Origin of the sequence: Rhizobium sp. SG_E_25_P2 (assembly GCF_029892285.1) — a bacterium.
GTDB lineage: Bacteria > Pseudomonadota > Alphaproteobacteria > Rhizobiales > Rhizobiaceae > Rhizobium_E.
On sequence record NZ_JARXVM010000013.1, the window covers coordinates 57027 to 114498 of the forward strand.

50 protein-coding genes and 3 pseudogenes (2 of these 53 only partly in view) are annotated in these 57472 nt (G+C 59.9%); 22 read left to right on the forward strand and 31 right to left on the reverse strand.

Annotated elements, in window-relative coordinates; all coding sequences use genetic code 11:
* Together M2360_RS17800 and M2360_RS17805 are read right to left on the reverse strand one after the other, a co-directional pair.
* Positions 1-18 carry the 5' end (the start) of a cupin domain-containing protein gene (locus M2360_RS17800; protein ID WP_280776604.1) on the reverse strand. It extends 966 nt beyond the left edge of the window, so 18 of the gene's 984 nt are visible here — the first part of the coding sequence; the start codon lies at positions 16-18; its stop codon lies beyond the left edge, outside the window.
* Positions 11-1438: an amidase gene (locus tag M2360_RS17805; protein ID WP_280776605.1), complete on the reverse strand. Its 1428-nt coding sequence runs from the start codon at positions 1436-1438 to the stop codon at positions 11-13. The genes M2360_RS17800 and M2360_RS17805 overlap by 8 nt, the downstream gene beginning before the upstream one ends.
* Before the next feature lie 230 nt (positions 1439-1668).
* Between M2360_RS17805 and M2360_RS17810 the strand changes: the two genes are divergently transcribed.
* The 6 genes from M2360_RS17810 (at position 1669) to M2360_RS17835 (ending at position 6626) form a co-directional block, all read left to right on the forward strand.
* A complete protein-coding gene (locus M2360_RS17810) occupies positions 1669-2679 on the forward strand; it encodes an ABC transporter substrate-binding protein (RefSeq protein WP_280776606.1) in 1011 nt (336 codons plus the stop codon).
* A 25-nt stretch (positions 2680-2704) separates the two neighbouring features.
* Positions 2705-3547, forward strand: coding sequence for an ABC transporter ATP-binding protein (locus tag M2360_RS17815; RefSeq protein ID WP_280776607.1), 843 nt, complete (start codon positions 2705-2707; stop codon positions 3545-3547).
* Positions 3544-4293, forward strand: a complete 750-nt coding sequence (locus tag M2360_RS17820; protein ID WP_280776608.1) for an ABC transporter permease — start codon at positions 3544-3546, stop codon at positions 4291-4293. The genes M2360_RS17815 and M2360_RS17820 overlap by 4 nt, the downstream gene beginning before the upstream one ends.
* The gene (locus M2360_RS17825) at positions 4278-5030 is read left to right on the forward strand and encodes an ABC transporter permease subunit (RefSeq protein WP_280776609.1); all 753 of its coding nucleotides are present in this window, start codon (positions 4278-4280) and stop codon (positions 5028-5030) included. The genes M2360_RS17820 and M2360_RS17825 overlap by 16 nt, the downstream gene beginning before the upstream one ends.
* 3 nt (positions 5031-5033) lie before the next feature.
* Positions 5034-5816 (forward strand): class II aldolase/adducin family protein, encoded by a 783-nt coding sequence (locus M2360_RS17830; RefSeq protein ID WP_280776610.1) that lies wholly within the window; start codon positions 5034-5036, stop codon positions 5814-5816.
* Between the two features lie 111 nt (positions 5817-5927).
* Entirely contained in the window at positions 5928-6626 is a 699-nt protein-coding gene (locus M2360_RS17835; RefSeq protein ID WP_280776611.1) for a GntR family transcriptional regulator, read from the forward strand.
* Here M2360_RS17835 and M2360_RS17840 read toward each other — a convergent pair.
* Positions 6614-7342: an alpha/beta hydrolase gene (locus M2360_RS17840; RefSeq protein WP_280776694.1), complete on the reverse strand. Its 729-nt coding sequence runs from the start codon at positions 7340-7342 to the stop codon at positions 6614-6616. The two genes, M2360_RS17835 and M2360_RS17840, sit on opposite strands and share 13 nt — an antisense overlap.
* A 149-nt stretch (positions 7343-7491) precedes the next feature.
* Here M2360_RS17840 and M2360_RS17845 point away from each other — a divergent pair.
* Both M2360_RS17845 and M2360_RS17850 read left to right on the forward strand, forming a co-directional pair.
* Positions 7492-7701 (forward strand): annotated as a pseudogene (locus M2360_RS17845) (IS30 family transposase); the annotation flags it as partial.
* Positions 7685-7883, forward strand: a pseudogene (locus tag M2360_RS17850) (hypothetical protein). The pseudogenes M2360_RS17845 and M2360_RS17850, both read left to right, overlap by 17 nt.
* A 130-nt stretch (positions 7884-8013) precedes the next feature.
* On the opposite strand, the gene M2360_RS17855 reads toward M2360_RS17850, so the two are convergent.
* The 5 genes from M2360_RS17855 to M2360_RS17875 are packed head-to-tail and all read right to left on the reverse strand — an operon-like array spanning position 8014 to position 12297.
* The gene (locus M2360_RS17855) at positions 8014-8772 is read right to left on the reverse strand and encodes an ABC transporter ATP-binding protein (RefSeq protein WP_280776612.1); all 759 of its coding nucleotides are present in this window, start codon (positions 8770-8772) and stop codon (positions 8014-8016) included.
* 2 nt (positions 8773-8774) lie between these two features.
* Positions 8775-9839: an iron ABC transporter permease gene (locus M2360_RS17860; protein ID WP_280776613.1), complete on the reverse strand. Its 1065-nt coding sequence runs from the start codon at positions 9837-9839 to the stop codon at positions 8775-8777.
* Complete coding sequence (locus M2360_RS17865) at positions 9836-10567, reverse strand: hypothetical protein (RefSeq protein WP_280776614.1); 732 nt, start codon at positions 10565-10567, stop codon at positions 9836-9838. Before M2360_RS17865 ends, M2360_RS17860 begins: the two co-directional genes overlap by 4 nt.
* Positions 10560-11183, reverse strand: a complete 624-nt coding sequence (locus M2360_RS17870) for a hypothetical protein (RefSeq protein ID WP_280776615.1) — start codon at positions 11181-11183, stop codon at positions 10560-10562. The genes M2360_RS17865 and M2360_RS17870 overlap by 8 nt, the downstream gene beginning before the upstream one ends.
* 19 nt (positions 11184-11202) lie before the next feature.
* Positions 11203-12297, reverse strand: coding sequence for an ABC transporter substrate-binding protein (locus tag M2360_RS17875; RefSeq protein ID WP_280776616.1), 1095 nt, complete (start codon positions 12295-12297; stop codon positions 11203-11205).
* Positions 12298-12662: 365 nt separating this feature from the next.
* On the opposite strand from M2360_RS17875, the gene M2360_RS17880 reads away from it, so the two are divergent.
* The 3 genes from M2360_RS17880 to M2360_RS17890 all read left to right on the forward strand — a co-directional run bounded on the left by M2360_RS17880 (position 12663) and on the right by M2360_RS17890 (position 16187).
* Entirely contained in the window at positions 12663-13109 is a 447-nt protein-coding gene (locus tag M2360_RS17880; protein ID WP_016555300.1) for an excisionase, read from the forward strand.
* On the forward strand, positions 13099-13677 hold the full coding sequence (locus tag M2360_RS17885; protein ID WP_280776617.1) for a PIN domain-containing protein: 579 nt from the start codon (positions 13099-13101) through the stop codon (positions 13675-13677). The genes M2360_RS17880 and M2360_RS17885 overlap by 11 nt, the downstream gene beginning before the upstream one ends.
* A gap of 149 nt (positions 13678-13826) precedes the next feature.
* The gene (locus M2360_RS17890) at positions 13827-16187 is read left to right on the forward strand and encodes a hypothetical protein (protein ID WP_280776618.1); all 2361 of its coding nucleotides are present in this window, start codon (positions 13827-13829) and stop codon (positions 16185-16187) included.
* Between the two features lie 131 nt (positions 16188-16318).
* Here M2360_RS17890 and M2360_RS17895 read toward each other — a convergent pair.
* From M2360_RS17895 to nirK, 5 genes and pseudogenes are all read right to left on the reverse strand, one after another.
* A pseudogene (locus tag M2360_RS17895) lies at positions 16319-16719 on the reverse strand (transposase); the annotation flags it as partial.
* 245 nt (positions 16720-16964) lie between these two features.
* Positions 16965-17411 carry a pseudoazurin gene (locus M2360_RS17900; protein ID WP_280776619.1) on the reverse strand — a complete coding sequence of 149 codons (447 nt, stop codon included), beginning with the start codon at positions 17409-17411 and terminating at the stop codon, positions 16965-16967.
* A 106-nt stretch (positions 17412-17517) separates the two neighbouring features.
* The gene (locus M2360_RS17905) at positions 17518-18213 is read right to left on the reverse strand and encodes a Crp/Fnr family transcriptional regulator (RefSeq protein WP_137155589.1); all 696 of its coding nucleotides are present in this window, start codon (positions 18211-18213) and stop codon (positions 17518-17520) included.
* 70 nt (positions 18214-18283) lie between these two features.
* Positions 18284-19192, reverse strand: coding sequence for a formylglycine-generating enzyme family protein (locus tag M2360_RS17910; RefSeq protein WP_280776620.1), 909 nt, complete (start codon positions 19190-19192; stop codon positions 18284-18286).
* 27 nt (positions 19193-19219) lie between these two features.
* Positions 19220-20353 (reverse strand): copper-containing nitrite reductase, encoded by a 1134-nt coding sequence (gene nirK, locus M2360_RS17915; RefSeq protein ID WP_280776621.1) that lies wholly within the window; start codon positions 20351-20353, stop codon positions 19220-19222.
* Positions 20354-20541: 188 nt separating this feature from the next.
* Here nirK and M2360_RS17920 point away from each other — a divergent pair, with 188 nt between their 5' ends.
* Positions 20542-21759, forward strand: coding sequence for an NnrS family protein (locus tag M2360_RS17920; RefSeq protein WP_280776622.1), 1218 nt, complete (start codon positions 20542-20544; stop codon positions 21757-21759).
* A 63-nt stretch (positions 21760-21822) separates the two neighbouring features.
* Here M2360_RS17920 and M2360_RS17925 read toward each other — a convergent pair whose 3' ends face one another.
* The 4 genes from M2360_RS17925 to M2360_RS17940 are packed head-to-tail and all read right to left on the reverse strand — an operon-like array spanning position 21823 to position 24250.
* Positions 21823-22104 (reverse strand): metal-sulfur cluster assembly factor, encoded by a 282-nt coding sequence (locus M2360_RS17925; protein ID WP_280776623.1) that lies wholly within the window; start codon positions 22102-22104, stop codon positions 21823-21825.
* A complete protein-coding gene (locus M2360_RS17930; RefSeq protein ID WP_280776624.1) occupies positions 22101-22613 on the reverse strand; it encodes a DUF2249 domain-containing protein in 513 nt (170 codons plus the stop codon). Before M2360_RS17930 ends, M2360_RS17925 begins: the two co-directional genes overlap by 4 nt.
* Before the next feature lie 11 nt (positions 22614-22624).
* Positions 22625-23971 carry a hypothetical protein gene (locus M2360_RS17935; RefSeq protein WP_280776625.1) on the reverse strand — a complete coding sequence of 449 codons (1347 nt, stop codon included), beginning with the start codon at positions 23969-23971 and terminating at the stop codon, positions 22625-22627.
* 9 nt (positions 23972-23980) lie between these two features.
* The gene (locus M2360_RS17940; RefSeq protein ID WP_263826148.1) at positions 23981-24250 is read right to left on the reverse strand and encodes a DUF2249 domain-containing protein; all 270 of its coding nucleotides are present in this window, start codon (positions 24248-24250) and stop codon (positions 23981-23983) included.
* A 189-nt stretch (positions 24251-24439) separates the two neighbouring features.
* Between M2360_RS17940 and hemN the strand changes: the two genes are divergently transcribed.
* A complete protein-coding gene (gene hemN / locus M2360_RS17945) occupies positions 24440-25789 on the forward strand; it encodes an oxygen-independent coproporphyrinogen III oxidase (protein ID WP_280776626.1) in 1350 nt (449 codons plus the stop codon).
* 78 nt (positions 25790-25867) lie between these two features.
* On the opposite strand, the gene M2360_RS17950 is transcribed toward hemN, so the two are convergent.
* From M2360_RS17950 to M2360_RS17975, 6 genes are all read right to left on the reverse strand, one after another.
* A complete protein-coding gene (locus M2360_RS17950; RefSeq protein ID WP_280776627.1) occupies positions 25868-27763 on the reverse strand; it encodes a VWA domain-containing protein in 1896 nt (631 codons plus the stop codon).
* Positions 27764-27770: 7 nt separating this feature from the next.
* Positions 27771-28583: a CbbQ/NirQ/NorQ/GpvN family protein gene (locus tag M2360_RS17955; RefSeq protein WP_280776628.1), complete on the reverse strand. Its 813-nt coding sequence runs from the start codon at positions 28581-28583 to the stop codon at positions 27771-27773.
* Positions 28584-28642: 59 nt separating this feature from the next.
* Positions 28643-29986, reverse strand: coding sequence for a cbb3-type cytochrome c oxidase subunit I (locus M2360_RS17960; protein WP_280776629.1), 1344 nt, complete (start codon positions 29984-29986; stop codon positions 28643-28645).
* A 21-nt stretch (positions 29987-30007) separates the two neighbouring features.
* On the reverse strand, positions 30008-30460 hold the full coding sequence (locus M2360_RS17965; RefSeq protein WP_137155601.1) for a cytochrome c: 453 nt from the start codon (positions 30458-30460) through the stop codon (positions 30008-30010).
* A 163-nt stretch (positions 30461-30623) separates the two neighbouring features.
* Positions 30624-30908, reverse strand: coding sequence for a cytochrome C oxidase subunit IV family protein (locus M2360_RS17970; protein ID WP_182830168.1), 285 nt, complete (start codon positions 30906-30908; stop codon positions 30624-30626).
* 4 nt (positions 30909-30912) lie between these two features.
* A complete protein-coding gene (locus M2360_RS17975) occupies positions 30913-31458 on the reverse strand; it encodes a cytochrome c oxidase subunit 3 (protein ID WP_280776630.1) in 546 nt (181 codons plus the stop codon).
* A 116-nt stretch (positions 31459-31574) separates the two neighbouring features.
* On the opposite strand from M2360_RS17975, the gene M2360_RS17980 reads away from it, so the two are divergent.
* Together M2360_RS17980 and M2360_RS17985 are read left to right on the forward strand one after the other, a co-directional pair.
* Complete coding sequence (locus M2360_RS17980; protein WP_170976445.1) at positions 31575-31730, forward strand: hypothetical protein; 156 nt, start codon at positions 31575-31577, stop codon at positions 31728-31730.
* A 13-nt stretch (positions 31731-31743) separates the two neighbouring features.
* Positions 31744-32415: an NnrU family protein gene (locus M2360_RS17985; protein WP_280776631.1), complete on the forward strand. Its 672-nt coding sequence runs from the start codon at positions 31744-31746 to the stop codon at positions 32413-32415.
* 506 nt (positions 32416-32921) lie between these two features.
* On the opposite strand, the gene M2360_RS17990 is transcribed toward M2360_RS17985, so the two are convergent.
* The 5 genes from M2360_RS17990 to M2360_RS18010 all read right to left on the reverse strand — a co-directional run bounded on the left by M2360_RS17990 (position 32922) and on the right by M2360_RS18010 (position 39693).
* On the reverse strand, positions 32922-33935 hold the full coding sequence (locus M2360_RS17990; protein WP_280776632.1) for an IS110 family transposase: 1014 nt from the start codon (positions 33933-33935) through the stop codon (positions 32922-32924).
* 111 nt (positions 33936-34046) lie between these two features.
* Entirely contained in the window at positions 34047-35072 is a 1026-nt protein-coding gene (locus M2360_RS17995) for a transporter (RefSeq protein ID WP_280776633.1), read from the reverse strand.
* Positions 35073-35093: 21 nt separating this feature from the next.
* Complete coding sequence (locus M2360_RS18000) at positions 35094-36317, reverse strand: MFS transporter (RefSeq protein WP_280776634.1); 1224 nt, start codon at positions 36315-36317, stop codon at positions 35094-35096.
* A gap of 161 nt (positions 36318-36478) precedes the next feature.
* Positions 36479-37954, reverse strand: a complete 1476-nt coding sequence (locus M2360_RS18005) for an aldehyde dehydrogenase family protein (RefSeq protein WP_280776635.1) — start codon at positions 37952-37954, stop codon at positions 36479-36481.
* Positions 37955-38226: 272 nt separating this feature from the next.
* Positions 38227-39693: a carotenoid oxygenase family protein gene (locus tag M2360_RS18010; protein ID WP_280776636.1), complete on the reverse strand. Its 1467-nt coding sequence runs from the start codon at positions 39691-39693 to the stop codon at positions 38227-38229.
* A gap of 93 nt (positions 39694-39786) precedes the next feature.
* Between M2360_RS18010 and M2360_RS18015 the strand changes: the two genes are divergently transcribed.
* Positions 39787-40389 carry a TetR/AcrR family transcriptional regulator gene (locus M2360_RS18015; protein WP_280776637.1) on the forward strand — a complete coding sequence of 201 codons (603 nt, stop codon included), beginning with the start codon at positions 39787-39789 and terminating at the stop codon, positions 40387-40389.
* Positions 40390-40420: 31 nt separating this feature from the next.
* Here M2360_RS18015 and M2360_RS18020 read toward each other — a convergent pair whose 3' ends face one another.
* Positions 40421-41158, reverse strand: a complete 738-nt coding sequence (locus M2360_RS18020) for an IclR family transcriptional regulator C-terminal domain-containing protein (RefSeq protein ID WP_280776638.1) — start codon at positions 41156-41158, stop codon at positions 40421-40423.
* Positions 41159-41409: 251 nt separating this feature from the next.
* Here M2360_RS18020 and M2360_RS18025 point away from each other — a divergent pair, with 251 nt between their 5' ends.
* The 4 genes from M2360_RS18025 to M2360_RS18040 all read left to right on the forward strand — a co-directional run bounded on the left by M2360_RS18025 (position 41410) and on the right by M2360_RS18040 (position 46080).
* Complete coding sequence (locus M2360_RS18025; RefSeq protein WP_280776639.1) at positions 41410-42261, forward strand: VOC family protein; 852 nt, start codon at positions 41410-41412, stop codon at positions 42259-42261.
* Positions 42262-42282: 21 nt separating this feature from the next.
* Positions 42283-43143, forward strand: coding sequence for a fumarylacetoacetate hydrolase family protein (locus M2360_RS18030; protein ID WP_280776640.1), 861 nt, complete (start codon positions 42283-42285; stop codon positions 43141-43143).
* On the forward strand, positions 43143-44795 hold the full coding sequence (locus M2360_RS18035; RefSeq protein WP_280776641.1) for a bifunctional 3-(3-hydroxy-phenyl)propionate/3-hydroxycinnamic acid hydroxylase: 1653 nt from the start codon (positions 43143-43145) through the stop codon (positions 44793-44795). Before M2360_RS18030 ends, M2360_RS18035 begins: the two co-directional genes overlap by 1 nt.
* 661 nt (positions 44796-45456) lie before the next feature.
* Entirely contained in the window at positions 45457-46080 is a 624-nt protein-coding gene (locus M2360_RS18040) for a hypothetical protein (RefSeq protein ID WP_280776642.1), read from the forward strand.
* 61 nt (positions 46081-46141) lie between these two features.
* On the opposite strand, the gene M2360_RS18045 is transcribed toward M2360_RS18040, so the two are convergent.
* Positions 46142-48397: a P-loop NTPase fold protein gene (locus M2360_RS18045; protein WP_280776643.1), complete on the reverse strand. Its 2256-nt coding sequence runs from the start codon at positions 48395-48397 to the stop codon at positions 46142-46144.
* A gap of 209 nt (positions 48398-48606) precedes the next feature.
* On the opposite strand from M2360_RS18045, the gene M2360_RS18050 reads away from it, so the two are divergent.
* Complete coding sequence (locus M2360_RS18050; RefSeq protein WP_280776644.1) at positions 48607-49911, forward strand: DUF6602 domain-containing protein; 1305 nt, start codon at positions 48607-48609, stop codon at positions 49909-49911.
* 218 nt (positions 49912-50129) lie between these two features.
* Here the strand turns inward: M2360_RS18050 and M2360_RS18055 are convergent, their stop codons facing one another.
* Positions 50130-54890, reverse strand: coding sequence for an NACHT domain-containing protein (locus M2360_RS18055; protein ID WP_280776645.1), 4761 nt, complete (start codon positions 54888-54890; stop codon positions 50130-50132).
* 817 nt (positions 54891-55707) lie between these two features.
* Here M2360_RS18055 and M2360_RS18060 point away from each other — a divergent pair.
* A protein-coding gene (locus M2360_RS18060) for an ABC-three component system protein (RefSeq protein ID WP_280776646.1) crosses the window boundary here: on the forward strand, positions 55708-57472 show its 5' portion. The gene runs 740 nt beyond the window's last position; only the first 1765 of its 2505 coding nucleotides appear in the window; it begins with the start codon at positions 55708-55710; the stop codon falls past the right edge of the window.

Here is a 57472-nt window from a genome sequence, read left to right on the forward strand (position 1 = left end):
AGCTTCTGCCTCACGCATGTCTTTGCTCCTGATGCGGCGAAAGCGCCGGCCGGCGCAGGTGCCAGTCGGTCACGCCTTGATAGGCATGTGCGGCACGGCACAACAGCGCTTCGTCAAAGGGTTTGGCGACGAACTGGAAACCGATGGGAATGCCCATCGTGCTCGTCCCGCAGGGAACCGTGATCGTCGGATAGCCGCAAATGTCGAACGGAGCGGTAAACGGGCCGATCGCCAGAATGGCCTCGGGGTCTTCGCCGAGCGAGGCCATGTGATCGAGCGTCGGGCCCGCGACCGGCAGACCCGGCACGACGAGAAGATCGACGTCGCTGAAAAGATGCGCCATGCGGCCGGTGAATTCGCGCCTCCCGGAAAGGACTTCGGCCAGCTCAATGCCGCTGAAGCCGTTGCCGCGCTCCAGAAGTGCTGCAAGCCGCGGGCCGAATTCCGCCTTACGCGACGGGTAGGTCTCGCGGTGCGCGATGGCCGCTTCGACGGCGCAGACGACAGCCCAGCCGCGCAGAATGTCGTCCGTCCCAGGAAACTCGACATCGACGATCCGTGCCCCCAGTCGGGTGATCGTGGACAACACATGCTCGATGGTGGCGCAGACCTCATCCGTTGCCCTGGATCTGATGAAGCGCCAGTCGATGCCGACGGCAAGATCGGCAATGCCATCGCCGATGCTAGCCAGATAATCCGGAACAGGGACGGGCGCCGCCGTTGGATCGGCCGGATCCACGCCGGCTATTGCGCCGAGAAGGGCTGCCGCATCCGCTGCCGAGCGGGCCATCGGTCCGATATGGTCGAGGGATTCGGCAAGCGGAAACACGCCGTGCCGGCTGACGCGTCCCCAGGTCGGCTTGATGCCGACGAGTCCGCAACAGGCGGATGGCAGGCGGATCGATCCACCCGTATCCGTCCCGAGCGTGCCATAGGCAAGGCCAGCCGTCACGGCGACGCCGGAGCCGCTCGACGATGTCCCCGTCCAGTGGTTTGCCCCGAAAGGGTTGAGCGGCGGCGCGATAGACGGATGATGATCTGCATAGACGCCCTCGGTCGCCGTCAGCTTGCCGAGCATGACGACACCGGCAGCGGCCAGCCGCGCCGTGGCGGTGGAGTCGTACGGCGGCTGCCAGTCGTCATAGATCGAACTGCCGAGGCCCGTGCGGATTGCGGTGGTATAGAAGACGTCCTTGACAGCAATGGGAACACCGTGAAGCGGGCCACGCCAGCCGCCGCTGCGGATCTCGATCTCCGCCTGCCGCGCGCTAGACAGCGCCATATCGGCAGAGACGCAGACATAGGCATGAAGCGCGCCGTCATGGGCCGCGATGCGGTCGAGCATGAGTTCGGTCAGCTGAACCGGCGAAAGCACGCCGGTGCGTATCCGTTCGCTCAATGCGGTGAAACTTTCGGCCCAAAGCATGTCTTCCGCCATCAAAACCCCTGTTCCGAATTCCGCCATCTCATTATGCATAAAGAAGTATTTTGAATAATCAACGCAAAAGATTTAGGCGAAGAGCCCTATTTTCTGGCATGGAAGTGATGTCTTTTGATCGTTTTGTGCAAATAATGGCGATTTCCGGGCATCGGAGCAGAAAAGCACGTTGATTTCTGATTGGCATGTATATTGCAGGTGCCTTTTTGCACACAACAGGGGAAGCGAAAATGAAATTATTCATGCGAAACGGCTTGCTTGCAGCGACCATGGTCGCCATCATCGGATTGACCGCAACCCAGTCTGCCGCTGCTGCCGAGCCAGTATCCATCCGACTTAAATGGGTCGCCCAGGCACAGTTTGCCGGCGTCTATGTAGCAAAGGCCAAGGGCTTCTATGAAGAGGCCGGCATGGATGCGACCATCAACCCCGGCGGCCCCAATATCAGCGTCGAAACTCTGGTCGCCTCCGGCGCCGACACTTTCGGCATCGCCAGCGGCACGGAGGGCATGTTCTATGCCCGCGAAAACGGCCTGCCGCTGATCTGCATCGGCATGTCGCAGCAGATGACGCCCTTCGCCTATGTCGCCTACAAGGAGTCGGGCATAAAGTCGGTCAAGGACTTCAAGGGCAAGAAGGTAGCGACATGGTTCGTCGGCCCGCAATACACGCTGTTTTCGGTGCTTGCGGCCGAAGGCATCGCCCAGTCGGACGTCGATATCGTGTCGCAGCCTTTCTCGATGCAGCCCTTCATCGACAAGCAGTACGACGTCGCCACCGTGACGCTTTACAACGAGTTGAACACGTTGAAGGAACAGGGGATCACCGACATCGATCTGTTCCTGCCCGACGATTCCGGCGTAACCACCCAGCAGGACGCCATCGTCACCTCCGAAACCATGATCAAGGACAAGCCTGAACTGGTTCAGGGCTTCCTTGCCGCCACGCTGAAAGGCTGGAAATACGCTTTCGAGCACAAGGCCGAAGCCGTCGATATCGTCATGGCCGCAGGCTCCGGGCTCGACCGCAAGCATCAAGAACTGATGCTAGACGAGATCGAGCGTGTCATGGTCGCCAAGCTCGGCACCAGCGAAGGTCTCGGGGCGATCGATCTCAAATCCATTGCCGCTGTGCAGGACAGTCTGATCGAATTCAAGGCGCTGAAGAGCAAGATCGATCTGTCGACCGCCTTCGACCCTTCCTTCTGGGAGAAGGTGCCGGCTGAAGACAAGAAACTCTGAAGCATCGAGAATGAAAGGCAGGCCGATGGACCGCCCCCTGACGACTGAAATACCCGGAGCGGCCCATCGCTTCCCCCAGATCGAACTGGTCAATGTCTGGAAACGCTTTGGTGAGAAGGAGCAGGAAACGGTTGCGGTGCACAAGGTCGACCTTGCCATCGCGCCCGGCGAATTCGTCACGCTTGTCGGGCCGTCCGGCTGTGGAAAGTCGACGCTTTTCAACATGATCGCCGGTCTTCTACCGCCCGATCCGGATGGTTCGATCCTGCTGTCCGGCAAGCCGCAGCAGGATGGGGCGCTGCTCGGCAAGGTCTCCTTCATGCCGCAGCGCGACCTGCTCTTTCCGTGGCGCTCGGTGCTCGACAACGCCACGATCGCGCTGGAGGTCGAGGGCATGTCTCGGCGCGATGCGCGAGCGAAGGCCGAGGCGCTGTTTCCCGAATTCGGCCTCAAGGGCTTCGAGAAACACTATCCGCATCAATTGTCGGGCGGCATGCGCCAGCGTGTCGCGCTGATGCGCACCTTCCTGTTCGAGCGCGACCTGATCCTGCTCGACGAGCCCTTTGGCGCGCTCGATGCGCTGACCCGCGCCATGATGCAGCGCTGGCTGCTCGACATCTGGGCTCGGCACTGGCGCACGGTTCTCTTCATCACCCACGACATCGACGAGGCGATCTTTCTCGGAGATCGGGTCGTGGTGATGACGGCAAGGCCTGGATCGATCAAATGCATCGAAACGATTTCGCTGCCGCGGCCGCGCGACGCCTCGATCGTCACGTCGCCCGAGTTCATGGACATCAAGCGAAAGCTGCTGGCGGTGATCGAAGAGGAGAGCATGAAGAGCTTCGCCATGGAGATTTCCGCATGACGCGGCGCGATCTGCTGACGACGCCGGCGGCCACCATCGCCATCACCTTCGCGGCCTGGTTCCTGCTGGCGCCGTTTCTGAAGATCGAGCCGCGCTATCTGCCGCCGCTGTCGGCGGTGTTTGCCGACGGCCTGTCGGTCTGGCGCGATCTGGCCTTCAGCTTCTGGCGCACCTTCATCGAGACCGTTATCGGCTTCGCTGCGGGGGCCGCACTCGGTTTCGTCTTCGGCGTCGGCTTTGCCTATATCCGGTTTGCCGAACGCGCCATCCTGCCGGTCTTCGTCGCCCTGCAGACGGTTCCCATCATCGCCTTCGGCGCGATCGTGGTGATCTGGTTCGGCAACACGTTGATGTCGAAGGTGGTTATCGCTCTCTACCTGACGCTGTTTCCGGTCGCCGTCAGCACCTTGCGCGGACTGCAGACGGTCGATCCGCAGCGCGCGGCGCTGCTGCGCAGTTTCGGCGCGTCGCGCATCCGCACCTTCCTGATGCTCGCTCTGCCAACCGCGCTGCCGCAGATCATGGTCGGGCTGAAACTCGGCATATCGCTGGGGCTTGCCGGCGCCATCGTCGGCGAATGGTTCGGCGATACCGTCGGCCTCGGGGTCATGCTGCTGCAGGCGCTGTATTTCGAGCAGGTCACCCGCGTCTGGGTGCTGATCGTTGTCTGCGGCCTGCTCGGCAGTCTGCTCTACGGAATTCTCGGGCTCATCGAAAGGAGATATGTCTGGTGGCGCATAGACTGATGATCTCCACCGTCGCACCGGTCACCCTGGCGGTCCTTGCGCTGTTTTTCCTGTGGCAGGGCGCGACATGGTTGTTCGACGTGCCGGCCTATATCCTGCCAAAGCCGCTCGATATCTTCGCTGGCGCCCTGGCAAGGAAGGCGCTGCTCGGCAAGGCTTTGTACATCACCTTCGCCGAAGCGCTGCTCGGCTTTCTCCTCGGCGCTCTGGTCGGGCTCGCGGCGGCCGTCGCGATGATCCTATTGCCGCTTCTCGAACGCATGCTGCTGCCGTTGTTCGTCGCGCTCAATTCGGTGCCGACGGTCGCCTTCGTGCCGCTGGCGCTGATCTGGTTCGGTCTTGGCATGGGCTCGAAGATTGCTATCGCGGCGTTCGCAGTCAGCTTCGCCATGCTACTCAACGCGCTTGACGGGCTGAAGCGGCCGGAGCCGGCATCGCTCGACCTGCTGCGCAGTTTTGGCGCGGGGCCGTTCGGAATCCTGTGGCGGCTGCGGTTGCCGGTGGCCATGCCCGCCATCGTTACGGGGTTGCGCATCGGGCTTGCCCGCAGCACCATCACCGTCATCGTGACGGAAATGCTCGGAGCCTATTCAGGCATAGGCCAGGTGATCTACCAATCGACATCCCAGATCAATTATATCGATGTCTGGGCCGCCGTCCTTGTCTCGTCCTTCGGAAGCCTGGTTCTCTATGGTCTCCTTGTCGCGATCGATCGAAAACTCGTCTGGTGGAGATAAACCATGAGCACTGCTGCGCCGAAAACCGACATTCCCGCACCCCATGCCGACGAAGTGGCGCTGCGTGTCCAGTTGGCCGCCTGCTACCGTCTCGTGGCCCATTTCGGCATGGATGACCTGATCTACAACCATATTTCCGTGCGCATGCCCGGACCCGATCACCACTTCCTCATCAATCCCTATGGCATTCTGTTTTCAGAGGTAACGGCTTCCTGTTTCGTCAAGATCGACCTGGAAGGAAACAAGGTCGAACCGAGCAACCACGACGTCAACCGCGCCGGTTTCGTTATTCACAGCGCCATCCATGCAGGTCGCGAGGACGCGATCTGTGTGCTGCACACCCATTCGGAAGCGGCGACCGCGATCTCCGCGCTTCAGGACGGACTGCTGCCGATCAGCCAGTTTGCCATGCGTTATCAGGGCCATATGGGCCTGCACGACTATGAGGGCGTTGCGATCGATACGGACGAGCGTCAACGCCTGATCGACGATATCGGCCCGCACAATGTGCTCGTTCTGCGCAATCACGGCATTCTGACAGTCGGGCGCACCATCCCCGAGGCCTTCATTCTGATGTACTACTTCGAAAAGGCGGCACGCGTGCAATTAATGGTGCAGAGTGCGGCCAGCGGCGGCGCACGCATTGCCCTGCCGCATCCAGACGTAACGGAAACCGCCTCGCGCCAGTTCAATCACCAGCATGGTGACATTCTGTCGCCAGGCACGCGTGAATGGCCGGCCTTCATCCGGCTTCTGGACCGGATCGACCCGTCCTATAGAGAATGAAGATGCAGGATGGCGCCGCGATCTTCTGGTAGAAGCTGCCATGCGGACACATGAACACTGATTTGGAATGCGGGGGACACCATGACAGGACGGAGCGCCGGGGCAGAGAGAATGGCGGAGACGGGGCAGGATGCGGTCCGGAATGGATCCGGCACCCTGTCCGACGAATTGCGCAACCAGCTAGAGGAACTCATCGTCAGCGGGGCGCTCAAGCCTGGGGACCGGCTGGACGAGGTCGAGCTTGCTACGCGGTTCGGCATGTCGCGGACGCCGGTGCGCGAAGCGCTGAGGGCGCTGACGGCAACTGGCCTTGTGGATATGCGTGGTCGTCAGGGTGTAACGGTCGCCAGGATCTCGATCCCTGTGCTCCTGGAAATGTTCCAGATGATGGGCGCTCTGGAAGGCCTGTGCGCCAAGCTTGCGGCTAGGCGTGCCACTCTCTCCGAGAAGGCCGCACTGCGGGACGTTCACGCGCGTTTGATCGAAGCCCTGAGCACGGGCGATCCGGAGGTCTTTTATGCTGTCAATTCGGAGTTTCACGATCTGCTCTACGATGCGGCCCACACGCATTTCCTGGCCGGGCAGACGCGGTCCCTGCGTCGCCGGGTTGCCGCCTACCGGCGCTACGTCACGCACCAGCCGGGCCGGATGGTTGCCACGATCGGCGAGCATCAACGCATTCTCGACGCGATCGAACGGGCTGACGCCGAGGCGGCATTTTCAGCGGCCAGCGAACATGTCAGTCTCTTGGGCGACGATATGGCGGATTTCATTGCCGCTCTCCCATCGATGACCTTTCAAGACATATGATCGGTACGGACATCCCCCAGATTGTGTTCCAGAATGTCGTAAGCCAATGCGTTGAAGCTTTCTGGATCTTCCAGCATCGGAAAATGGCCCACGGCCTCCATCAGGTGAACCGATAGGCCCGGAAGCATCAGCAGTTCGGCTCCGCTTGACAAAACAGCAGAATTGATCGCCTCGACCGGACACCTCAGATGAGACCAGTGCTCCTCTATGTCCCAGTCGAACAGGGCTTCCAGCATTGCCAAAGCGGTACGAGGTTCTTTCGCGGACATAGATGCCCCAATCCGGCTGGAAAGGCCTTCGACGCGATCGGACGTGATGCGGCGCACCATGGAGATCATCGTACTCTTGAAATCCGCTCGAAATCCCGCCAGTCGATGTTCCCGTTCATCCAGGGCAAGACGGCGATAGAAAGTCGCGTCGGTAAACGTATCGATGCCCAGAACAAGCAGGCAGCGGCCTTCCAGTTCGAGCGCAGCCTCGATGGCAATGGGGCCGCCCATCGAATGCCCGACCAGAACGACCGCCTGCGCCTTGAGCGCATCCGCGACCGCAACCACGGTCTGCGCCAAGTGCCCAATGGAGCAGCCCGAACAGTCTTCGTCACCTGACGCATCGTCGTCTGCAAAGAAATCGAACACGACCACGCGGTACCGCTCCGCAAAGCCGTGAATTTGCTGCGCCCAGACCTCGGCGTTACCACACCAACCATGAATCATGAACACAAATGGCCCCCGAGTTCCGTACAGCGCGTAGCGACTACGACCGATCCGGACCGGCTCACCCTGCTGGTTTGGGCCGAATGTGGGTATGCAATGATCAAAGAATCTTGTCATATCGCTCACGTTATCCAAACATCGCGTCGCATCCAAGGCAGCGCCCCACCAACGAAAACACCAATGGCCTGATCCGCCAGTATCTACCAAAGGGAATCGATCTCGGCATCTACTCCCAGAAAGACCTCGACAAAATCGCCGACAGCCTAAACAATCGGCCAAGACAAACACTCGGCTTCAGAACCCCGCTCGAAACCTATCAAACTGAAATCTCAAACATGCCTGTTGCATCTCAGATTTGAGACTGCCGGCTTTAAAACACCGAAGTTTGAATACGTGAATGGTTATAAGAGAGTCGAAGTCGACGCGCCCACATTCGAAGTTTACGATCGCGTCTGCCGGCTTGGGGGACAATTTCCCCTACTCCGGCGAGGCTGCTGCTTACGCAAACTCTTTGCCAAAGCGCGATCATCAACGCAAATAGGCTGGAAAGCGCCTATGCGGTCGGTTTCGACAATCTCAGCATTTCAGCAAGGTGTTCCGCCAGGAAAATGGCGTTCTTCCGGACCGAGATAACCGAGCGCGAGCGAGTCCATACAAGGCAACCATGCTGCCTAGCTATCCACGGCCGAATAGCGGGCCACAATATGCGTCCTCTTCGCGTCGCCAGCTCCGCGCTCCAGCCGATCCATGGTAATGCCATAGAGATCCGTTAACCGATCCTGCGTGCAGAACTGGTCGATCGGCCCTTGTTCGCAGCGCCCGTTGCCATAGAGCAATGCCACCTGATCGGCGATCTCCAGCGCGTGGGTCGGCTCGTGGGTGGTCATGACGATCGTGAGCCTGCGTTCGCGCGACAGCCGCCGCAGCATAGATAGCATGATAGCCTGGTTGTGGAAATCCAGTGCCGACGCCGGCTCATCGAGCAGCAGGATGCTCGCTTCTGAGGCCAGGGCCCGCGCGATCAGCACCAATTGCCGCTCGCCGCCGGATAGGGTGGCGACGGCTCGCCCAGCAAAGTCTGCCATGCCGACGAGGTCCAGTGCGTCGAGCGCCAACTTTTTGTCACGGGGCGATGGCTGGGAAAAGAGCCCGACATGGCGAGCCCGCCCCATCAGCACGACATCGAAGACCGAATAGTTGAAGGCCGGAACGAATTGCTGCGGCACATAGCCGACAGCGCCCTCGCACCGCACGACGCCGATGGTCGGTACAGCAAGTCCGGCGACAATTCGCAAAAGCGTGGTCTTGCCGCGGCCATTGCGTCCCAGAAGAACCAGGGTTCGCCCCTGCTCAAGCCTGAAGGACAGGTCCTGGAAAAGATAGGGACCCTCAGAGGCATAGCGGAACCCGAGGTTTTGGGCATCGATCATATCTACCAGCCCTCGCTTTGAGCCCTGTGGAGCAGGATCATGAAGACCGGTGCGCCAACGATGGCGGTCAGGACGCCGAGCGGAATTTCGGCGGCGATCAGCGTGCGCGCCATGGTGTCGACGATCAGCATGAAGCTGGCACCGAGCAGGGCGGTGGCCGGCAGCAGCCTGTGATGGTCTGGTCCAACCAAAGTGCGGGCGAAATGCGGCACCACCAGGCCAACCCAGCCGATAATGCCGGAATTGGCAACGCTCGCGGCGGTGATGCCCGTGACGCAACAGAGCACCAGCCAACGGGTGGGCTCAACGCGCAGACCGAGCGACTTTGCTTCATCGTCGCCAAGCGACAGAACGTTGATGCGAAATCGCGTCAGCAGCAAAGGTATGGCGAAGGCCGCAAGGATCGGCACCATCAGCATGGCGCGCTGCGGCGTGGCGCTTGCAAACGAACCCATCAGCCAGAAGACAATGGCCGGTAGCGTATCGTTTGGATCGGCGAAGTAGGTGGCGAGCGACACCAGGGCGGAAAACAGCGCTGAAATGACGACGCCCGTAAGTACGAGCATTAGGATCGAGGACCGGCCGCCCTTGCGGCTGAGTACCACGACCAGAAGCAGCGACGACAGCCCTGAAGCAAAGGCCATGGACCAGAGCGCCACGGCGCCGAGACCGAGCAGGATGGCGAAGACACCGCCGAAGGCAGCGCCCGACGAAACGCCGATCACATGCGGATCGACCAGCGGATTGCGGAACACGCCCTGCAGCACGGCGCCACTGAGCGCGAGCCCCGCGCCGACACTGCCGCCCACCAGCATGCGCGGCAGTCGCACCAGTTCGACCACGCGCCAGACCGGTTCCGCCACACCGGCGCGACCAGGGCCGATGCCGATCCAGCCGCCGGCCAGTGTCACGATGTCCTTCATGGCAATGCCATAACGTCCTATCGTCAGCGAACCTACCATGGCGGCCACGAGCAGAACGACCAGCATCGACATGACCAGGCGATCAGCGGTCCGGTTCACCGCTGTCGGTACAGCAACCGCCGCACTGTCGGCCGACCTGCTCATGTTTCATTGCCGAAGAGTTCGGATAAGATACTGCCATCACCCGCATCGACCTTCGCTTCCGGCGGTTCGTCAGAGAAAACCAGCGCGTCCAGAATGTCATGCAGCAGGTTGGGCTGATGGCGCGGGTCGGAGCTGAACTGCTCGATATGATCGCCATTGTGCATGAACACCTTGCCGCCTCCAGGCATGCGCCAGACCCAATCTACCGGACCCTCAAGGATCGTTCCGTCCGCCGCCGGGCCGCCGATCATGCATAGACATTGCCCACCGCGCGGCAGGGCTGTGTAGCCGCGCGCGTATTGGCCCAGGATGCCCTCGTGGCGATGGAAATTCTCAAAGTCCATGCGACCGAAATAGCCACCCGGCCGGTCCGGCCGGATCATCCAGTTGGTGAAAGGGCGCGGGCTCACCGCTTTGAACTGCGAGAGACAGGGCAACCAAGGCAGGATGATATGGCCGTTGATGATGAAATGGCCGCCCGAGGCGAGGTAGGCAACCAGCCTCGGCTCGATCGACTTCATAAAGATCTGGTCATGCATGCCCGAGACGAACAGCACATCGACATCGGCGAGATCAACGGTTTCCAGGTCGTAGATATCGAGGGCGCTGTAGCGCCATTCCTGCGGGATCAGACCACCCATGCGATCGATATTATAGCTGCGGGTGGAGCGCACATAGAGCAGGTGTGGGCGTTTGCCGCCGCGAAAAGTCCTTGCGTCTTCAGCCACGGTTCTGCACCTCCGCCTTCAGCCAGGGATAGAAGCCGTTGAGAAACCGGGTGGTTGCGGGCATGAAGCGGCGGCCGTGATGGGTATGCGGGTCGATAGTCGAGGCGATCAACCGCCCACCCCCTGTCACCGGCTGGTCATAGATCAGGCAGCCCTCGTCATTGTCGAGGTTGAGGATCGGCGTGGCATCGTCCGGAAAGCGGAAGGCGCCGAAGAAATGCCAGCACATGTCGGCCAGCGGGATCGCCTGCGCCATGGGGTGACGGGGCTCCGGCTGATAGGCTTCCATGCGGCCGCCTGCCCGCATCCACCATTTCCAGTCCTCGGTTTCCCGCGAGAACCACTGAACCTGGACCACATCGAGCCACTCGTCCATGCGGTTCGGCTCAAAGACGATCAGAAAGCCGCCGCCCGCCAGATAGTCGTTGATCTGGCGGGCATGGGCCTGAAGCAGGGCCTGGTTGGAGAAGTCGGGAATGACGATCGACTTGAATTGCGAGAGATCGACGCGGTCGAGATGCCGCAGATAGATCTCTTCGTCCAGGTAGTGCTCGAAGTCGCGATAGCACTGCAACTGCGCGCCATCACCCGAGGTGACGAAGCCGATATCCTTCATTCCCGCCCCCAAAGGTTTTTTACTGGGTCTTGCCGAAGGCTTCGGCATAGCCGGCGCTAGCGCCGTTCCAGTCCATTTGCATCAGCTTGTCGATCTGGGCCGCAGTCAGTTGCTTGCCATAGAGGAAGTCGAAACCCTTGGCCACGGCGGTGCGCATGTCCTCCTTGAAGAGGTCGGGATAGCCGATCTCGGCAAACCACTGATAGGCAAGCTCGCCGCCGGCAGCCGTGGCAGGATCGATTGCCGGCGTCTTGTAGACACGGCCGTTCTTGACGGCATCGAGGCCCGCCAGAACCGGATGCTGGAGGATATCGGCCGGCTTGATGGCGTCGTTGTAATAGTTGACGAACACGATATCGGGCTTCCACTGCAGCAGGGATTCAGCACCCACCTTAACCGAACCTTCGGTGAAGCCGGCCTCCGTCGCCACGTTGGCAAGGCCGGACGCGATGAAATAGGCTTCCTCGCGCCCGAAGACGACGAATTCGTTGTCGTTCATGCTGTCGATGAAGACGATCCGCGGCTTCGGCCTGCCGGCCGTCTTGAGAACGGCGGCTATATCGGCAACGGTCTTGTCTTCCCAGTCGAGAAAGGCCTTGGCGCGATCTTCCTTGCCGAGAATCTTGCCCAGCATCGCGACATAGCCGCGGCGGGTCTCGCGCGATTCAGTGCTGACGGTTGCGACCTTGATGCCGGCATTTTCCATCGGCGCCACGCGCTCGTCGCCCTTGGCCTGCCACTGCAGCACGACGTCGGGCCGTGCCTTCAGGATCTCCTCGACATTGGGAATGAAGTTCGGCGCGACCAGGTCTGTGCGGATGGCGCTGATCTCGGGGAAGAGTTGTCCGATGACGCCGTTCATCAGCGCCGTCTTGGCGCGCGGATTTATCGCAACTAGGCGGCTCGTGCCCTGGTCAATGGCAATCAGCGCCTCAGGGATGGGCAGCGGGAAGATCGCGACCGATTTGACGGGGCTTGCAATGACAACGTCCTTGCCGCGCGAATCTTGGATTGTGACCTCGGCTGCAGCCACCAGGGCGCTGGAGCCCAGCAAAGCAGCGATGCCCAGGATGAGAAAACCCAGAGACGGGCGGCGGCGGATTGTTGCAGACATGGACAGCTCCTCGAAAAACGATCTGGGCATGGCGTATTAATCATGACAGTTATTGTCAAGTATTTTCGCTGGGGATCCCCGTTCGACGGCACTGGAACCACGCCAAGAGCAAATGACAGCGAGAGGCACTCGCGCCGCCTCGTTCGACACAATCCTCACACTGCTGGCAGCCCCGTAAACGATGTGCGGCGAACACGAATAAACGCATGTTTTCGCGCATCGCGGGCAATGACTTGCTCTTGATGGGAATCGAACCAGCGTTCCGAAGAACCGCCCCCCATTACCACCATTGCAACCAGCCCGCACTTTCAGTTATTGCAGTTAGAGGCCTGGTTCGCTATATTGACGGCTAAGGAGATATCGTCATGGCCAGCCAGATTGTTCATTTCGCCAGACTGTCAGATCGCGACCGAAAAATAGCAACGCCCTTACCAAAGCTGGTTGCCGGCGACAGGCTGGAACTCCACGTTCGTGATGCAGGTGGCAAGGAGCGGACGCTCCCGATCCCGCCCTCGGCCGCCGCGGCTGTTGAAGCCCTTCTGGCGCACATGCTGCGCGGAGAGCGCGTTGCCGTGCTGGCCGAGGACCAGGAACTGAGCCCGAGCGAAATTTCAGCCATTCTCGGCATCTCCCGCCCGCTCGTCGTCTTGCGCATGGACCGGGGCGATCTGCCATTCCGCTACGTCGGCAAACACCGCCGCGCCCTCCTTAAGGATGTGCTCGCGTTGAAGTCGAAGCTCGACAAACGACAGACGGCGATGGAAGCGCTAGCCGAGGACACAGAGGACCTGATCGAGACCTATGGCCTCTAATCCGCCCGTCGCGGTCTACGATGCCTGCGTCCTCTACCCCTTCCACCTGCGCAACATTCTGATCCAGTGCGCCTTCGACGGTTTCGTCGAGGCGCGCTGGACCGACGATATACATGATGAGTGGATGCGCAATCTCGCCGCGAACACACCAGGTTTGTCCATCCACCGTCTCGAAGCCACGCGCGACCGGATGAACGCCGTCCTCCCAGAGGCAGTCGTGGCGGACTATCGCCCGTTGATGCACGAGCTCACGTTACCGGATCCCGACGATCGGCATGTTCTGGCAGCCGCCATTTCAGCGAAGGCCTCCGTTATCGTCACCTGGAACCTGAAGGACTTTCCCGCGAGAAACCTTCTCGCCCATGGTGTGACCAGCAAGTCGCCAGATGATTTCCTTACCGATCTCCATGCGGCGTTTCCTGATGCACTAATCTCCAGTGTCAGGAGTGCAAGGCATAATCTGCGCAAGACAATCCCATCGGTTGAGGCGTTCATCGACGCGCTTCATCAAGGCGGACTGAAGAAGTTTTCAGAGGTGCTTCGCCGGAACATAACCGGACTGGAGTGAGCTGGCGCAATCCTTGAAAAATTGATGCGAACGTCCGACGACTTCCTTGGGTCATCGAGTCGTCCTTATCAGCTTTACGGATTCTTAACCGTCTGCCCCTAATTCCGCACGCCCTCGGTCTGAGGCCCCGAGAAAATACGGAATGACACATGCCAAACGAAGACCTTTCCAGACGCCAATTCCAGAAAAAGATCTCGACCTACTGCGATGTCCGCATTGTCCCCGTCGCACCGGATTGGGTGGTGGACAACCTCCGCCCCTATCTTCTGGCGTTGATCACATTTCGAAAGACACCCGCTCTCGCAAATAACCGCTATGACTGGCGGCAGATAGCGCACGATTGTGGGATCGATGAAGCGCTGACGACAACGTTGAAGAAACAACTGCGACCAGCGCTGGATGCGATCATGCGCTGGCTCAAGGAGCCGACTATAGAAGACGACGCTCCCAAAGGCAGAAGACTGCAAGCTGTGCCGATATCCGGTGCCACGGGAAAGTTTGCCCCCTCCCCGACAAGCCAGCATCACGAAGTCGAAGAGGTCGAGAGCTCGCCCTCACCTAGCCGCCCCGGTCCTAAGCCGAGACCAGTTTCTGACAAACCAGAACCATTGTTCGAGGCGAACGAAGACCCGAGTTCATTCGCCGATGCACTCGCGCATCAAATGCGTCGCTTTGGCGAGAGTTACTGGCAACTCCACCGGGCGGTCGTTCGCATAGACGAAACCTTTGATGCGAAGACCTTGCTGTCGTGGATTGAGGGCCAGCATGTGCCTCGCTCAGTGGCCAGCTTTGATATCCTTTGCCGGATCGAGCGCAGATATGGCTTGGAGCGAGGCTACTTCAAAGCGAAACTGCCACATCAGTCCAGATCGCTATATGGCCACGATCTGGAAGACATCGGCCCGGCGGAGCGTCGCCGGCTCGCCTGGCATCTTCCCGACGACTTCGGCAGCCTGCCTTTTTCAAATCGCGAAGAGATCCTGGAATGGGTCCGGCGCGTCATCATCTCGGGGTCGACGGATTACAGACGTTTCCAGGCGGCAGCGACGAAGCAGCGCTACGCGATCCGGTTCCCTGGGGTCATATATGGCGGGAGTGCACTGACTCCTCGACTGGTGGCTTCTAGCTGGCTGCGAGATGAGGACGAAAAAGGGCCTACGACCGAGGCGCTGGAGGATCCAGATCTACTCTCCGGTGTCGTCGACGCACCCCCTCGGCTTGCGATGGAGATGGCAGACCTGATCCGCTTCAAGACGTCGACACTGACCGAGATAGGCTATCGCAGGAATGGCGTCTGGAATGAGGAGACAGCCAGCCAGAAGATCGAACATCTCGGCCTGATGTTTGGGGCACTTGCGGCATCCCCGAACGGGGTTGTCAAAGGTCGAGGCGTGCCGCTCAGCCAACTCACCTTCGGTCTCCTGATCTTCCCTGGCGTGTGGGACTGGTATTTGCAATGGCGGGAGCGCCGTCGCGGCTTCTTCACCAAATGGGAGGAAGACATGCTGATGGTGGCCATGGCCCTCACTCGCGCTGAAGTCGGCTGGATCCGCCAACATCCCGAACTGTTGCGCAACGTGAAGCCGATCGAAGGACTGATCACGACAGACGAGATTGCAGCTGCTCGTCGAGATTGGCACGGTGCATGCGAGGACTTCCATCGCCATGCAGCCAATCGATCAAAAGAAATCCAGCGGGTGATGCGGGTCCACCGAGATCCGTTCGAGCCAATCATGTGCGTGCTGGAGGCAGATAGCCCGCTCGCTGAATATCGGAAGATCACCGAGGAGATCTTGAAGCGAATGCCCGATGAGCACCGCTACCCGAGAGCAGCCGCCGAGGCCGTCCGTTCCTTCCTGATGCTAAGGCTTGGCTTACATCTCGGCCTCAGGCAGAAAAACCTTCGGCAATTGCTGGTCTGCCCGCGCGGACAATTCCCGACAGCAGAACGCCGGCTCGAAGACATGAAGCGCGGCGAACTGCGTTGGAACGAACGGGAGCGTGGGTGGGAGGTCTTCATCCCGTCCAACGCATTCAAGAACTCGGGCTCATCTTTTTTTGGGCAGAAGCCGTTTCGTCTGGTGCTGCCGGATCTTCTTGATCTCTACACCTATCTCAATGCCTATATCGAGCGGCATCGGAAGGTGCTCCTGGGTCGCGCGCATGATCCGGGGACGCTTTTCGTCAAAACCGTCAAAACGACCAGTATCGATGCGGCGTATAATCAGACAACATTCTACGAGGCTTGGCGGTTGGCGATTCAGCGCTACGGCATATACAATCCGTATACCGGCCGCGGCGCGATTAAGGGTCTGCTACCGCATGGCCCCCACAATGTCCGAGACGTGCTCGCCACACACATCCTAAAGCAGACAGGATCCTATGAGCAGGCAAGTTATGCCATCCAAGACACGCCTGACGTCGTGCAGCAGCACTACGGGCGCTTTCTGCCCCAGGACAAAGCAGCATTGGCGGCGCGGATCCTTAATCAGGTATGGGAGGCGGCGTAGTGTGGCGGATGCGTCGCTCAACCCATTGCAGGCATGAGCGCAAAATGTCCACGTCCGTCTAGGGCACTGCCGGTCGTCCCCGCCTTGAAGGGATCAGAACTGGCGACCCTCTTTTCGACCACGCAACAACAGTCCTTACAAGCAAAATAGCCATTCTGGCTGACACCCAGAACCTTGCAGAGACGGTGTGCGGGGAATTCTGTTTTCGCCTGGTCGATGACACAGAACTTCATCGACTTCCCTCCTTCGCGAAAAAAGTCGCGGCACGCTTCAGTATCTTGCGCTCCTGCCGCAAGATTTCGTTCTCCGGGCGTAAACGCTTCAGCTTGGCCGCCATGTCTTCCGTGGCGGTGGACCTTGGCGGCGCATCCATCGCCTAATCACGGCTACGACCGATCCAGCGCACCAGCGTCGACAGGCCGACGCCCAGGTCCTGGGCGATCTCGCGCTAAATCCGCCCGCTCGTCTGCGCCAAGCACACCGCCTCAGTCTCAAATTCCTTGGTAAAATTCTTCTGCTTCGGAATTCCGATTTCCTTTCAACTCAAGAAAACCTCCCCACTTTTCCGATGCAAGTCTAACTCAAGACTCTCCCGAAAACTGGAGGGAAATTGGGGCTTAGGTCAAGTATGGCGTTCAAGAACAATACCGCGATCTTCCCTACAGTCGCCGTTAATGACGAACGAAAATAGAGGAGCATATACTCAGCCGTCTCGACGCAGAAGCCGGCCGGGGCTGTCGCCACCGACCGCTCTGTTGCGCAGAACCTCAGTGGATGTCAGAGGCCCAGCGCGCTGAGATCTTTTTCGACACGCTCGCGCGCCTTTTTCGGCAGTTTTGCGGATTTGACTGCGTCGAGATTGGCCGGCGCATCGCCCACGACCACGACGGCGGCCATGCCCATGCCGAAATGCGGCGTGCATTTTACGATATAGGCGCCTGGCACGGTGAAGGTGATCTTGATCGCCTCGTTCATCTTGCCCTTGAAGGCTTCGGCGCCGGCCGGGATGAGATCCTTGACGCTTTCAGCGTTGTGGCTTTTGTCGGTTGGAACGAATGTGACTGTGTCGCCAGGGACGACCTTCAGGCCGCCGGGTTCGAACACCATCGCACCGTCTTTGCCCTTGTTGAGCATGTGGATTTCATGGTCGGCCGCCTGAGCGGCAAAGGCCAAAGCCAAAGAAATTACGGCTGTAGCAGCGAGGGAGAGGAGGGTCTTGGTCATCGGTCTAGCTCCGGTTTGAGAGCGCATTCGGCTCTGTTGAGAAGACCATAATCGTTTCGCCGAGGCGCTCTTTGCGGTTCGTCAAAGATCTTGAGGAAAGACAGACTTAGCGGTTTGAGGCGTCGGCAAGGGCCTGCAGCCCCTTGACGTCGCGCACCAGAAGTTTCTGCCGGCCGCCCTCGACAAGCCCCTTGGATTCCCAGGCGCTGAGAATGCGCGAAACAGTGTGGAGCGTGGTGCCGGTCATCTCGGCGATGTCCTGGCGGGTGATCGGGAAATCGATGCGCACGCCGTTTTCGGCCGGCTTGCCCGCCTGCTGGCTGAGCCGCAGGACCGTATGGGCGACCCGGCGCTCCACCTCTTCGGTGGACATTTCCCGAATGCGGGTATGGGCTTCTTCAAGCCGCTGGCCGATGGTGTTGAGCGCGCTGACCGCCAGATGCGGGCTTCTGTCGATGAATTGCGGCCAGGCCTCGGTCGGCCAGGACATAGCGAGGCTCTCCGTCATCGTCAGCGCGGTGCCGGGATAATCGTTGCGCCGCAACGCTCGCGCAAAGCCGAAAAGGTCGCCAGGATGAACAACCCTAACGATGATCTGCTGCCCGTCCTGTGTGACCTGCGTCACTTTCAGTCGGCCATTGATCAGCAGATAAAAGTGCGTCGCCGGCGCGCCCTGTTCGAAGAAGGCTTCGCCGGCATCCGCGCGCTTGGGAACGGCTTGCGCGATCAGCGCGTCGAGATCCCCGTCCGGCATGCGTTCGAACATGGAAAAACGGCGCAGGACGGTTCTGTCGATCTTCACGGAATTCTCCCCGGTCTTTGGCGCGACGATAACCGATGGAGACCCTCCGCAATTGACATAGAGCAAATCGTCACGAAATAAGCCCGCGCTCCCTCAACCGCATCAAGGCCTTGGCGTACCAGCGATCGTCTCGGATCAGCCGGAAACCGAGATTGGCGGGCGGCGCGCCGACCGAGCAGCCGCCAGTTTTGGGATCGCGCACGAAGGCGCTCATCGGCGACCGATGCTGCCCAACCGTGACATAGACGCCGCAACTCGATACGGCAGACGCAGTCCAATCACCCGCGAGATCGACGCGGCGATGACAGGTGGTGGTCCATTCCCAGACATTGCCTGCGAAATCGGCGAGACCATAGAGGTTTTCGCCGTAATGGCCGCGCTCGCGCGGCTTGGGATCGCTGGCCGCCTTGCGCGCGGTCTCGCGGTCGTAATCCGCCAGCCAACGCAGAGCAGGATTGTCGCTATCTTCATCGACGCCGAGCGCATCGTCGGGAAAGCGGTCGCCCGCCGCATTGGCGATCTCCTCATGGCTCGGCAGCCGCCAGACATCGCCAGTTTCGCGGCTCAGCCAGCGGGCATAGGCGCTGGCGTCATCGAAGCTGACGCCAGTTACAGGGAAAACTTCGCCATGATGATCGGCCATTGCAATGGCGGGGCAAGCTTGGGCCTGGACGCAACGACGATAGTCGACTTCCGAAACCTGATATTTCATCACAGCGATCGGACCGAGACCGTCCTTTGACACCATCGGCGGATCGACGGCAAATCCATTTCGATAAAATTCGCCGTCGGCGCGATAACGGAAAGCGTGGTCGGGAATAGTCACCGTCACCGGCGCAATCGCTGGATTGACGCTCGCCTTCCCATTTCCGACGCCCAGTTGATGGGCGACGCCGAGCGAGAAGGCGATGAGAAGCGCAGCCGGCGCGGCGACCGAGAAGAGCGAGACGGTCTTGGTTATGAAAGTCTGGCCCGTCATGGCGATCTCCTCGGTTTCTCCGCCCGGTTAGTGGCTGTTCGGCGACACGATTGCCGTCATCAGGTCGTTGTTCCACTCGCCCTCAACCTTGAAATGGGCGGCTGCGCCCTTCTCGAAAGCCTCGATCAGATTGTGGTTCACATAGGCGTAGATGCCGGGTTGTTGGAACGTGTAGAAAGCCGCCCCTGCCGCGCCGCCGGGAATGAACCAGGTCTCCTGGTCGAGTTCCGGCGGATTGGCGAATTTGCCGGTCGCCCAGACATAATCGCCATGACCGCCGATCAGATGCGGGCGGGTGTCGCGGTTGGCTTGCGAATGCAGGATCAGCACGTTTTCGCCGACCTTGGCCTTGAGCGCATTTTCGCCGGTCAACGCGCCGACCGCGCCGTTGAACACGATATGGCTGGGAGTGAGCGTCTTCATCACTTCAAGCGTGTCGGCATAGGCGTCGCCGTGGCTTTCATATTTCTTGTAGGCGCCTGTCTCGTCACGCGGCACGTAGAAATCCTGCTCGCCGACATAATAGACGCGGTCGTAAACGAGATCATGGCCTTTGTGATCCTTGAGCCCATCACGCGGCAGCACCATGATCGCGCCATTCATGCCCGAGGTGACATGCCAGGGCACCATTCCGGGAGGGGCGCAGTGATAGACGAAAACGCCCGCCTTGGTGGCCTTGAAGCGCATCACGGCGTTTTCGCCGGGATTGACGATCGTGAGCGCGCCGCCGCCCAACGCGCCGGTGGCCGAATGGAAATCGATATTGTGTTGCAATTCATTGGTTTCCGGGTTGACCAGCGTCAGTTCAACATAATCGTCCTGATGAACGACGATCATCGGACCGGGCACAGAACCGTCAAAGGTCATCGCGTGGACTTCCGTGCCTTCGTCGTCGACGACGATCTTCTTTTCCTGGATGGTCAGCGTCACCTCATAGATTTTCGGGGCGCCTTCAGCCTTCTGGCTATGGGCATGGACGAAGGGCGGCTTGACCAGTTCGAGCTTTACCCGTTCGAGGGTCGAGAGGTCGGCCGGAGCCGGCTTCGCAGCGAGCTTGTCGTTGGCCTGGGCGACGCTGACGGCCACGAGCGGCGCCATGGCGCCTGCGAAAGCGGCGCCTGCGAGGATCGAGCGTCTTGTGATCTGGAATTCATTGCTCATCGGACATCTCCTTGATGTGGACGGAGGTTTTGCCGCCCTGTCGAAGAAGAACCTAACCGATCAGCCCTCCCCTCTCTTTGCGCCAGCACAATATCTCAAGGATTTATCAACCTTCTCCGGACTTGTGTTTTCGCAAAGAGCACGATCGCCGCCGTCTTTACTGTCTCCAAAACAATCAGGAGACCGCCATGACGTTATCACAGGAAGCAATTGACAAAATACAGGATCCCCGTGGCTTGTCGAGGTTCGGCCCAATACTGTTTTCTTACGGTTTCAGGCCGTTCTTCCTCGGCGGCGCAAGTTGGGCATGCGTAAGCATGATCCTCTGGATCGCGTCTCTTTCCACGGACATCGGGATAGGCGGCGGCTATGGCGCGCGCGCGTGGCACGCGCATGAAATGCTGTTCGGCTTCGGTTCCGCCATTGTCGCAGGCTTTCTGCTGACCGCCACGCCGAACTGGACGGGCAGATTGCCGATTTCCGGGCCGCCATTGATGCTGCTGTTTCTTCTCTGGGCGGCGGGCCGGCTTGCCCTCTTGTTTCCGGATACGCTCGGAGTGGTCCCATCAGTAATGATCGAAGCGGCCTTCTTGCCGGTTATGACCATCGTCTGCGTTCGCGAGATCATCGCCGGCCGGAAATGGGCGGATCTCAAGGTCATGGCCGGGCTCGGAGCCTTGGCGCTCGCCAATCTCTGCTTTCACTATGAAGTCATTGCCGAGGGTGGTCCTGTTCATGCCGGAAGGCTGGCGGTCTCCGCCTATCTGATGATGATCATTGTAGTAGGCGGGCGCATGCTGCCGAGCTTCACCCGCAACTGGCTCGCCAAGGCGGGCAAGACAAGTTTCCCCACGCCCCATAATCAGTACGACGCGACGGCAATCCTCGCCTCGCTGCCGGCTCTGGCGCTCTGGATCATGCTGCCGGACGAGAGGATCACCGGCGCGGCGGCGCTCGCGGCAGCGGCGCTTCACGCGGCGAGGCTCATTCGTTGGAAGGGCTGGACGACCGGCCGGGAGCCGCTGGTGAGCGTGCTGCATCTTGCTTACGCCTTCATTCCGCTCGGTTTTCTTGCCATCGCCGCCACTGCTTTCGACGTTCTCGACCCCGTATCGAGCCTGCATGTCCTGACGGTGGGCAGCGTGGCGACGATGATGCTGGCGGTGATGACGCGCGCCACCCGCGGCCATACCGGCCGGGCGCTGACCGCCTCACGCATGACCTGCCTGAGCTATGCCGCCCTCTTCGTCTGCGCCTTCATTCGCCCGCTCGCCGGCCTGTTCCCGGATCAACTGTCGCTGATCTATGCGGCAGCGGGGATGCTGTGGGTCGGCGGTTTCGGCCTCTATCTATGGGAATATGGCCCGATGCTGGTCAACCGCCGTCGGCAGTCGATCGGCGGCTGATGGGAGACGAAAAAAGCCGGGAGGAACCGATCTGGTTCCTCCCGGCTTTTCGTTTGTGCGGGATCAGGCGCGCATGCGGTCCGGCGTCCAGGGCGGATCATAGGTCAGCTCCACCTCGACGGAAGCGGCCAGACCCGACGCCAGCGCCCTCTCCCGAACCGCTTCGACCAGAAGACCCGCGGCGGGGCAGCCGCGCGTCGTCGTGGTCATGACGATGCGAAGGCCGCCCTTCGGCATAGCTTCGGCTCCATAGATCAAGCCTATGTCGATGACGCTCAGGCCGAGTTCTGGATCGATGACCTCGGCGAGCGCTGCGGCTATTTCAGGAACGAGATCGGCGGTCATGTCGCCGTCTGCCCACGCCGGATCATCACGCGGAAGGTCTCGCCGGTCTTGTCGTAGTTGCCGACCCATTGATGGCCGCGCTTGACCAGTTCGGGATAAAGCAAGATTGGCTCGCGGCCGAGGGCTGCAAACAGCACGGCCCCGGACGGCAACGTTTCCAACGTCTGAAGAATGCGCAGCATCGGCTGCGGTGGATCGAGATCGGTGAGATCAAGCTCGATGAGGGGATCCGGCCAGGCGTCCGCGCCTTCGGCGTCATCAGAAACGCGCACGGCGATGGTTTCCGGCAGGAAGCGCACTTCGAAATCGCCATCCTCCAATTCGACCACTTCGTGACGGAAGCCCTTGCGCGCCATCACCGAAAACAGCGGCTGAGGCTTGAACGGCGCGATCAGCCTCAGCCCCTGATCGGGGCCGAGCGCATTGACGCTCGCCATGATCTCGGCGAAGGGCTCAACGCCCGCCTTGAGGATCGGCCTCACATCGAGGTCCTTGTACTCCACGGCCATGATGATCTCCTTCAATTCGGATTGGCGGTGACGAGTTGCGGGCGCACAGCGCCCGAGGGAAGCCGCACGGACTCGGGCGCGTAGCTCAGGCGCCGGGCGCGGATAAATTCCAGCCCAAGCCCCGCCACCGTCGCAAACTGCGCCCAGGCGGCGAGCCGGAACCAGAAATCGAGCCCCAAGAGCAGGCATAGACCGCCGGCGATGACCGCGACATGATACAGCGCAAAGTACATCCGCGCCTTCGGCTCCCGGACGAGATCCTGCACGCGCGGCACGGCGCTGCGGCCCATCACCGGCCCATAGGCTTCGAGCCAGGTGAGAAACGGCACGATCTTGTAGAGTTGCGCGAGGCCCAAGCCGGAAAGCCAACCCATGGCGAGGCTATAGACGCCGGCTTCAAGCAGCGGCGCGGAGGTCGCAACGGTTTGCGACAGAAAGATAAGCACGAGACCGGTCGGCAGATGCAGCACGGAGACCAGGCCTGCAGACGTGTTGAGCTCCAGCGCCTTGCGGCGGCGGGCGAGAAACATGGCGACGAGATCGGCCAGATAGCAGACAATTGAGAGCGCGAAGAAGGCGCTGGCGGGCCAAAATGCGACGTCGCGAAACTCCGGGAGAACCCAAGCCGTCATCGCCCCCGCCCAAAGTGATATAAGACCGGTAAAAGCCGCAACCCCGAGCCAGCGTCCGAAGCGGCTCTTTTCCGGAGCCAGCATGAGCATCGAAAACAGACGGTAGCTCACACCAATGGCGGTGAGCGTCATCCAGCCCACAAGGCCCGAAAAAGCGTGAACGGGAAGGCCATGGGCAAGAAGATCGCCCGCCCAATCGGGCATGACCACGCCGGCGAGTAGACAGGAAAATGCGAGGCCGAGGCCGGCCGTGACGGCAAGCGCCAAGAGGCCGAGCAGCACCAAAAACCCCGGCGGATCATGCTGCTTTCGCGCCATCAGCGTGGCCGCGATCGACAGAACATGGACGCCAAATCCGATGAGGAGCAGAATGCCGCCGATCGGTAGAACGACAATGTCGAATTCGAGCCGACCGCCAAGGGACAGAAAACCCAAAAGCAGCAGAAGCAGCCCGAAAGAAAGCGCTACGAGCGCAGGCGCGGCAATCCAGGGCAATCGCGGCGAGGCGGCCGCCAGCACTGGCGCAAATTGCAGGAGCGCGCCCAGAAACAGCAATCCCAGCCAGCCGATCGCGATGAGATGCACAAGAACAAGCGTGTCCGGAGCCCCCGCATCGGCGGACGGAAAGCCGAAGCCGAATCCCTTCAGCGCAAGCCCTGACAACAGGCAGGCGAGAGCGACGGCGAAATAGCTCATGGTCCAGCGTGACAAGGGGGCTCCCGGCATGATCGGTCCTCAGTGACCGCCGCAGCAGCAGTCGCAGCCGCCGCCTTCGGCGCGGGTGATCAGCACTTTCCAGACGTCGGGACCCTCTTCGACATAATCCCAGCCAAATTCGTCAGGAAAGCGGGTCATGATCTGGTGATGCAGCGGCCGCGGATCGTGGTCGCTGGTCACCTGCATCGCCCGGCCCGGTTCGAGTTGGGCAAGCATGCCGAAGATGGAGGGATGGCGTTGGCTTGGCGGGATCACCCGCACATCGATTTCTGGAATGGCGCTCGACATATCGTCTCCGCTTCAATGTTGCTGTCGCGCCGGGTCTTTCGCCCGGCAAGCATTGGATAGACGGACGCCGCCTTGCGCACCTTGTTCCGGAACAAACTGCTTGCATTTCGTCAGGCCGGCTTGCGCTGGGGCAAAGAAGGGACGGCGCGAAACGCTTACGCCTCGGACAGTAAAATCAGAGGAAACGCCATGTCCGACGCCGTCATCGCCCGTTATGGAGAAGCGCGCCTGCCGCGCTACACCAGCTATCCCACGGCGCCCAAATTCGCCGATACGATCGGTCCGGCGGACTATGCCGAATGGCTGAAGGGCGCGAGGGGAGGCCAGACATCGCTCTATCTGCACATCCCTTTCTGTCGGTCGATGTGCTGGTATTGCGGCTGCCACACCACGATCACCGAGCGCGACCAGCCGATCGTTGATTTTCTCGATGCTCTGACGCGGGAAATCGACATGGCCTCGCGGCTGACAGAGGGTAGACTCGATGTCCGCGAGATCCATTTCGGCGGCGGCACGCCCACCATCATCAAGCCCGAAGAATTTCTCGGCCTGATGGCGCGGTTGCGCGGCAGCTTTGGCGTTCACAGCCGCGCCAATGTGTCGGTGGAGATCGACCCGCGCCGGCTAACCCCAGAGATGACGCAAGCTTTAGGGGAAGCCGGCGTGACCCGGGCGAGCCTGGGCGTGCAGAGCTTTGATCCGCGCGTCCAGAAAGCCATCAATCGCATCCAGTCGGAGAAGGAAACGGCGCTGGCGACCGAGGGTTTGAGGGCAAATGGAATCGGAAGCATCAATTTCGACCTGATCTATGGCCTGCCGCACCAGACCATCCGCTCCTGCGAGGAAACCGCCCGCGCCTGCGTGGCGATGCGGCCAGAACGACTGGCCGTGTTCGGCTATGCGCATGTGCCGAGCTTCAAGAAACACCAGCGTCTCATCGATGAAGCTACGCTCCCCGACGCCGCCGCCCGCCATGAACAGGCCGAAGCCATCGCCGAGACGCTCGAAGCCGGCGGCTATCGTCGCATCGGCCTCGACCATTTCGCCTTGCCCGAAGACGATTTGGCGAAAGCAGCCGACGCCGGCCTGCTGCGCCGCAATTTCCAGGGTTATACGACGGACAGCTGCGACGCTCTGATCGGCTTCGGCGCTTCATCCATCGGTCGGCTCGCCGAGGGATATGTGCAAAACGCAACGCCGCCGGGCGTCTATGCCCGCGAAGTCGTGGCCGGTCGTCTTCCCACGGCGAAAGGCTATCGTCTCACCGCCGAAGACCGGCTGCGGGCGCATGTGATCGAGCGGCTGATGTGCGATTTCGCTGCTGATGTCGCATCAATCTCCGCCTCTCACGGTTTTGAGCGCGATATGCTGTTGCGCGGCAATGCCGCGCTGCATTCTCTCGCCAAGGATGGGATCGCAACGATTGCCGATGGCGTCGTTCGGGTCGATGCGTCCAGGCGTTTTCTCATCCGCGCCGTGGCGGCCGCCTTCGACGCCTATCTCAGTGATCTCGGGCGCACCTTCAGCAAGGCGGCGTAAAGCGGGAAACATTTGTTACGCGCGCACGAAAAGACCCGGCGGACGCACATCCGCCGGGTCTTTTCGTGCTCGTTTTTGTCAGCGGGTCAAGCCGCGATAGATCGCCGGCAGCGCCCTGGGCAGTTTGCCGATATCGCCCACGACGGTGAAACCGTGACGGCCGAACATGACGGGCAGATAGGATTGCGCCTCTTTATCGACAGTGACGGCGAAGACGGCCGCGCCGCTTCGGCGCGCCTCCGCCACCGCCTTGCGCGAGTCCTCCAGCGCGAAACGGCCTTCATAATGATCGATGTCGTTGGGCTTGCCGTCTGTCAGCACCAGCAGCAGCTTGCGGCGGTTGGCTTGCTTTGACAGTTCCGCCGCCGCATGCCGGATCGCCGCGCCCATACGGGTGTAATAGCCGGGCTTGAGACCTGCGATGCGCCGCTCGATCCGCTCGCTCATCGGCTCGCCGAAGGCCTTCACCGTTTCGATCCGCACCCAGGCGCGACGGCGCGAGGTGAAGGTGAGGACGGAATGGTTGACCCCGCAGGCCGACAAGCCATGGGCGAGCACGGCGAGCGCTTCTTTCTCGACGTCCAGCACGCGATGATCGTCATGCCAGGCATCAGTGGAGAGAGATACATCAACGAGAATACTCACAGCGAGATCCTGGCCTTGCGGCCGCGACAGAAGATGGATGCGGTCGCTGCCTTCGCCGCCGGCGACTAGGTCCGTCTGCCGGCGCACTAGCGCGTCGAGATCGAGTTCCTCCCCATCAAGCTGCGCCTTGAGCGCCTCGTTTTTAGGCCGCAACAATTCGAACTGCCGCCGCACCTTGCGAATATGTGCGCGCGTCTCCTCGGTGGACATCAGACTCGCCTCCGCCTCGCTCGCGACAGCGGTGACGACGCGGCAGTAAGCGGGGATATAGGCGCCGGTCCGGTAGTTCCACTCTGGATAGCTGATCTCCGCCTCGATAGCCGAGGGATCGACCGCTTCGGGCGGCAGGTCGAGATCGAAGCGGAATTTCGAGGACGGCCGTTCCTTGCGCCGGCCCAGCGTGATTTCATCAAGGTCCCGCGCGGCCTCGCGATCGGCCTCGTCATTGTCGTCGGTGGGACGGTCGACATTGACCATCTCCGCCATCGCCAGGATCTTCTCGAAACGGTTGAGGATGAAGGGCGAGCGGTCGCTGGCGCCGCGCTCGGTTTCGCGATCGGCGCGGTAGCGGCCGGCGGAGCCCAGTCCGTCACCGGTGGTCACCGCATCATCCTCGGCCTCGACGCCCTTCGAAGCTTCGGCGCGCGGCTCGTAGCGCGGCCAGAGCGGGATGGGCATCAGGGGCTGGTAGCCTGCCGGCGCGCTGCGTGGAAAAATCGACGGCGGACAATCGATCGGCAGACCGGCGCCGGCCTTGAGCATGGCGAGCGCATCGTTCTCCACCAATTGCTCCACCGGCGGAAGCGCGCCGCGCAGGCGACCAGCAAGCACGCCGCGGCAGAGCGCGGCATAACGCGACGCCAGTCCCGGAAAGGCCTGTAGCGTCCGTCGCGTCGCGCGCTTGGCCGCGTCCAGCGCGGCGACATCCGCGTTGAGCGCGTCTTTCGCATCGGTGGCGGTCGGCTCCATTTGCGCCATATAGGCCGCGAGCCAGATATAGAGGTCGCGATTGAGCACTGCTTCAGGGAACAGGTCGATCACGGGCGGTAGCTGCACAGCGCCGCGATCGCGCGCCGCAGGAGCAGTCTTTTCCTCTCCCAACCCCATCAATTGCCGAAGCCGCAGCCGATGGCCGCTGGCTCTTGCATGGGCGGGGCCGAGCTGGACGGCGATATCGCCGCCGAAGCCGCGAAAGCAGGTCGCCAGCACCGGCTTGACGTCATCGAAGCTTATGGCGGCCTGCGGATAGCGCGGCATGCTGGAGGTGGATCCGACCAGTCGGTGCCAGGCCTTGCCGACGCTCTCCTCGAGTTCCAGGAATTCGAACATGGCGGCCTCAGGCGATGATGGCGGCGGCGACTTCGGTTAGTGCGGCCTTGACGTCGCCATCGTCGCTCAGGGGCTCGACGATGGCGGCGCGGATCGCATCCTTCCGGTCCATGCCGCTGTCGATGAGGGCGGCGCAATAGACGAGCAGCCGGGTCGACACCCCCTCCTCGATGTCTGCGCCCTTCAACTTGCGCAGCCGGCTCGCCAGCTCCACCAGGGGCGCGACGCGGGCTTCGTCTAGCCCGCTTTCGATCGCGACGACGGCGATCTCCTGCTTCTTGGGCAGGAAGTCGAACTCAATCGACACGAAACGCTGCTTGGTCGAGGGTTTCAACGCCTTCAGCATGGTCTGGTAGCCGGGATTATAGGACACGACCAGCATAAAGCCCGCTGGCGCGGCGAGCGTTTCGCCGGTCCGTTCGAGCGGCAGGATGCGGCGGTCGTCGGTTAAGGGATGCAGCACCACGGCGACATCCTTGCGCGCTTCGACGATCTCGTCGAGATAGCAGATCCCGCCGTCGCGCACGGCGCGGGTCAGGGGCCCGTCGACCCAGACTGTATCGCCGCCCTTGAGCAGATAACGGCCGGTCAGATCGGCGGCGGCGAGATCGTCGTGGCAGGACACGGTGGAGAGCGGCAGTCCCAGCCGCGCCGCCATATGGCTCACGAACCGGGTCTTGCCGCAGCCGGTCGGCCCCTTGAGGAGCAGCGGCAATTGACGGGTCCAGGCGGCTTCGAAGAGTTCGCATTCGCGGCCGCTCGGGATGTAGGGTGGAATATCGATGGCTGCGCGTTCGCGCGCGGTGGAGAGCATATTCATGACGTCACTCCGAGAAGGGGAAAGAAGACGGCCCCGCCCGAGGCGAGACCGAAGGGAGATCATTCAGCCGCCTGCAGGCTTGCCGCGCGGGTCTCGCGTTCGCGGCCCGGCACGAACAAAGCCCAGAGGAACATGACGGCCGAGATCAGCACGAATACGCCCGAGCCAAGCCGGATCCAGTAAAAGAGAGCCAGCTGGTCCTGCACATCCATGTAGCTTTCGCCGAGAACCCGTTGAAGATGCACTTGCAACACGCCCGCGAAGGTGAGCGCGAAGGTCATCACCGACATGGCCGAGCACATGATCCAGAAGCTGATCATCGACAGCATCTGGTTATAGGGCGCCCGTCCCCTGAGTTCCGGCACGGCATAGGCCATCATCGCGAGGTTGAGCATCACATAGGCGCCGAAGAAGGCGAGATGACCATGCGCGGCGGTGACCTGTGTACCGTGGGTGTAATAGTTGACCGAGGACAGCGTATGAAGGAAGCCCCAGACGCCGGCGCCGAAAAAGGCCATGACCGAGCAGCCGAGCGACCAGAGAATGGCGGCGCGGTTGGGATGCTTGCGGCCGGCCTTCCAGGTCATCACGAAGGTGAAGACGACCATGGTGAAGAAGGGCGCGACTTCGAGCGTCGAGAAGATCGAACCGATCCACTGCCAGTAACCGGGCGCGCCGATCCAGTAGAAGTGATGACCGGTGCCGAGAATGCCCGAGAACAGCGCGAGGCCGACAATCACATAGAGCCACTTCTCCACCACTTCACGGTCGATGCCGTTGAGCTTGATCATCAGGAAAGCCAGGACAGAGGCCATGATCAGCTCCCACACGCCCTCCACCCAGAGATGGACGACGAACCACCAATACATCTTGTCGAGCGCGAGATTGGCGGGATTGAAGAAGGCGAACAGGAAGAAGATCGCCACGCCCCAGAGCCCGAAGATCAGGATATTGGTGACGACTGTCTTGCGGCCTTTGAGCACCGTCAGCGTGACGTTGAACAGGAACATCAGCGCGACGACGACGATGCCGACCTTGATGGCGAAGGGCTGTTCGAGGAATTCACGGCCCTCATGAATGTGGAAGAGATAGCCGACCACGGCGACCGCGGCCGCAACGAGGAACAGCCAGAACTGGGCCACCGCGATGCGGGTGCTGTAAAGCTCCGTCTCCGCCTCTTCCGGCAGCAGGAAATAGGTGGAACCCATGAAGCCCATCAACAGCCAGACGATCAGCGCATTGGTGTGGATCATGCGCACGATGTTGAACGGCAGGAGCTCCGACAGCGTGTTGGGCAGGACATAGATCGTTCCGGCGAGCACGCCGAACAGGATCTGGGCGAAGAAGAGGCCGAGCGCGCCGTAGAAATACAGCATGGCGACCTTCTGGGTCTGATATTTCATGATGATGCTCCTTCCCGTCTTTCAACCGGCCTCGTTGGGCGGCCATTTCTGGGTCTTGATCTTGCTGGTCCAGCGCAGGAATTCGGAGAGATCGTTGAGTTCCTGATCGTTGAGATGGAACTGCGGCATCTGACGACGACCCTCGATGCCCGAAGGCTGGGCAGCCATCCAGGCCTTGAAGGTCTCGCGCGTTGTCTCAACATCATCGTCGCCACCCATGCGGGTCCAGACATTGCCGAGCTCGGGGGCGAAATAGGCGCCTTCGCCGAGCAGCGTGTGGCAGTTGATGCAGGCGTTCTTCTCCCAGACCCGCTTGCCCCGCTCGACCGCAGAGGTGAGCGTGCTTTCGTCTGTCGAGGTGGTGCGCATGTAGTAGTGGCTGTGAGCGGTCAGCCCGATGAAGATGGCGAAGAAGAAGGCCGAGCCGCCGTAGAAGACGTTCCGCGCTCCTGTTTTGGTCAAATAGTCCGACATGTCTGTCCCTCTCGCTTCCCGCGGACAAGGCGCGGGATCGGATGATGCGGAGGCCGGCGCGCCAGCCTCTGAGTTTAGGGATGCCGGAAGAGGCGCGCGCCTTCTTTGTCGAAAGGCAAATAAATCTGACGCCAAAAATGAGAGGCCCCGAAGGGCCTCCGCGTCAGCTCAGGAAAAAGGGAATGGCGGCTTTGGCGGCCGCGAGCGCTGTGAACAGCGCGGGCCAGGCGATCAGCGCCGCGGCCAGTCGCGGCCTCTCCCCGCGCAGTCCCATGAAATCGAGAATGACGATCCGCGCCTTGATGATCGTCAGCCCGATCACGGCGGCGAGCGCCCAGAGCGGCAACGTCTCGTGTTTCCATTGCGAGACGATCAGCGAAGCTGTGATAGCGATGAGGAAAAGCCAGATGGCGCAGCCGAACAGCCAGCGCGTTTGCATATTGCGCATGAAATCACCCGAGATAGACGATGGGAAAAATGACGAGCCAGACGAGATCGACCGCGTGCCAGAGCGTGGCGACAAGGGCGACATTGCCCGGCTGCGGCCGCCGCGCCACCAGCAACATGATCAAGCTCAGAAAGACGACATGGGCGAGATGGAAGCCGGTGATGAGGAAATAGAGTTCGAAGAAAGCGTTGAAGCTCGCTTCGCCTGCGAAATGCAGATCGCCCCGATATTCCCAAGCCTTGATCGCGGCGAAGACGAGGCCGAGAAAAGCCGCCGACCACAGACCGATCTTGCGACCCAGTTCGGTGTTGGCCCGCACCGCCGCCGCCGCACGCCAGCCGCTTGCAAGTAAGACCAGCGTGTTGAGACTGGCGAGCCGCGTGTCCATATGGAGCTTGGCGACGCCGAAATCCTCCGGATGCAGAAACGACATCACCAGGAAACCGCCAAGCAACACGCCGAAGGCCGCAAGCTCGCTCCATACCAAAATCCAAAGAATGAGGTCTCCACCTTCGTCTTCCACTGCAGTGCTGTCTATGATCGCCGCCATCGCCGTCTCTCCGTTTCGTCGATCCGGGGTAGCGTGGCGAAATTTTCTCTTCTTTGCTCTTTGACAAAGAGCAGGCGGCTTCAACGGCGGATAGAACGAGAAACGGAGATTTGACCATGACGGATGCGCAGACGGGACTTATGGTGGCGACGCCTGTGATCATCGGGTTTTCAATCGCGCTTTACAGAATGGGCGTGCTGCAGCGCTACAGCACGACGGTCGCGGTGATGGCGTCTGTCGTGATCGCGGGCGTGCTGTTCTTTCAGCAATAGGGTTGCGGCCGCCATGATCCGCCTTCTCATCGCGTTCTCCGTCTTCATCGCGCTGCATTCGGTCCCGGCGATCCCTGCCCTGCGCGGTCGGCTGATCGAAAAAATGGGGCGCAGGGCCTACCTCATCGCCTATTCGGTCGTCTCGACGCTGGTTCTCGGCTGGCTGTTCTACGAGGCGCTGCAGACGGATTATATCGAGCTTTGGGAGCCCGCGCCCTGGCAGGCCTGGATCACCTTCCTGCTGGCTCCGGTCGGCCTATTCCTGGTCATCGCAGGACTGATCAGCCCTAATCCTTTCTCGGTTACGCTGAGGCGACAGACGGAAAAAATCGGCGCTGTCGTCAGGCTCACCCGCCATCCGGTGCTCTGGGGTTTTTTCGTCTGGGCCATCGGCCATATCGCGCCGAATGGCGATCTGCGGTCGCTGCTGCTGTTCGGCGGTTTTGCGCTGTTTTCGCTAGGCGGCGTTGCTATTCAGGAAGGCCGCAGCCGCAAACGTTTCGGCGCTCGTTGGAATACCGTCTCGGAGGGCACCTCCTGTGTATTTCGCAATCCTTTCAACCTCCGCTGGGACGCGCTGGCCCGGTTGGCATTCGCTCTCACCGCGCTTACAGCCGCGCTTCTACTGGAAGGCGGCCATCTGGCGGCCCTCGGTGTCGATCCAATGGCGATGGCGACAGGTTGAGTTTGAGCTGCTCGGGCGACGTAAAAACTTTCCCGCCGTATCAACAAGGGGTCATGTCGCCGCCAGGATGAGGTTCCTAACCACATGGCCTACGAGGCGCACAAGACCACGATCGGCGACCATCTCGTCGCAAGCTCGCTGGATGTCTGCTTCTAGTTTACCACCTGCGTCGCTTTGCCGAGAGCTATTGGCAACTCCACCCGGCGCTCGTGTGTGGATGCCCCCGGTTTGGCAAGAAGAATTTTCTAACGACTGTCTGCGGACGAGGAATTCTATCGGTCGTTTGTCAGGCCTCATAATGTGGCCTGAAGTAGCCACGGGCCGGGATGCAGTTCGAAGAACAGGGTCCACATCGGTTCAGAGAGCTTGGTTGGCTCGAGCCCCGGGACTGGCTTACCCCGTTCTGAACATTGAAGTCCTTTCCGCATCGTTCCGTCAGTCGATCTTCTCACCGGGGCTCATCACCCCAGGCATTTTCCGCATTGCCGCCCAATGGAGGCAGCGGGTCACGCCATCCTGTAATTCTGCTCCCTTGTCATCATCGCCCATATAATGCGCGCCATCTTGTTGGCGAGTGCGACGGCGGCGACCATTCTAGGTTTCCGACCAAGAATGTGGCCGAGCCAATTATCTGGAAGCACACCCTTGCGGACGATCCATCGAATAAGGCTCATGGCCCCTACGATCAGTAATCTGCGAATATCGGTTTGTCCCATTTTGCTGACACCGCCCAGACGGGTCTTTCCACCCGTCGAGTGCTGTCTTGGAACGAGGCCGAGCCAGGCGGCAAAGTTTCGACCGCTCTTGAAAGCACGAAGATCGGGTGCGAAGGCAAGGATCGCGCCGGCGGTCACCGGCCCTACGCCAGGAACAGTGCAGAGACGTTGCATGTCTTCATTCGACTTCGTGGTCTCGCGAAGCTTCAGGCTCAGTTCGTCGACCTTTTCGCTGAGCAGCCCGATCTGATCCAGGTAGAGCTGGCCGATTACTCGAACGCTATCCGGCAGATCAGCAGCCTCATCAGCCAGTATGCCTGGAACCGCACCGAGATTGGCAGGGCCTTGGGCAACGACTATTCCGAACTCTGCCAGATGGCCGCGCAGGGCATTGATGAGCTGGGTGCGCTGGCGCACAAAGCACTGGTGGGTGCGGAATGCTACTGCGCGCGCCTGATGCTCGGCGCTCTTGACCGCGACGTAGTGCATGTTCGGACGTAGCGCGGCCTCCGCAATCGCGGCTGCATCGGCGGCGTCATTCTTCTGGCGTTTGACGAACGGCTTCACATAGATTGGCGGTATCAGCCGTACGTCGTGGCCGCGACTACGCGCGAACCGTCCCCAGAAGTGACTTGTGGCACACGCTTCCATCGCCACGATGCACGGCGACTGCTCACTTAGAAACTGCTGCAATCGAGCCCGGGACAGTAACCGGTTGAATAGAACCGCACCGCCGCGATCCGCGCCACAGACCTGGAAGCTCCGCTTTGCAAGGTCGATCGCAAGGATATGCACCTGTGTCATCTGCCTTTCCTCCGTGAGCGCCACCGTGGCGCTGGACAGGCATCATACTCCGATGCCGGCCGGAGGGGGCATCCACCCCATCAGTTCAGTTTTATCCGTATAATCACAGCATTACCAGATCTTCCGTATGAAGCTGAGTTGCAAGTAATCACCATCGAATGCGTTTCGGCTGTACACATCGCTCAGGTATTTGATCGAAACCGTCGTGCGCTGGTCAGGAAAATCCACAGCGAGGATTGGCCCGAGCCGGATTGATTTGTGTCTTTGGCCGTCCTCTGCGGGGACGGCAAGTGAGCCGGTATCATCCTCGATCTGCCAGCGGACATTGCCGGCGAGGCCGAATTGGAAACGATCGTAGCGCTCCGTGACCGCGAAGTCGGCGGACAGATAGTCGCCGTCACGGTAAGTGAAGCCACCCGTCGCATCCTCCCGTTCGAAATTGTGGTTGTAGAACACCCTTCCGGAGAATTCGGTCGCGTCCAGGAAGATCGGTTTCGTCCGGTAGGTGAAGGCGACATTCGGCGACAGAACCCAGCTGTTGAAGCCCGGATTCCCGACAGCCGTGTTGTCGTAGCTTCCGATCGGGATGGTCACGCCGAGGCCGAGGCCAAGCGTGAACCCCACTGGCATCGGAGGCACGAAATCGGCCGTTGGCTTTGGCTGCCCTTCTGCTGCCGGCGGCGGACCATCATACCAGCTCTTCGACCAGAAGAAGAGGTCGGAATAGGCGTCGAAAAGACCCGTATGCTTGCTGCTCAGATCCACAGGCAAGGTGTCGGTGATCGTCATATCGTGCTTGCCGTAAGCGAAGATCAGCGACGAGGCCATCCGACCGCCGAACAGCTCGCCCGGATAGACATAAAGCCCACCCAATTGGCCTTGAAGAAGTTGCTCGTCCGTATCCGAAAACTTCGCGTCACCATGAGCGTCGCTAAGGCGATCCCGTCGGTTACCCCACAGCCCACCGATTGCGTAGAAGCCCGGCTCCGGCGGGAGTTCGGCAGCCCTGATGTCGGACGTCGCCCCAGGTGTCACCGTCTGGTAGAATTCTGCGGCCTGTGCGCCATTGTCTGGCAGAAAGGTCAGCCCAGCAAGCGCGAGCCATGCCAGCCTGCCATTCGAAATCGATTTGTTCATTTCAGTCCCCCTTTGATGATTTCAATGCACCGGAACGACCGGGCTGCCCGTCGTGGCGGGCTCTCGAAGCGCTCGGCCAAAGGCAAATCCGGCCAGCAGAAGCAGCCCGCACAGCGCCGTGAACCCGGCAAAGACCGCCATCGCGGCGACCATGCCGCCACCAAGTGCCGCCACACCGGCAACCACGATCGGGCAGACGAACTGGCCGATGAAGAACATCGACGTCCACAGACCGGAGACACGGCCACGATAGCCTTCCGGCAAGTTGCTCATGGTGAAGGCCAGCACGAGCGGCAGGGAAATGCCGCACCCGACATTGTTGATGAACATGCCCACGACACCCCCGGCCAGCGACGACTGGGTGTAGAGAACGGCAAAGCCTACCGCTTGCGTCAGCATGGCACCGGCGAGCAGTGCCCCGACCGGACGCCTTGACTGAAAGCGAAAGAGTGCGGCGCCTGCGACGACACCGACGGATCCCATGGCGCTGGCAAGCCCCAGCATGCTGGGGTCGGAATAGCCGCGTTCGCTGAGGACCAGCGAGATATGCACGGGCGTGATGTAGAACAGCGCACCGCAGATCAACGTCGCCGAGAGCGTGCCGACAAAGCGAAGATCGACGATGCTCCGAATGCCGTCGGCAACATCGGACTCGGCAGCTTTGCCCACGGCACCACGTGCCGGCTCGAAGATGATCGCCAGGATCAGCGGAATGAAAAGCGCCGTTGCGCCGTAAACGAGGAAGGGCGCCCGCCAGTTGTAGTTGCCGAGAAACCCAGCCAGGACGAAGCAAACCGTCGCCACGAGGGCTGCGGAACCGAACTGCACCGAAAGCCAGTGAGCCCGCCGCTGTCCCGTGAAATAATCGCAGATCAGCGCTGTGCTCGCCGTCATCACGCCCGCCTCGGCGATGCCGACGACCGCGCGGGTTGCGATGATGGCGTGGAGATTGTCGAGCCAGAACGGTGCAATGCCAGCGGCGGCATAAAGCCCGAGCGCCCAGACCAGCACGCTCCGCCGGCCGAAACGGTCGGTGAGCAAACCGGCAACAGGCGCGAGCAGCGCCACGAAAAGAGCGGGCGTGACCAGCGCAAGCGGCGCCAGCAAGGACGCGTGCGGCACATCAGCGAAATGCTCGATCATGTGTGGCAAGACGGGCGCGAATAGGGTCGACCCGATCGGGGCGAGCCATGCGGCCGCCACCAGCAGCAGCCCGTGACGGGTACCCGCTGTCATAGTTTGCATTTCATCCTCCTCCTCCAGGCACACGTCGGCGATCACGCGCGAGACGTGCCGTGGCTCCCTTGATTTTGCTGATATGATCCATCCACCGGTCCAACCCGACCGGAGGCATGCCTGCATTCAAAATCGAATGGCGCGCCCCTCCTCGAGCAGCGCCAGTGCCGTTACCGCTGGATCGATATGAAATGATCCGTGGTGAATTCTTCGATGATCCACTTCCCGTTGAAGCGGCCGAGCCCCGAGTTTTTCTCACCCCCGAACATCACATGCGGATAGTCGTGGATGGTGATGTCGTTGATATGCGTCATGCCCGCCTCGATGCGCTGGGCAAAGGCGAGGCCCCTTGCCTCGTCGCGGGTGAACACGGCGCTGGACAAGCCGAATTCCGTATCATTGGCAAAGGCGAGAGCCTCGGCTTCATTCGCCGCCCGGATGATCGGTGCGACGGGTCCGAAGATCTCGTTACGGGCGAACTCGGAACCATTGTCGACGTCCGCAAAGACATGCGGAGGCACGATGCGGCCCTCGATTGTACCGGATAGGCATTCCCGGAAGCCACTTTCGCGGGCAAGCGCGATGCTCCTCACAACGCTGCGCACCTGGCTATCGTTGCAGAGCGGCCCAACCAGCGTGTCCGGCTCGTTCGGATCGCCGAACTTCACGGCCTTTGCAGCCTCTGTGTAAGCCTCGACAAACCGGTCATAGAGGGATGCATCGACGATGATGCGGTTGGTGCTCATGCAGATCTGGCCCTGATGCATGAAGCGTCCGATCAGCGCGGCCCCAACTGCCTTTTCCAGATCGGCATCATCCAGCACAACGAGAGGCGCATTGCCGCCGAGCTCTAGCCCGACGCGCTTCAGCAGTGACGATTCAGCTGCCACGCGGGCGATGTGGCGGCCGACCGGCGTGGAACCCGTAAACGTCAGCACGCGCGGCACGGGATGACGCGAGAATGCGTCCCCGATCACGTCGGAACTGCCAACCACAACGTTGAGAACACCCGCCGGCAGGCCAGCCTCTTCGTAGATTTTAGCCAGAAGCAATCCGCCCGTGACCGGCGTGTCGTTCGACGGCTTCAGCACGACGGCATTGCCGAGTGCGAGCGCTGGTGCCACCGAGCGGTTGGAGAGATGCAGCGGAAAATTCCATGGGCTGATGACGCCGACGACGCCGACAGGCTTCTTGTAGACCCGCGCTTCCTTGCGGGGCTTGTCGACAGGAATGATGTGTCCCTGGGCAGCCGCCGGCATGGTAGCCGCCTCCAGCATGCCGGCGCGTACCGCCCCCAATTCGGCGCCAGCCTTGATGCGCGTGCTCCCGGATTCACGGATCAGCCATTGAATGATTTCGTCCTTGCGCGCATCGAGAATGGCGACGGCCCTAAAGAACAGGGCGGCGCGTTCCGACGGCAGCGTGAAGGCCCATTCGACCTGGGCGCGATAAGCGGCATCGAAGGCCTGGTCGAGATCGCTGATGCTTGCCTGGGCGATCTCCGCAAGCACCGAACCATCATAGGGGTTCCGGTCGATAACGGTCTTACCCGCTGTGCCGGCAAGCCAACGACCGGCAATGAACTGCCCGGTGAACCCGTCATAGGGACGCGGGACGAAGACGTAATGATCGACTGGATGCTGCACGGCTTGGTCTCCTATCGCGGCATCCGGCATCGCCCGCTCCGTCACCGATTATCCCTCGGTGCGGATGGGCACAGCGACAGACGCGCCTCCTCATAGACCAAAACCTAATCTACAAATTTGCAGATCGTCAAGCTGAAATTATCGTAAAATGATAATTTGGATATATTCTACTCTGCGTTCATACTTTATGGCGGCAGCAATGCCTTTCAACCCCGCAAGCCACTGCCTGCGGGGTTACGCGTCCATCAGAGCGAAATCGGGTTATGCGGATTTTAGCCGGCCCGCACAGCTAAGCTTGGCACCCAGTTCCCATGCAGCGACATACGCAGCCGGATCGGCAGCTTCACCGTGGCGATTGGGCCCTCATCCAGGTGCTGCGCATCGAGGATCAACAGGTCGGTCGCCTGCTCCAGCAATCGGTTGCGAAGGGCGATGACATACCCCTCCCCTTCGGCCGCATCGGCACTTTTGGGGACAAAGATCGGCTCCTGGAAGCAGGACTGATCATCCGCAAACCACGTCTTGATCCGCCCCGTCGAAACATTGATATGCGCCAGCTGATTGAAGAACTGAAACGGACGCGGCCCGATCTGCGCCTCATTGAAGGGCTTGCTCGGGTCCATGGCGATGACGAAGCCATGGCTGTAATGCCGGCCCATATAGCGGTCGTCACTCCGCGGGAATTCGCAAGGGAACCGCGTCAGGGGCGCCATGTCCAGACCATTCGCGGTGGAATTCATATCGATGGTCAGACGCATCATGTTAGACGCCAGCGTTTCCGGCGGTGGTACAGTCCCGTCTGCCTGGGGGAAGAAATAGAAGATGTTGCCGCTGGTAATCGGCATGTCGATAAAAATACGGCCACGGTCATCAAAAGCGTTGAGCGTATGCCCCTGGAAGCCGTTCGGCGCCTTGAACCACCGGACATCCCGGCCGTCACCGTCGCGGCGAAGCACACCGAACAGCTGGTCGAGCCCTGGCTGCCATTCGAAATGCCGCCCACCATTCTTCATGCGATCAAGATCTGAGGTCAGCGGCATCAACGGAAAGATCACGTAGTTTTCGGTCACCGCGAAATCGTGAATCATCGCCGCATAGGGCGCGACGATCCATGTCTCGCGCTTCTTCCGACCGGAGGAATCGATCTCGTAGTAGACGATGTCGGGCGTCGCGTCGCCCCTGGCCTCGTAGCCAAAACAGAGCAGATCTCCATTGGCGGGATCGATTTTAGGATGGGCGGTAAAGGTCGCGCTGGTCAGCTGGCCATTGAAGTCCCACAACCCGATCGTTTCCATTGTCACGGGATCAAGCGCATAGGGCGCACTGTCTTCCTTCAGCGCCAGAAGCTTGCCGCCATGCACGACGACATTGGTGTTTGCCGTGCTGTTGTTCAGTTCGCGGACGCTCGGATCGTTTGTGTAGCGATTGCGATAGATACCGTGAAGCGAGGCTCTGGCCGCCCGCTGCGCCTTGAGGCGCTCCGTCATCACATAGCGTCGCTTGAAGTCGACATGCCCATTCTTGAAGGTGAAAGCGGTGATTGCACCGTCGCCATTGAAGAAGATGTCGTCGCCAAGCATCGGCGGATATTGCGGATCCGGAGCCACCTGGAAGAAGGTGCCATCAATCTCGTCCGGCACGGTACCATCGACCTCAAGGTCATAAATCTCGCCCTCAAACCGCGCAGGTTTGTAGAGTCCACCCGTGAAGTCCGCAGTCGCTGGGAAAAGTCTGGTCATCGATTACCTCCTCATAACCGTACACATAAGTACTATTATGAGAATTGCGATCAGTCAACTTAACAGTACGGACCTTTACGGTTATAAGGCGCCATGCGCGTAAAGACCGAAAAAAAGAAAAACGAAATCATCACCATCGCCGGCGAACTGTTTCTCTCGCAAGGCTATGGCACCGTCTCCATGGCAACGATCGCCGCAGCTGTCGGCGGCTCGAAAGGCACGCTCTATGGCTACTTCTCATCCAAGGAGGAGGTGTTTGCCGCTTTTGTCGTCAGCGCGGGACAGCAACGATGGCAGGAATTCATCGCCCTCGAAGATCAGCCGAACGGCATAGAGGCAAGACTCGTTGCACTTGGCTGTCGCTACCTGCGGCTCCTGCTCTCCAGCGAAATCATGTCGGTCAACCGGCTGGTGATAGCCGAGGCCGCTCGCTTCCCCGAGCTCGGCAGGATCTTTTACGACAACGGCCCGAAGAGCGTGATCGGCGTAATCGCGTCGACCCTGCAACAGGCTGCAGAAACGGGCGAACTCCCGATCGAAGACCCAATTGCGGAAGCGTGGCGGTTCAAATCGCTTTGCGAAGCGCGCTTATTCGAGCAGTGCCTGTGGGGGATCCGGAGCGAAGCAACCGAGGCCGAAATCTTGGAGAACGTCGAGCCAGCCTGCGCCATCTTTCTGAAGAGCCATCGCCCCTGAATGCACGGGCCTACTCGGTTCCGCTGTGGGTCTAGACTTCAGCCATGAAGCTTTCAATCATCCGGCCGGTCGCAGTGACGGCTGCGTAGATCCGAGGGCGTAGGTCGTCGTTCAGCAGGCGAGCCTCCACGATGACCGAAACCGAAGCGCTGATCCCGAGCGACGCATTTCGAAGGGGTGCGGATATCCCGACGAGATCCTGATCGACTTCACCACGGGTTTCGCAAATACCGAGCTTGCGCAGGCTTGCCAGCTCCGAGGTCAACTGACCTTTGCGGTCAGCATCCGCGCCGAGCTCCTCGTTGAGGAGCGACATCAGGTTCCGTTTTGTCAGGTTTGACAAGACCGCCCGAGACGTTGCGCCCCGCAGCAGGGGCATGGGACGACCGAGTTCGTAGCTGGTCTTGAAATGAGCATTCTGCCCGCGATGCTCCGCCACGCACATGACATCCTTGCCATACAGTCGTGCCAGAATGGTCACGCAGGGAATGCTCGCCTGCTCGGCGAGAGGACCCAAGAACTTCGCGCCTGAGCGGATCAGCGGATCGGTCATCGTGATCCGACGGTAGTATTCGACGAACATCGGACCGAGCCGATACCGCGATTCCACCGTGCTCTCGAGCAGCTCTACCGCAACCATCTCCCGGACGAGCCGATACAAGGTGCTGGCCGAAGTCTCCAGCGCCTCCGCCATTTCAGCAACCGTCCAGTTTGGTTTATCCGCGTCAAAGAGCTTCAGGATACGAATGTAACGCGTAATTCCCATCATGGGCATTCTCCAGGCCGTGCTGCCACGTCGTAGCAAAAAGATCCCGACCGCTGCAACCGCTTACCGGATGGCGATAAATATCGCAGCTCGTAATCGCAGGCCACTGAACTGCGCGAGACTGATAGTCCGCAGGAATTGCCACCGCTCAGGATTATATTTTTTATCGGTATTCGATAATTTATTGAATTAAGCATCTTGCAAATTTTTGTATTATGGCAATTATATCGTAAAACAATCAGTGGAGGATCCATATGAGTAATTTTGCGGTTCACGCCGGCGCCTACCTGCATCACGTCGCTTTCGAGAGTGAAGATCCTCAGCGGCTGGCTCAGTTTTATGCGGCCAACATGGACATGCAGGTGAGTGAAGTCTCGCCGGATGAATTCCGGTGCGAAGGCCCACTCCGTCACTTCGTGGCCATCAAGGGCGAAAACAAGAAACTTGCCTATGCGGGTCTTGCCTGCAGCAATACAGAGGTCTTGGAAGGCATGCGGCAACGCGCCATTGCAAACGGCGTTCCCATTCTTCCGAGCGTTTCGCCCTATTTCGCCGATGGCGCTTTTGGCGTCCGCGACAATGACGGCCATCTGATCTGCTTCGGGGTAGCCCGTAAGCCGACCATCTCCTATCGACCTGCCGTCGAAGGCATCCATGCGCCGACACAACACCTGACGTTTGCCACGCAGGACCTCGCCGGCTTCAAGGAATTCTATGTCGACAAGCTCGGCTTCTTCCTGTCTGACCGCGTCATTCACGACAATGGCGATCTGGCCACCGTCTTCACGACGACGAACAGCGAGCATCACACGATCGCCTGCTTCAAGTCGGACCGCACGGGCGTCGATCACCACTCATATGAAGCTGGCACCTTCGACAACATCAAGAAGTTCTGCGACCGCTTCGCAGCCAACGGCGTGCTCTTGACCTGGGGTCCGGGGCGTCATGGGCCCGGCAACAATCTCTTCGTCTTCTACACCGATCCCGACGGCAACTGGATCGAGATCTCGGCTGAACTGGAGACGATCTACGATCGCGACGTCATCGACTGGCCACAGCATCCCCGGACGCTGAACAAGTGGGGCAACGCAATTCTGCGATCCTGAGCGGTAACAGGGAGAGAGACCATGAAATTCATCAGTTTTGTGCGGCTTGGGAAATGCGGCTTCGGCATTCTGGCGGATGACGGCATCGTCGATCTGACGGAACGGCTTGCCCCCGGATTGGCAAGTCTCAAGGCCTTGATTGCAGCCGACATGCTTCAGGCGGCAGCAAGCTTCGCACGGGGAAGACCTGCGGACTTTGCGCTCTCGGATGTCACGTTGCTGCCTGTCGTGCCGGATGCGGGAAAGATCCTCTGCGTCGGCCTCAACTACGAGACGCACCGCGCCGAGACGAAGCGGCCCGACAACAAGCATCCGACCATGTTCACGCGTTATGCCGACAGCCAGATTGCCCATGGGCAACCGATGCTGCTGCCTGCCGTGTCGGAGAAGCTCGATTTCGAGGGCGAGATGGCGGTCATCATCGGCCGTGGCGGACGCTGCATCCCCGAAGAGCAGGCACTGGAGCACGTCGCGGGCTACGCGTGTTACAATGATGGCACCATCAGAGACTGGCAGCGCCACACCCACCAGTTTGGCCCCGGCAAGACCTTTCCCGGCACCGGCGGGTTCGGCCCCTTCATGGTCACGCCTGATGAGGTTGGAGATTACAGCCGCCTGACCATCCAGACACGCCTGAACGGCGTGGTCATGCAGGATGCGACGCTGGCGGACCTGATCTTCCCCGTGGAGCGGCTCATTGCCTATATCTCCAGCTACACCCCGCTCTCCGCCGGCGATGTAATTCTGACCGGTACCCCCGGCGGCGTCGGTGACCGCCGCGAGCCACCGGTCTACATGAAGGTGGGCGACGTGATCGAAGTCGAAATCAGCCGACTAGGCCGGCTGGTCAACACCGTCGTCGCAGAAACGGCCCTCTTGTGATGGCGCGCATCCCGGAGGAGACGGATGTCCTTGTGATCGGGGCAGGTCCGACAGGCCTTCTGCTCTCCAACCTTCTCGGTTCCATGGGCGTCAGGACCACCCTCGTCGAACGCAACGAAACGACGGTGCAGGAACCCCGCGCCGTCTCGATCGACGACGAGTCCTTGCGCGCGCTGCAGGCGGCCGGACTGGCAGAGACGATCGCCGCAATTACGGTGAAGGGATACGGCTCGATCTATCTCGGCCCGGACGGACGCCGTTTTGCCGAGGTAAAGCCGCATGTCAAGGAATACGGCTTCGACAAGCGCAACGCCTTCGAACAGCCGGTCTTTGAAGCGACACTGCGACAAGCCCTGACGCGGCACCCGAGCGTGACACCCGTCTTCGGGGCAGAGTTGTCAGCGTTTCACCAGAACAGCGACCATGTGCTTGTCGAGATCACGACAGGCGGGCAGACACGAAAAATGCGGGCCCGCTATATGGTCGCCGCCGATGGCGGGCGATCCGCGGTGCGCAAGGCACTGAACATTTCGCTCGAAGGTTCGACCTTCCGAGAACCCTGGCTGATCGTCGATCTGCACTCCACACGCAATCGCTGCTTCCACACGGAAGTGTTCTGCGATCCGCGCCGCTCGGTCATCACCCTGCCCGGCCCAGGCGGCATCCGCCGCTACGAATTCAAGCTCAACCCCGGGGAAACCTCAGACGAGGCTGAGGAAGAGAGCTTCGCCCGCAGGCTTCTGGCCGAAGTCGGCCCTGATGCCGAAGAGCCCATCCGCCGTCAGAAGGTCTACACCTTCCACGCCCGGATAGCTGCCCGCTGGCGACAGGGGCGCATCTTCCTGGCAGGCGATGCCGCACATCTCACACCACCCTTTGCCGGACAGGGAATGAACAGCGGCCTTCGCGACGCACACAATCTCGCCTGGAAGCTGGATGAAGCGCTGAGAATGGCAGATCCGGAAGATCTCCTGGATAGCTATGAGGCCGAACGCAAACCGCATGCGTGGTCGATGATCGAGCTGGCGCTTCGCATGGGCAAAGTCATGATGCCGGCATCCGTCCCGCGGGGAAAGCTCATCCGCATGGGCTTCCGTTTTCTCGGGCTCTATGGCCCTGCCCGAGACTACTTTGCCCAGATGAAATACAAGCCGAAGCCGAAATTCTCGGCTGGATTGATCCGATCGGCACCGAAGGTTCCCGGCGCTGGGGCCATCGGCCGGATGATCCCCCAGCCACTCGTCACCGCTTTCGGTCGCCAGCAGGTCTTGCTCGACACGCTGCTTCCCGATCGACCCGTCATGCTCGTCTTTTCCGAAGCGCCCGAGCGCTGGCTCGACACCGAAATGCAGGAGCGCCTGCAAAAGCTAGGCTGCGCAGTCATCGGCCTCACGCCGGAATGGACGAACCCTGCTTCTGCTCCATTCCCCGTAGTTCGCGACAGCAGCCGCTTCTTCTCGGAAAATCCGTTCCGTGACTGCCTCGACACGGCACTCCTGTTGCGCCGCGACCGCTATGTCGCCGCGATGGAGCCAGTGCGATCCATAGCCGGGCTGATCCCCATGATTGCCCGCTTGACCGAGCCGCCGCCTGAAAACCGGCGCAGGCCAACCTTCCCCGCAGAAGAGGAACTGCGGTCGAAGGCCATATGAACATTCACCTTGGGAGGAGAATGACATGACCAATAAAAATCGATTGATGCGTCTGGCACTGACGCTGCTGGGCCGGGGACTGGCCACCGAAGCGATACCGGACATGTTGGCGCAGGGCATAGCATCGATGACGCTCGGTTGAGTGCCATTTCTGGCGCTGGTCCATACCGCGATCTTCATGCTCGGCATGTACGGTATCACCGTGCCTTGACGATGGAGTTCAAGCCTGCGCCATCTCCATTACAGGGTCGGATCTATGGCGCTACAAGCATGGGCCATGGCAGCAAGAAGCGACGATTTCCTTCCAAAGGTGTGCCTTCGCCTTGAAAGGATTCGAACCTAAAACCGGTCGCCCTAGCGTCCTAACCGGATGAATATATTGATATTCTTTTTAGCCCTACGGCAGTGCCAAATCGGGAACAAAATTTCGGTCTGGTGGCGGGGTCCATAACTCATGGTTGATCATCGCTCAAGCCAGGTACGAGCGTGGTCGATGAGCGTAAGGGCTCGGTCGGAGCCCGAATAGTGCGAAAGTTGCAAGATGTTTGCGTCGACCATGCTTTCCACTAAATGGACGCTTAACTCGGGCTGCAGTTGTTGGCGCCAACTCTCACCGATTCTTCATGATAACAGACCGACGCGTCTGGGCTAGGATCAGTCAATGATGGACCCGGCACAGCATTTGCCACGAGTGTTTCAGAATAACCTTCACCGGCTCTACGAGCGCGTCGTGGCGACGAGCATGACCAATCTTTCTGTGCCACAACCGCGGGAACTGGAAAATCTTGACACTCTCGCCGCCGGCCTCGATCGCGCCGAAGCACAGGTCAATGCCCATACTCGTAACGAAGCCGCCAAGGCATTCATTCTGGTACTTTCCGCCCTCTTCGAACGACAGCTCCGTCAATGGGCGGTTCACCTGTTTGTCCAGCCACGGAAGCCGGACGTCCAAAGGCAACCTTTTTCCGCGCTGCTAACAGATTGCATGACCGAAATCGACATGAGCGACCTCGGCGATATACAGGACGTGCTGACCGAAGGGCATAAGATCGCAAATATCGTGCGCCACGGAGATGGAGATACGAGTGCCGATCTCAGGCAGATAGCGCCCCGGCTTTGGCAATCAGATCCAGGCGCCTATGTCGACATCAATCCTGGCCCTTCCCCGGACAGCGCCCTGCTCATTGTCACCGACGATTATCTGCGGGACTATACTCGAGCTGGTCTTCGCTTTTGGGGTCGCGCTGATCGCTTGCCTGGAGCCGTAAACGATCCACCGTTTTAAGACGCGTCGCAGCGTCGCCGCGACTTGACCCAAAAGAAATTCACCCGCCAAGACCAGATTTCTAGACCCCCGGATCGGTAGCCTTGCCCTCGGCTTGGCCTGAGCTTTCCGATGGTGAAGACGGTGTCTCCCATTCGGTGAGAATGTTTTCGAGCTCATCTTCATCCGCATTGCTGTTGACAAGAAGGGAGGCGATGATCCGGCCAGCTGGTCGATTGCCCTTCTTCGCCAAGGCGTCGACGCGACGCACGACTGATGCCGGGGACGCGAAAAACGTCTCGAGCCCACCGCGAGAAAGCGTTGATCTTGGCCCGTAAAGCAATTGCAGGAACTGCAGGAGCCAGGTTTCGTTTGACCCGCGCGCGGCAACCTTTTGCATAAGATCAACGCGTGCCCCGCCTTGAGACCAGGCGTAGAGCATTGAGGTGGCATGAGGGCTCGCTACCACGCCGTCAAGCTGAAGAGCCTCGTATCGCTTCAGCATCGAAATCCGAACCGGTTCGAACCCATCGGCGGATATCAGTCGATCGTGGGGGTCTGCCCTATCTCCATAGTAGCCATGGCCGAATGTTTCCTGCCTAAAGATCTCGGTAAGGAAGCCGATCGACGCACCCGTTTCAAATGCCGCGTAAAGTGCTGCATCATACCGAGCCGGTGCGAGCGCCACCTTCATTTGCTTAAGGACCGCCTCGATAAGGAACCAGATATGAGGCCTGCCCCATTCGAGGCCCGATTTGTCTTCTGCGACCTCATCCGCCGCATCGACTATGCCATGGATCAAATTTTCTATAGGCCAGGTCTTCACCGTCTCGTGCGAGGTGAAGCGCACTTGATCAAGCAGGCGCTCCGCCTTTGAGGCGCCCGCATCACCCTTGAGCCCATCGAGTTCTATAAGAAGCGCGGCAACCTCGCCCCTCCCCCTCCCGGCCGCCTCGATCAGCCGCGAAATGTCACTTTCAGAAACTCCATCTGCGGGAGCGATTAGGGTGAAATAGATGCGTGCATGGCTCGGACTGGCGAGCCGCTTCTCTATAGCGGCCTGCGCCAACAAACGACGATCGGCTTGAGCAAAAATCCGGCTGTCCTTGTCTTTCCCTAGATTGTAGAGATCGATGCCGGGAAGATGCCGATCCAGTTCGAACTGCAGCGCCTTCCACGTTAGCCCATCCTTCTCCAATGCCGCATCCATTGCCTGCGTCAGGACAATCTGCTCTTCGTCAGTGACGCGGCTACGGCCACTGCTTACTGCCGCGAAATTGACCAGATACTCCTCCACCCAACGGAAGAGATTGGGCGATCCGACGGCGATGAGCCGAAGCCAGACGAGGTCCGGTGTATCGACGCGCCCGGCCAGGCTCGGCCAGAAGACCCGCAGGCTGTCCAGGGCGCGGACAACCGCGCGAGGATTTTTGAGGACGCGACCACCAGTTTCGTCGATCACCTGCTGCAGGGACGACACCCGGGCGGCGTCGCAGCTCATGAAGGTCTCAAGCTCTTTGGTAAACCAACGTCGCAGCGCAAAGGATTCCGGTCGCGGTACGGCCACCTCGGTCTGGACTATTTTCTCCAGATAGGCTGTCCCGCTGGAAACGCCCGTGCCGCTTTCTATTGCATGCGCAAGCGTGAGCCCATCGTAACAAAGCAGATAGGAGACATTCGGAAAATCCGCGACGGAGCGGACAAGCCGTAAAAGCTCGGCAACCTCTCCCGGTTCGAGGCGGTCGACATCGTCGATCGCAACCACAATCCGGCAATCGAGATCGAGCAGGGCAGAAGCCAATCTGTCTTTTTGGGCAACAAGCGATGGTCCGTCGGTCTGTTCGGATGCGGCCGCAGCAATCTTCTCCAGCATGTCGCCGGCGGCAGACGCTCCAGGAACGAACAATCCGGCGACACCCGCGAGCTTTCCGATTGGTCCTAGATGCCGCGCAAAGCTCCGCACCTGCTCAACGACGTCGCCAGCCGCTCGCTTGGTCGCCTCGCCTGTCTCGCCGCGGGCGCTCTGTAGCTCGGCGATCGCTTTGGCAAATTCGTCGAACAGCGCGGTCAGCAGTTGATCGCGATCACCAATAAGCCAAGGTCTGAATTCGATGGCTGCGACCTTTGCCGGGTTCATTTCCCGCAGCCGCGCCAAAGTCAGCGCAAGCAGACTGGATTTGCCGGATCCCCATTTGCCTTCGAGGCCGAAAACAAACCCTTTGTTCGCGGCTTGCGAGGTCAAAGATGCGGCAATGCGTTCAGCAAGTGTCGCGAAGCCGAACAGATCCTCATTTAGTGACTGGATCGGCCTATCGCCGTTGAAAGTTTTCGCGTCCATTCAACCACAATGGACGGGCTGCGGGCGAAAGGCGAGTATGCTCCATCCGTACCAACCGATTTCTGTCCGGAATCACCATGAAACAATGCGGTCCTGCCGCAAAATGCAATCAGCCACGGTCATTTCTGGAAGGACTAAGCGACTGGATTTACAGTTAGTAAAAACTTAATTGAAATCCAAAGCGGCATGGCAGGGCAAGAGGACGTTCAATGATCAGGTCTATCGGTGAAATGCTGGAGGGACTTCGGCAAGCCGAAGCGGAACGGCTCCACAAGAGTGACATCCGCCACGCTCCAACGATCGGCGCAATGTACGAGGGTCTCACGAAGGACATCCTGGCAAGGGCAATTCCGAAAGGACTCGATCTTAAAATCGTTAGCGGCTTCATAATCGATGGCAATGGCAACTCAAGCGGCCAGATCGACTGTATGCTCGTGCAGGGTGAGGGCATCCATGTCCCCTACGTCGATGGTCTGTTCCAGTGGCATGTGAGCGACGTCCTTGTCGTGTTTGAGGTCAAAAAGAACCTTTTCGCATCTGACCTCTCGGACGCGCACGACCAACTCCTCGGCGTCTCGGACATATTCAGCTCGTGGATACAAACACCTGGCCTCGCGGGCAGCTTCGACCTGGGCGCGTCTCGGCGAATTTATTCTGAATGCACAGGGCTGGTCGCCCCGGAACGAAATGAATGGCGAGCGGAGAACCGCGCGAACCACCTCATCTGGCACACCATTATGGCTGATCAGATCGCGCCCCTGCGTGTGGCCCTCGGCTATGGTGGGTATTCTACGGAAAGGGGCTTGCGGAAGGGATTTCTATCCTTTCTGGAGGGAAACCTGAACAAGAAGGGTTTCGGCCCGCCCTCCTTGCCGAACCTGATCGTTGGCGACGGTGTGTCCCTGCTGAAACTCAGCGGTCATCCGTGGTCCGCTCCGGTCGGCAAAGACGGTTTCTGGCCGATCATGGCGAGTTCCCACGTCAACCCGACGTTCCTCATACTTGAACTTATCTGGACCAGGATCTCCTATAAGGAGCCTGTCGCTGCAATCTTTGGCGAAGATCTCGAGCTGGAGAGACTGGCGCCGCTCATCGACGGACGACCACAACCTCGCGAACCCGCCTCAGATCAATGGGGCTGGAACTACCGGATAGACAACCTTTCCGCCCGCCAGTTGAAAGGCGAACACTTCGATCAGTGGGAACCGGTCGAGATCGACCTTGATCAGAATGTGGTTATATCCATTCTCTGCAACGAAGATCAAAGTGTAACCGATCCGGAATTTCTGGATTTCCTTCGAGGCAAAGGGCACGATCCGGAAGCATTTATCGACGCACTTTGCCGAACAACGCTTGTCGCCCGCGACGGGGATATGCTGCAACTCACGACCTCACAATGTCAGGTCGTCGCGCTACCCGACGGCCGGTTCGTCGCGGCCGACAACAACACCGGTCGATTAACCCGTTGGCTCGACAAATACATGGCGAACCGCAAAGGTTCTGTAGGCGCCTGATGCGAAGTCCCGGATCTACGTTCCCGCGACGCAGGTTCGGGCCTCAAGCCAGCCCTGTTGTGCGATCCGCGCGAGCTACCACGGGCCGCGGTAGAGCCATAAGCATCGGTCCGAGTGAGAATTCTCGTCTCCGCGCCTTTTCGATGAGGCGGTCTTGATAGGATTCGAACCCGTGTTCGCAAGCGATTCATTTCTGAATCAATGGCTAAGCTATACAATTAGAGTGCTCTCGTCTGGACGATATCCATTAGCAGGTGTGCGAACGATTTTGTTTCATCACGCATGATATCAAGCACAGCGAGCGGTGGCCCGTCGCGTCTATGCTCCTCCACCATTTTGCCGTAACAAATCATGTGACCAGCCGGATCAAGAAGGCCGGCCGCCACTAGTGCCATGGCGGTAGCTGCAAAAGCCTTCGCACTTAGCGGGCTTTGGAGGCTCTGATTCAAGATGGAAGCGGCCTGTTCGTCTCGCGCTAGCCTTTCTACTATTGCCTTCGTCATCCCCTCCTGTCCTTGGCGGCCTGGATAGACATTCCGCTCCGACATTGCGTAGACGATTCGACAAAACTCAGCGGCATCATCAAGATGGGCAGACAAAACTACAGCAGAAAGCCAGTCGTGGTACTCTTTTCCAATGTCGATTATCGCAATCTGGCGATCTCTCAGCATCGGATCTCCCGGGGCAACGATCGCGAGTGGGAGCGCGCGGACTACGTCGTTGTCCTCTCTGAATAAACGGCGGATCTTTTCGATGGAATCGTCTGTGCGGAACTGATCACGTAGGATTTCTGCAGCAGCCACCACGTTGACGGGAGCGTAATCGCGGTAATGCCCGGAATTTTCCAGGACGTTCCACACATGCCGATATAGGATATCATTTCCTGGATAAAGTTCAGCAAGTGCCTTCAGGGAAGATGGGCCGAGGCTCTTGGCAGTCCGACACCATTCAAGAAAATCCTGACTAGCGGACGGGTTGCTAGCGACGTATGGCGCAAGCGCATGCCAAGCGACCTCATCCCCACTGGCCGATGAAAGTCTATCGACGAAACTCGGACCAAGCGATGACCTCAACTCCTCCCAACGACTTATAACCAAGCTACAGAGCGCGGCACTGGTGCCCCCACCGACGAGTGAAGATAACAGGATCCTTTGGCGGCCGAGCTTGACGTCGAGGAGCTTCTCCGGCGCTCCTTGGATCAGTAGTCCCGCAAATGCTGCTGCCTGCTGATCTTCGAACATGATATCAGGCCGTTCGAGTTCTGTTACCAGCCTCGGTATGAGTTGGCCTGAAAGACCTTCAGCACGGCCCAAGGTATGATAGTCGATCGATAGCTGGACCTTAAGGGGAAAATCGACTTCATCCCTGTAAGTTTTCAGGACTTCGTGAAGGGATGGATGACGATCCGCGCCCAGTGTGGCTGCGCTACCGATGACGGCGCGAACGTCGACTGGCGCGCAATGAGCTATACACAGAATGCGCTCTCTAATGGCGGGATCCCGTGGAAATGCGCGGGCAAGTAGCGACAAAGGAGGATCGGGGAAATTAAGGCGTCTTTTTGCGGCGGCCTCGACAAGCGGATGATCTTTGAACACAAGGTAAAGCAAAACCGGCTCGCGTGCGGGAAGCGGAACTTCACCGGCAGCGTTCATGATGATCCGCGTCGCCTCATCATCGCTGCCATCGCAGCCGAGATCCGCCAGTGCATGTACGATAAGATCGATACGGGAAGTGCTGCATTCCTTTGCAATCCTTAACAGCCTCGTCCGAGCATCCTTGGCGTTGTCATAGAGCTCCGGCAACAGCGCAACGATCATACCAAGCCGCTCGTCGGTCCAATCAAGGACCTCTTTCTTGAGCGACAAAACAGCGGGGTCTGTCGCCCAACCCCTAAGCAGCGGCAAGAGGTTCCAATACGGTGCGAAAGTGTCGGAACCGCGGACCATTTCAATGGCGTGGTCGCGCAGTCTCTCGTCCTTCACATTTGCAACGATTGGCCAGAAATCTTTTCCTCGATGGAGAAGATCGCCACCGAGTACGACGCGGATGGTCGCCTCTCGAATTTCAGAATCCGCTTCGCAAAAGGGGACCATTCCGTCCCACTCCTGTCCCCGCAGAAGCACAAAGGGATGGTCGTTTTGGAGCTGATCAAGTATCCATGACTTTATATTGGGTCTACCCGGCGCCGTGCGCGTCAGGTAAAATGCAGAGAAGGTTTTGTCGAGCATATCCTTCGGACGTCCGTCGAGGCTCGCGAGTGCTAGATCTACGACAAGATCGTCATCTTTCCAGCCCTCAAAGAGCGCCTCGCGCGCGATCTCCTGATCCCGGAAATCAAGCATTGACGAAAAGGCGACCAGTTTGAGGCAGCGCGCGCGATCGGATTCGGTATGTCGCTTGCGCCGAACCCTTGACCATATCGCAACAGCTTCCAGCAAGGGGCTTCCGCTGTCCATCGACTTTTCGATCAGCGTCGAGAAGTCCATCTCCTGCCATCCCATGACGAGCGCCATGATGGCTGACGCGGCGACTTCTATATTTGAAGTGCTACCAGTCAGCTTTTCGAGTTGCTGTCGTCTTGCAGCATCTCCGCCGAAGCGACGGGCGATTGCCATCGCGGCTGCGCGCGCGCCGGAGCGATCCTCGTCACCCAGGCCGTCTGCGAGCGCATCGAAGGTTTCGTCGTCTGCATCCCATGTGGCCAGCGCCTGATAGGTGTCGGCGGTGTAGGAGACGCGGCGCGGCGCCCATCTTGCGATCCGGCGTTCGACTAAGGGCGACAATGTTGGATCACTCAGTCCATTGACCGCGATGCGGGCGAGTTCCGACTTCTCTGACCCCGTTCCCCCACCCTCGATAGTTCTGAATACCGCTTTAGCTAGCCGGACCGCTGTCTGTGGCCTCATTGGCGAGGGGCTGAATGCGATCTCGGCCAGCAGTTGTCGCCGATTAGCACTTCCGATCGGATCCAGATCAACGGATTCGATGGCCTCAACGATCTCATCGATTTCGTTGGCCCTGTCGTTCACAGCGACGAGATTTCTGAGGACATTCTTCCATCGCGGATTCCCCGTTTCCGATCGTACGAAATCGAGCAGGTTCGACAGAGGCCAGCTCTGGACATGAAGCGCCGAAAGGAACTCTTCCAGGCTGGCATGAGCGAAGCCGATTTCGCCCGGGCCCTTTTCCACGATAAGACCAACCGTCTCTGCGTTGACGGCAAGAAGCTCGTCGGTTGCAGCCTCCGCCTTTGTGGGGTCAAGCCCAGCTTGATCAACAAGGTAGTTTTGCACCGTGCTTCGGGCCTCACCACGGGGATACCCAGCATCGCCGCCATCCTTGCGAGACGCAAAGGCCAGCGCCGCCAGTGCGCCCTGTCGTAGCCGAAGCGACGGCGATGCCTGAAACCTTGGTCGGACGTCCCCCGCCGCAGTTGCGCGTGCAGCAGGGTGAATCTCCAGCAGGAGCTCAATCAAGGAACGGAGAGCTGCGGATCGATTTCTGGGCAAGGCGACCCGTCGAAGGGCGAGAAAGAGCAGCCCTACGAATAGCAGGGGTGTCTGGGCGAGTTCACCAAGAGCAGGTTCCGAACGGAGTTCATTCAGAAAGCGATCTGCCTGCCACTGCAAAAGCGATGGATTGCCCTTATCCTCCAGCTCTAGTTCTTCCGTCACATGCGAAAACCAACTGAGGGCAAGCTGCCTCTGCTGAATGGCCGATAAAGGCGCCAACTGGCCGGTCTTCCAGGTTTGGGGCAATGAGCCAATCTTCCGCAGGCCGAGTGGACGTCCGGAGGCAACCGTAGGCACCTGGTGGACTTGCACAAAAGCCAAGAAACTCTGCAATGCTGTGCGCGCTGCCTGTTCGTCCGCCCATTCGTCCAGACCATCAACAATAAGAAGAACCCTGTTCTCCTCGATCGCCCTGTTAATCAGATCCACTAGATTCGCAGTCAGGAGCGGCTGAAGTGATGACGCGATCACGTCTCTCAGCCCGATCTCGTCGCCTTTGACCGAGGTAAGTCGGGCCCATTTGGAGAACGACACGAGCACCGGGAGTCGCTCACCCCATCGCGCTGCGGCCTTGGCGAATATCGTCTGGGAGCCAAGCAGATCCAAGGCAAGCGCTCGCAATAGCGTACTCTTGCCGGCACCTGCATCTGCAACGACCGCCATATGTTCGCCATCTGCAAACCAATCGGCCACCGCCATGCGTCTTACTTCTTCACGGACAGCGGGAGCTTTCTCTCCTGATCTCTTTTCGTTACTGCTCTGCGACGACGGGGAATAATTATCAATCATTGGTCCAGCCACACGCTCACGCATGTAGACATCTGTCATCGTAAACCGTTCAAGCAACGGCACCGATCGATGGTCGTACTGCTGTCCGCTGAAATCGGCGGCTACCATTCCTGGGTCCAGATCACTGAAACGAGCGGTATAGAGGCGGTAGAGCTGATCCCGCACGCGCGCGAACTCTTCGCCGTCCAAGCTAGTCATCAGCCGAGTGTCGGCAAGTTCACCATAGAAGGCCGAAAACCAGTTTCTCCCGAAAAATGAGAGAACAAGGTCCTGGTGGGACCGGATTTTATCAACCAAACTGTCGCCACCGAGAACCGATAGGGAAATTCCCCTCGCTCGCAGGGCGCCGGTCTGTGTCTCTATTTCGTCCTGGACTGCCGTGTCGTCGAGATTAGCCTGAACAGCGATCACCAGACTATCGGTCCGCTCGACCCAATCTCCTTCCAAAAAGACATTCACGGCCTTCGCGAGTTGTGTAGGTCCAAATGCCTTGTAGCGTTTCGCTTGCCATACGACGTATCTTAGATCGGGAAGCCTCGCAAAGATGTCGATGCCTTCTTGTTGCTGCCCTTGTCGACCATAGCGGGCGACGTGATCAAAGGATCCGTCCCTAATTGCAAGTCGGTAGCAGAGACGTTCGAAGTTCTCCCAGGAAAGTTCCCCAAAGGGGAGCGTCATCTGCACTGTTTCAACAGGTGGCAACGGGAAGGTGCCGCTAGGCGGGGCTGTCAACGATGTCTGAGATAGCGCGGTGAGGTCTCGAGTGATGGCAGTAACCTCCTAGCAAACACGTCCGGATTGCAACGCTCGACAATCAACTCCACGGCCACGATAGTTCTTTTTTAGCTGTTGAGTAAGGCATGTCCAGCACCTCCACTGACGAACCGCCGTCATTACAATGCAGTCGCAGCGCAACGGCTAACAGAAATTCCAGGAATCGGGTACTGAACGCCACAGCTTTGGTTGACGCGATAGGAAACGCCAGCAGTGTTGATTTTCAGCTGGCTTTAACCCGTTTTTCCGTTTCGCGTCAGCCACCAGACACGGTGTAGTGAACTGGCAACAACAATTTTATCCGGCGTACGTGGATAACCGCGAAACGGAAAATGGATCAAACACACGCGAAAACTAACACCCTTGTTCAAGATGCCTGCAGAGCCGGTATAACCCATAGTTGCTTCGCCGGAGCAGTTCCCGGTCCGTCTAGCTTCGGCCACCTGGCACTATCCGGTTGGGATGGTTCCCGCCGCTTATGGCGTAGGTCGAGACACTGCGCGGGAGTGCTAATGAATGAAGTTGAGCGGTGGGCAGCGACCCGGCTGTAAAAACCATTAGAATGTTGCGGCACCCTCGCTTCCCTAATATAGATTAAAGCGCCGGTTGTCACGGCGACGCAACCGGAGGGGGAGAAGATTGCTAAATATGTGTGCGGTAGCTCACTTCACAGTCATGGTTTCGCAACAGCGAACACGAGCGACTGCGGGGGTGCGCGTAGTTGGCTGATGCTTTGCTTGCCCAGGATATACTTGACGGTGCAGCTGTTCGCGACCGGCCGAACTTATTCGTGATCGGCAGTTTCGACCGGCGCATCACCTTCTATTCCCAACAGGTCCGGGCGCTGTCGCTGGTCCACGCGCTCAAAGAACTTGGCTATCTCCATGCCAATCCGAGGATAGCGGTCGTTGGCGGCGGCGCGGCAGGCGTCACCGCAGCCGCAGCTGCAGCGCTGGTAACCGGGTCGCAGGTCATCTTGTTCGAATCCGCCGCTGCGCTTCTGCCTCTTCAGTCGACAACCGATCGGCGGCGGCTCGATCCGCATATTTACGATTGGCCGGCACACGACACGACCGATCCCATAGCCGACCTGCCGATCCTTGACTGGGAATCTGGGACATGCCGCACCGTCCGTGACGATGTACTGCTTGGATTCGAGGACATCGCTGTCAGACTCGCGCCGCGGCTCGAGCGACGGCTGCGCCATCAGGTTACCGCGCTCACACGGACTGCGGATGGTTATCAGCTCGACATCACCGATCTCAATGCGCCGCCACCGCCGCCAGGCGCGGAGCTGCGCGAACAGTTTCACATGGTACTCCTCGCGGTGGGGTTTGGGTTCGAGCCGAGCGAACCGGTGCCGTTGATACAGAGCGCAAGCTATTGGACCGATGCCGGCGTTCCAGTTGCCGAGTTTGCGGGTCGGCCGACCCCGCGGTTCTTTGTCAGTGGCGCAGGTGACGGCGGACTGATCGATTTCGTGGCCGCCGGAGCCAGCGATTTCGATCATGCCGGGATGATTCGGCTGATCTCTGAACATCCCGGCATCGCGGCGTTAAGGCCGGCCCTTGCCGCGATCGACGTGCGCGCTCGTGCTGAGGATGCCAAGGGCGCCCGCTTCGATTTCATGGCGGCCTATGACACTGAGCTTCTTCAATCTCTCACAGACATCGGCCTCGTCGCTGCGGTCGCGCAGCAGCTGCGGCCGGGCGTGCAGTTGACGTTTCAGACCCAGCATGCCGAGCTGTTCGACGTCTCAACAGCAACGCTCAACCGGCTCGCCGCCTATCTCACTATCAAAGCGTGTGCGGGAGACGCCCAACGCTCTTTCCGGCATCTGCAATGCGGCATCGTCACCCGAACTGACGCCCCGGATCCGGCGCCGGTCATCGCCCCCTTTTGGCTCGATTGCGCCGGGGAGGCGGTCGCGGCGGATGCGGTGATCGTGCGGCGCGGTCCCCAGCGAGAAGTGGTGCGGGCTCCCTTTGCCCCGCACCTAACCAGTTTCGATGTAACGCACAACGAATGGCTTGCCCGTCATGGCGACGCCACGCTTGTCCCTAAATTGTCAGCATCGGCACGTTCCCTGTTCCGGGAGGCCGCGCGCAGCGCGAATGTCCTCGCGCCGCGGCTGCAGCGACAGGCGGCCAATCAGCTCCCCGTATCGGTACAGCTACTCTGCGAAGGCCCCAACATCCGCTGGTCTGGCGCGGTTCCGCCGGAGCAGCTTATCCGATCGTGGGGCGAGCAGCAGCCATTTGAGATCATCTTACCCGATGCTCCCGGGGCGCTTGGCGCCGTCGCTGGGGCTTTGCTGCGGGTCGCCTGCCACAGCAGCAATTGCCGGCTCCACGCCGCACCCGGCCTGTGGAGCAAGCTGGTCCGCGAGCTCAGCCTAGACTCGCCGCACGCTGAAGGCATGGCGATGCCAGCGATCGTGGCCGGCAATCCCGGCGGCGCTGCTCAGGATCCGATTGCGCTGCCGC

Excerpts from the sequence above, each read along its gene's own strand:
- hemN (WP_280776626.1), top strand. The coding sequence starts at position 24,440 with ATGTCCGACGCCGTCATCGCCCGTTATGGAGAAGCGCGCCTGCCGCGC.
- M2360_RS17815 (WP_280776607.1), top strand. The coding sequence starts at position 2,705 with ATGGACCGCCCCCTGACGACTGAAATACCCGGAGCGGCCCATCGCTTC.
- M2360_RS17955 (WP_280776628.1), bottom strand. The coding sequence starts at position 28,583 with ATGAATATGCTCTCCACCGCGCGCGAACGCGCAGCCATCGATATTCCA.
- M2360_RS18040 (WP_280776642.1), top strand. The coding sequence starts at position 45,457 with ATGATGGACCCGGCACAGCATTTGCCACGAGTGTTTCAGAATAACCTT.
- M2360_RS18035 (WP_280776641.1), top strand. The coding sequence starts at position 43,143 with ATGGCGCGCATCCCGGAGGAGACGGATGTCCTTGTGATCGGGGCAGGT.
- M2360_RS17970 (WP_182830168.1), bottom strand. The coding sequence starts at position 30,908 with ATGCGCAATATGCAAACGCGCTGGCTGTTCGGCTGCGCCATCTGGCTT.
- M2360_RS17935 (WP_280776625.1), bottom strand. The coding sequence starts at position 23,971 with ATGCCGGGAGCCCCCTTGTCACGCTGGACCATGAGCTATTTCGCCGTC.
- M2360_RS17940 (WP_263826148.1), bottom strand. The coding sequence starts at position 24,250 with ATGTCGAGCGCCATTCCAGAAATCGATGTGCGGGTGATCCCGCCAAGC.
- M2360_RS17890 (WP_280776618.1), top strand. The coding sequence starts at position 13,827 with ATGCCAAACGAAGACCTTTCCAGACGCCAATTCCAGAAAAAGATCTCG.
- M2360_RS18055 (WP_280776645.1), bottom strand. The coding sequence starts at position 54,890 with ATGACGCTCCCCTTTGGGGAACTTTCCTGGGAGAACTTCGAACGTCTC.
- M2360_RS17950 (WP_280776627.1), bottom strand. The coding sequence starts at position 27,763 with ATGTTCGAATTCCTGGAACTCGAGGAGAGCGTCGGCAAGGCCTGGCAC.
- M2360_RS18010 (WP_280776636.1), bottom strand. The coding sequence starts at position 39,693 with ATGACCAGACTTTTCCCAGCGACTGCGGACTTCACGGGTGGACTCTAC.
- M2360_RS17975 (WP_280776630.1), bottom strand. The coding sequence starts at position 31,458 with ATGGCGGCGATCATAGACAGCACTGCAGTGGAAGACGAAGGTGGAGAC.
- M2360_RS18030 (WP_280776640.1), top strand. The coding sequence starts at position 42,283 with ATGAAATTCATCAGTTTTGTGCGGCTTGGGAAATGCGGCTTCGGCATT.
- M2360_RS17985 (WP_280776631.1), top strand. The coding sequence starts at position 31,744 with ATGATCCGCCTTCTCATCGCGTTCTCCGTCTTCATCGCGCTGCATTCG.
- M2360_RS17885 (WP_280776617.1), top strand. The coding sequence starts at position 13,099 with ATGGCCTCTAATCCGCCCGTCGCGGTCTACGATGCCTGCGTCCTCTAC.
- M2360_RS17840 (WP_280776694.1), bottom strand. The coding sequence starts at position 7,342 with ATGATTCATGGTTGGTGTGGTAACGCCGAGGTCTGGGCGCAGCAAATT.
- M2360_RS17860 (WP_280776613.1), bottom strand. The coding sequence starts at position 9,839 with ATGAGCAGGTCGGCCGACAGTGCGGCGGTTGCTGTACCGACAGCGGTG.
- nirK (WP_280776621.1), bottom strand. The coding sequence starts at position 20,353 with ATGAGCAATGAATTCCAGATCACAAGACGCTCGATCCTCGCAGGCGCC.
- M2360_RS18050 (WP_280776644.1), top strand. The coding sequence starts at position 48,607 with ATGATCAGGTCTATCGGTGAAATGCTGGAGGGACTTCGGCAAGCCGAA.
- M2360_RS18045 (WP_280776643.1), bottom strand. The coding sequence starts at position 48,397 with ATGGACGCGAAAACTTTCAACGGCGATAGGCCGATCCAGTCACTAAAT.
- M2360_RS17820 (WP_280776608.1), top strand. The coding sequence starts at position 3,544 with ATGACGCGGCGCGATCTGCTGACGACGCCGGCGGCCACCATCGCCATC.
- M2360_RS17990 (WP_280776632.1), bottom strand. The coding sequence starts at position 33,935 with ATGACACAGGTGCATATCCTTGCGATCGACCTTGCAAAGCGGAGCTTC.
- M2360_RS17805 (WP_280776605.1), bottom strand. The coding sequence starts at position 1,438 with ATGGCGGAAGACATGCTTTGGGCCGAAAGTTTCACCGCATTGAGCGAA.
- M2360_RS17900 (WP_280776619.1), bottom strand. The coding sequence starts at position 17,411 with ATGACCAAGACCCTCCTCTCCCTCGCTGCTACAGCCGTAATTTCTTTG.
- M2360_RS18015 (WP_280776637.1), top strand. The coding sequence starts at position 39,787 with ATGCGCGTAAAGACCGAAAAAAAGAAAAACGAAATCATCACCATCGCC.
- M2360_RS17960 (WP_280776629.1), bottom strand. The coding sequence starts at position 29,986 with ATGAAATATCAGACCCAGAAGGTCGCCATGCTGTATTTCTACGGCGCG.
- M2360_RS17925 (WP_280776623.1), bottom strand. The coding sequence starts at position 22,104 with ATGACCGCCGATCTCGTTCCTGAAATAGCCGCAGCGCTCGCCGAGGTC.
- M2360_RS17835 (WP_280776611.1), top strand. The coding sequence starts at position 5,928 with ATGGCGGAGACGGGGCAGGATGCGGTCCGGAATGGATCCGGCACCCTG.
- M2360_RS18020 (WP_280776638.1), bottom strand. The coding sequence starts at position 41,158 with ATGATGGGAATTACGCGTTACATTCGTATCCTGAAGCTCTTTGACGCG.
- M2360_RS17870 (WP_280776615.1), bottom strand. The coding sequence starts at position 11,183 with ATGAAGGATATCGGCTTCGTCACCTCGGGTGATGGCGCGCAGTTGCAG.
- M2360_RS18025 (WP_280776639.1), top strand. The coding sequence starts at position 41,410 with ATGAGTAATTTTGCGGTTCACGCCGGCGCCTACCTGCATCACGTCGCT.
- M2360_RS17855 (WP_280776612.1), bottom strand. The coding sequence starts at position 8,772 with ATGATCGATGCCCAAAACCTCGGGTTCCGCTATGCCTCTGAGGGTCCC.
- M2360_RS17980 (WP_170976445.1), top strand. The coding sequence starts at position 31,575 with ATGACGGATGCGCAGACGGGACTTATGGTGGCGACGCCTGTGATCATC.
- M2360_RS17995 (WP_280776633.1), bottom strand. The coding sequence starts at position 35,072 with ATGAACAAATCGATTTCGAATGGCAGGCTGGCATGGCTCGCGCTTGCT.
- M2360_RS17830 (WP_280776610.1), top strand. The coding sequence starts at position 5,034 with ATGAGCACTGCTGCGCCGAAAACCGACATTCCCGCACCCCATGCCGAC.
- M2360_RS17875 (WP_280776616.1), bottom strand. The coding sequence starts at position 12,297 with ATGTCTGCAACAATCCGCCGCCGCCCGTCTCTGGGTTTTCTCATCCTG.
- M2360_RS17880 (WP_016555300.1), top strand. The coding sequence starts at position 12,663 with ATGGCCAGCCAGATTGTTCATTTCGCCAGACTGTCAGATCGCGACCGA.
- M2360_RS17930 (WP_280776624.1), bottom strand. The coding sequence starts at position 22,613 with ATGGCCGTGGAGTACAAGGACCTCGATGTGAGGCCGATCCTCAAGGCG.
- M2360_RS17965 (WP_137155601.1), bottom strand. The coding sequence starts at position 30,460 with ATGTCGGACTATTTGACCAAAACAGGAGCGCGGAACGTCTTCTACGGC.
- M2360_RS18000 (WP_280776634.1), bottom strand. The coding sequence starts at position 36,317 with ATGCAAACTATGACAGCGGGTACCCGTCACGGGCTGCTGCTGGTGGCG.
- M2360_RS17910 (WP_280776620.1), bottom strand. The coding sequence starts at position 19,192 with ATGACGGGCCAGACTTTCATAACCAAGACCGTCTCGCTCTTCTCGGTC.
- M2360_RS17920 (WP_280776622.1), top strand. The coding sequence starts at position 20,542 with ATGACGTTATCACAGGAAGCAATTGACAAAATACAGGATCCCCGTGGC.
- M2360_RS17810 (WP_280776606.1), top strand. The coding sequence starts at position 1,669 with ATGAAATTATTCATGCGAAACGGCTTGCTTGCAGCGACCATGGTCGCC.